This window comes from Enterococcus sp. 10F3_DIV0382 (assembly GCF_002140245.1).
GTDB classification, from domain to species: Bacteria; Bacillota; Bacilli; order Lactobacillales; family Enterococcaceae; genus Enterococcus_B; species Enterococcus_B lactis.
This window is the reverse complement of the sequence record NZ_NGMF01000001.1, coordinates 878,135-935,805: the sequence shown is the minus strand read 5'-3', so window position 1 is coordinate 935,805 and position 57,671 is coordinate 878,135. Positions and strand designations below refer to the sequence as shown.

The 57,671-nt window shown below is 38.6% G+C and carries 52 protein-coding genes, 4 pseudogenes, 1 riboswitch and 2 other annotated features (1 of these 59 cut by a window edge); of the genes and pseudogenes, 7 read left to right on the top strand and 49 right to left on the bottom strand.

What is annotated here, in order from left to right:
- The 7 genes from nhaC to mgtA all read right to left on the bottom strand — a co-directional run.
- On the bottom strand, window positions 1-386 hold the 5' portion of the coding sequence (gene nhaC / locus A5849_RS04650) for a Na+/H+ antiporter NhaC (protein ID WP_002293789.1). It extends 1,033 nt beyond the left edge of the window; only the first 386 of its 1,419 coding nucleotides appear in the window; its start codon is at window positions 384-386; the stop codon falls past the left edge of the window.
- 403 nt (window positions 387-789) lie between these two features.
- The gene (locus A5849_RS04645; protein ID WP_002308338.1) at window positions 790-2,013 is read right to left on the bottom strand and encodes a M20 family metallopeptidase; all 1,224 of its coding nucleotides are present in this window, start codon (window positions 2,011-2,013) and stop codon (window positions 790-792) included.
- A 31-nt stretch (window positions 2,014-2,044) separates the two neighbouring features.
- Window positions 2,045-2,884, bottom strand: a complete 840-nt coding sequence (locus A5849_RS04640) for a MetQ/NlpA family ABC transporter substrate-binding protein (RefSeq protein ID WP_002308336.1) — start codon at window positions 2,882-2,884, stop codon at window positions 2,045-2,047.
- 16 nt (window positions 2,885-2,900) lie between these two features.
- Window positions 2,901-3,581 (bottom strand): methionine ABC transporter permease, encoded by a 681-nt coding sequence (locus A5849_RS04635; protein WP_002348093.1) that lies wholly within the window; start codon window positions 3,579-3,581, stop codon window positions 2,901-2,903.
- A 1-nt stretch (window position 3,582) separates the two neighbouring features.
- Window positions 3,583-4,656: a methionine ABC transporter ATP-binding protein gene (locus tag A5849_RS04630; RefSeq protein WP_002348092.1), complete on the bottom strand. Its 1,074-nt coding sequence runs from the start codon at window positions 4,654-4,656 to the stop codon at window positions 3,583-3,585.
- Between the two features lie 58 nt (window positions 4,657-4,714).
- Window positions 4,715-4,953, bottom strand: a binding site (T-box leader).
- Between the two features lie 41 nt (window positions 4,954-4,994).
- Window positions 4,995-5,229: a binding site (T-box leader), on the bottom strand.
- A 76-nt stretch (window positions 5,230-5,305) separates the two neighbouring features.
- Window positions 5,306-5,977 (bottom strand): HAD family phosphatase, encoded by a 672-nt coding sequence (locus tag A5849_RS04620; protein ID WP_002308332.1) that lies wholly within the window; start codon window positions 5,975-5,977, stop codon window positions 5,306-5,308.
- 87 nt (window positions 5,978-6,064) lie between these two features.
- Entirely contained in the window at window positions 6,065-8,713 is a 2,649-nt protein-coding gene (gene mgtA / locus A5849_RS04615) for a magnesium-translocating P-type ATPase (RefSeq protein ID WP_002348091.1), read from the bottom strand.
- A gap of 341 nt (window positions 8,714-9,054) precedes the next feature.
- Window positions 9,055-9,229, bottom strand: a riboswitch (M-box (ykoK) riboswitch).
- Between the two features lie 172 nt (window positions 9,230-9,401).
- Here mgtA and ndk point away from each other — a divergent pair.
- Window positions 9,402-9,839 carry a nucleoside-diphosphate kinase gene (gene ndk, locus A5849_RS04605; RefSeq protein ID WP_002308328.1) on the top strand — a complete coding sequence of 146 codons (438 nt, stop codon included), beginning with the start codon at window positions 9,402-9,404 and terminating at the stop codon, window positions 9,837-9,839.
- A gap of 21 nt (window positions 9,840-9,860) precedes the next feature.
- Here ndk and A5849_RS04600 read toward each other — a convergent pair whose 3' ends face one another.
- The 7 genes from A5849_RS04600 to A5849_RS04565 all read right to left on the bottom strand — a co-directional run bounded on the left by A5849_RS04600 (window position 9,861) and on the right by A5849_RS04565 (window position 20,399).
- Complete coding sequence (locus tag A5849_RS04600; RefSeq protein WP_002308327.1) at window positions 9,861-10,727, bottom strand: Rgg/GadR/MutR family transcriptional regulator; 867 nt, start codon at window positions 10,725-10,727, stop codon at window positions 9,861-9,863.
- A 218-nt stretch (window positions 10,728-10,945) separates the two neighbouring features.
- On the bottom strand, window positions 10,946-13,039 hold the full coding sequence (locus A5849_RS04595; RefSeq protein WP_086309978.1) for an LTA synthase family protein: 2,094 nt from the start codon (window positions 13,037-13,039) through the stop codon (window positions 10,946-10,948).
- Window positions 13,040-13,595: 556 nt separating this feature from the next.
- Entirely contained in the window at window positions 13,596-14,219 is a 624-nt protein-coding gene (locus tag A5849_RS04585) for a hypothetical protein (RefSeq protein ID WP_002308324.1), read from the bottom strand.
- 155 nt (window positions 14,220-14,374) lie between these two features.
- The gene (locus tag A5849_RS04580; protein WP_002308322.1) at window positions 14,375-15,772 is read right to left on the bottom strand and encodes a glycoside hydrolase family 1 protein; all 1,398 of its coding nucleotides are present in this window, start codon (window positions 15,770-15,772) and stop codon (window positions 14,375-14,377) included.
- Between the two features lie 21 nt (window positions 15,773-15,793).
- Window positions 15,794-16,765 carry a LacI family DNA-binding transcriptional regulator gene (locus tag A5849_RS04575; protein WP_002308320.1) on the bottom strand — a complete coding sequence of 324 codons (972 nt, stop codon included), beginning with the start codon at window positions 16,763-16,765 and terminating at the stop codon, window positions 15,794-15,796.
- A gap of 6 nt (window positions 16,766-16,771) precedes the next feature.
- On the bottom strand, window positions 16,772-19,072 hold the full coding sequence (locus A5849_RS04570; protein ID WP_002308318.1) for a glycoside hydrolase family 3 C-terminal domain-containing protein: 2,301 nt from the start codon (window positions 19,070-19,072) through the stop codon (window positions 16,772-16,774).
- 1 nt (window position 19,073) lies between these two features.
- Window positions 19,074-20,399, bottom strand: a complete 1,326-nt coding sequence (locus tag A5849_RS04565) for a PTS sugar transporter subunit IIC (RefSeq protein ID WP_002308316.1) — start codon at window positions 20,397-20,399, stop codon at window positions 19,074-19,076.
- 229 nt (window positions 20,400-20,628) lie between these two features.
- Between A5849_RS04565 and A5849_RS04560 the strand changes: the two genes are divergently transcribed.
- Window positions 20,629-21,054 (top strand): hypothetical protein, encoded by a 426-nt coding sequence (locus A5849_RS04560; protein ID WP_002308314.1) that lies wholly within the window; start codon window positions 20,629-20,631, stop codon window positions 21,052-21,054.
- A gap of 497 nt (window positions 21,055-21,551) precedes the next feature.
- Here A5849_RS04560 and A5849_RS04555 read toward each other — a convergent pair whose 3' ends face one another.
- The 10 genes from A5849_RS04555 to A5849_RS04510 all read right to left on the bottom strand — a co-directional run bounded on the left by A5849_RS04555 (window position 21,552) and on the right by A5849_RS04510 (window position 28,875).
- Window positions 21,552-22,253 (bottom strand): deoxynucleoside kinase, encoded by a 702-nt coding sequence (locus A5849_RS04555; protein WP_002293604.1) that lies wholly within the window; start codon window positions 22,251-22,253, stop codon window positions 21,552-21,554.
- A 15-nt stretch (window positions 22,254-22,268) separates the two neighbouring features.
- Window positions 22,269-22,709: a nucleoside 2-deoxyribosyltransferase gene (locus A5849_RS04550; RefSeq protein ID WP_002308312.1), complete on the bottom strand. Its 441-nt coding sequence runs from the start codon at window positions 22,707-22,709 to the stop codon at window positions 22,269-22,271.
- Window positions 22,709-23,284, bottom strand: coding sequence for a TIGR00730 family Rossman fold protein (locus A5849_RS04545; RefSeq protein WP_002293608.1), 576 nt, complete (start codon window positions 23,282-23,284; stop codon window positions 22,709-22,711). Before A5849_RS04545 ends, A5849_RS04550 begins: the two co-directional genes overlap by 1 nt.
- Before the next feature lie 410 nt (window positions 23,285-23,694).
- A complete protein-coding gene (locus tag A5849_RS04540) occupies window positions 23,695-24,201 on the bottom strand; it encodes a D-lyxose/D-mannose family sugar isomerase (protein ID WP_002308311.1) in 507 nt (168 codons plus the stop codon).
- A 10-nt stretch (window positions 24,202-24,211) separates the two neighbouring features.
- Window positions 24,212-25,309, bottom strand: coding sequence for a PTS fructose transporter subunit IIC (locus tag A5849_RS04535; protein WP_002308309.1), 1,098 nt, complete (start codon window positions 25,307-25,309; stop codon window positions 24,212-24,214).
- 1 nt (window position 25,310) lies between these two features.
- Window positions 25,311-25,637: a PTS fructose transporter subunit IIB gene (locus tag A5849_RS04530; protein WP_002312117.1), complete on the bottom strand. Its 327-nt coding sequence runs from the start codon at window positions 25,635-25,637 to the stop codon at window positions 25,311-25,313.
- A 13-nt stretch (window positions 25,638-25,650) separates the two neighbouring features.
- Window positions 25,651-26,520 carry a ketose-bisphosphate aldolase gene (locus tag A5849_RS04525; RefSeq protein WP_002308306.1) on the bottom strand — a complete coding sequence of 290 codons (870 nt, stop codon included), beginning with the start codon at window positions 26,518-26,520 and terminating at the stop codon, window positions 25,651-25,653.
- A gap of 15 nt (window positions 26,521-26,535) precedes the next feature.
- Entirely contained in the window at window positions 26,536-26,985 is a 450-nt protein-coding gene (locus A5849_RS04520) for a PTS sugar transporter subunit IIA (protein WP_002346117.1), read from the bottom strand.
- 94 nt (window positions 26,986-27,079) lie between these two features.
- Complete coding sequence (locus A5849_RS04515) at window positions 27,080-27,232, bottom strand: CAT RNA binding domain-containing protein (protein ID WP_002308304.1); 153 nt, start codon at window positions 27,230-27,232, stop codon at window positions 27,080-27,082.
- Window positions 27,233-28,029: 797 nt separating this feature from the next.
- Window positions 28,030-28,875, bottom strand: coding sequence for an acyltransferase domain-containing protein (locus tag A5849_RS04510; RefSeq protein ID WP_002348238.1), 846 nt, complete (start codon window positions 28,873-28,875; stop codon window positions 28,030-28,032).
- Window positions 28,876-29,317: 442 nt separating this feature from the next.
- On the opposite strand from A5849_RS04510, the gene A5849_RS15130 reads away from it, so the two are divergent.
- The gene (locus A5849_RS15130) at window positions 29,318-29,605 is read left to right on the top strand and encodes a hypothetical protein (protein ID WP_002345324.1); all 288 of its coding nucleotides are present in this window, start codon (window positions 29,318-29,320) and stop codon (window positions 29,603-29,605) included.
- An 80-nt stretch (window positions 29,606-29,685) separates the two neighbouring features.
- A complete protein-coding gene (locus A5849_RS15125) occupies window positions 29,686-30,057 on the top strand; it encodes a hypothetical protein (RefSeq protein WP_233274167.1) in 372 nt (123 codons plus the stop codon).
- A 145-nt stretch (window positions 30,058-30,202) separates the two neighbouring features.
- Here A5849_RS15125 and A5849_RS04500 read toward each other — a convergent pair whose 3' ends face one another.
- Window positions 30,203-30,382 carry a hypothetical protein gene (locus A5849_RS04500; protein ID WP_002312114.1) on the bottom strand — a complete coding sequence of 60 codons (180 nt, stop codon included), beginning with the start codon at window positions 30,380-30,382 and terminating at the stop codon, window positions 30,203-30,205.
- 297 nt (window positions 30,383-30,679) lie between these two features.
- On the opposite strand from A5849_RS04500, the gene A5849_RS04495 reads away from it, so the two are divergent.
- A complete protein-coding gene (locus A5849_RS04495) occupies window positions 30,680-31,147 on the top strand; it encodes a helix-turn-helix transcriptional regulator (protein WP_002348235.1) in 468 nt (155 codons plus the stop codon).
- Between the two features lie 55 nt (window positions 31,148-31,202).
- Here A5849_RS04495 and A5849_RS04490 read toward each other — a convergent pair whose 3' ends face one another.
- The 13 genes from A5849_RS04490 to A5849_RS04430 all read right to left on the bottom strand — a co-directional run bounded on the left by A5849_RS04490 (window position 31,203) and on the right by A5849_RS04430 (window position 44,946).
- Complete coding sequence (locus tag A5849_RS04490; RefSeq protein WP_002308298.1) at window positions 31,203-32,216, bottom strand: sugar kinase; 1,014 nt, start codon at window positions 32,214-32,216, stop codon at window positions 31,203-31,205.
- A gap of 10 nt (window positions 32,217-32,226) precedes the next feature.
- Window positions 32,227-32,967 carry a KDGP aldolase family protein gene (locus tag A5849_RS04485; protein WP_002308297.1) on the bottom strand — a complete coding sequence of 247 codons (741 nt, stop codon included), beginning with the start codon at window positions 32,965-32,967 and terminating at the stop codon, window positions 32,227-32,229.
- Window positions 32,968-32,980: 13 nt separating this feature from the next.
- Window positions 32,981-34,078, bottom strand: coding sequence for a DgaE family pyridoxal phosphate-dependent ammonia lyase (locus tag A5849_RS04480; protein ID WP_002308296.1), 1,098 nt, complete (start codon window positions 34,076-34,078; stop codon window positions 32,981-32,983).
- The gene (locus A5849_RS04475) at window positions 34,062-35,174 is read right to left on the bottom strand and encodes an amidohydrolase/deacetylase family metallohydrolase (protein WP_002346122.1); all 1,113 of its coding nucleotides are present in this window, start codon (window positions 35,172-35,174) and stop codon (window positions 34,062-34,064) included. The genes A5849_RS04480 and A5849_RS04475 overlap by 17 nt, the downstream gene beginning before the upstream one ends.
- 8 nt (window positions 35,175-35,182) lie before the next feature.
- On the bottom strand, window positions 35,183-36,271 hold the full coding sequence (locus A5849_RS04470; protein WP_002312111.1) for a DUF871 domain-containing protein: 1,089 nt from the start codon (window positions 36,269-36,271) through the stop codon (window positions 35,183-35,185).
- 25 nt (window positions 36,272-36,296) lie between these two features.
- A complete protein-coding gene (locus A5849_RS04465; protein ID WP_002308290.1) occupies window positions 36,297-37,637 on the bottom strand; it encodes a PTS sugar transporter subunit IIC in 1,341 nt (446 codons plus the stop codon).
- A gap of 295 nt (window positions 37,638-37,932) precedes the next feature.
- Complete coding sequence (locus tag A5849_RS04460; RefSeq protein ID WP_002308289.1) at window positions 37,933-38,634, bottom strand: GntR family transcriptional regulator; 702 nt, start codon at window positions 38,632-38,634, stop codon at window positions 37,933-37,935.
- A gap of 107 nt (window positions 38,635-38,741) precedes the next feature.
- A complete protein-coding gene (locus tag A5849_RS04455; RefSeq protein WP_002308287.1) occupies window positions 38,742-40,184 on the bottom strand; it encodes a 6-phospho-beta-glucosidase in 1,443 nt (480 codons plus the stop codon).
- Window positions 40,185-40,197: 13 nt separating this feature from the next.
- Entirely contained in the window at window positions 40,198-42,063 is a 1,866-nt protein-coding gene (locus A5849_RS04450) for a beta-glucoside-specific PTS transporter subunit IIABC (RefSeq protein ID WP_002345328.1), read from the bottom strand.
- A 121-nt stretch (window positions 42,064-42,184) separates the two neighbouring features.
- The gene (licT, locus tag A5849_RS04445; protein ID WP_002345329.1) at window positions 42,185-43,036 is read right to left on the bottom strand and encodes a BglG family transcription antiterminator LicT; all 852 of its coding nucleotides are present in this window, start codon (window positions 43,034-43,036) and stop codon (window positions 42,185-42,187) included.
- A gap of 308 nt (window positions 43,037-43,344) precedes the next feature.
- Window positions 43,345-44,058, bottom strand: a complete 714-nt coding sequence (locus tag A5849_RS04440; protein ID WP_002345330.1) for a class A sortase — start codon at window positions 44,056-44,058, stop codon at window positions 43,345-43,347.
- A 67-nt stretch (window positions 44,059-44,125) separates the two neighbouring features.
- Window positions 44,126-44,452 carry a nucleotide pyrophosphohydrolase gene (locus tag A5849_RS04435; protein WP_002291148.1) on the bottom strand — a complete coding sequence of 109 codons (327 nt, stop codon included), beginning with the start codon at window positions 44,450-44,452 and terminating at the stop codon, window positions 44,126-44,128.
- A gap of 122 nt (window positions 44,453-44,574) precedes the next feature.
- Window positions 44,575-44,946, bottom strand: coding sequence for a helix-turn-helix domain-containing protein (locus A5849_RS04430; RefSeq protein WP_002345331.1), 372 nt, complete (start codon window positions 44,944-44,946; stop codon window positions 44,575-44,577).
- A 274-nt stretch (window positions 44,947-45,220) separates the two neighbouring features.
- Between A5849_RS04430 and A5849_RS04420 the strand changes: the two are divergent.
- A pseudogene (locus A5849_RS04420) lies at window positions 45,221-46,405 on the top strand (MFS transporter).
- Between the two features lie 51 nt (window positions 46,406-46,456).
- On the opposite strand, the gene A5849_RS04415 reads toward A5849_RS04420, so the two are convergent.
- The 5 genes and pseudogenes from A5849_RS04415 to A5849_RS04395 all read right to left on the bottom strand — a co-directional run bounded on the left by A5849_RS04415 (window position 46,457) and on the right by A5849_RS04395 (window position 50,380).
- The gene (locus A5849_RS04415; protein WP_002339072.1) at window positions 46,457-46,819 is read right to left on the bottom strand and encodes a DUF1048 domain-containing protein; all 363 of its coding nucleotides are present in this window, start codon (window positions 46,817-46,819) and stop codon (window positions 46,457-46,459) included.
- Complete coding sequence (locus tag A5849_RS04410; protein WP_002308273.1) at window positions 46,809-47,144, bottom strand: PadR family transcriptional regulator; 336 nt, start codon at window positions 47,142-47,144, stop codon at window positions 46,809-46,811. The genes A5849_RS04415 and A5849_RS04410 overlap by 11 nt, the downstream gene beginning before the upstream one ends.
- 74 nt (window positions 47,145-47,218) lie before the next feature.
- Window positions 47,219-47,974 carry an ABC transporter permease gene (locus A5849_RS04405; protein ID WP_002345334.1) on the bottom strand — a complete coding sequence of 252 codons (756 nt, stop codon included), beginning with the start codon at window positions 47,972-47,974 and terminating at the stop codon, window positions 47,219-47,221.
- Window positions 47,971-48,897 carry an ATP-binding cassette domain-containing protein gene (locus A5849_RS04400; RefSeq protein ID WP_086309977.1) on the bottom strand — a complete coding sequence of 309 codons (927 nt, stop codon included), beginning with the start codon at window positions 48,895-48,897 and terminating at the stop codon, window positions 47,971-47,973. The genes A5849_RS04405 and A5849_RS04400 overlap by 4 nt, the downstream gene beginning before the upstream one ends.
- A gap of 228 nt (window positions 48,898-49,125) precedes the next feature.
- Window positions 49,126-50,380 (bottom strand): annotated as a pseudogene (locus tag A5849_RS04395) (GHKL domain-containing protein).
- Window positions 50,381-50,440: 60 nt separating this feature from the next.
- On the opposite strand from A5849_RS04395, the gene A5849_RS04390 reads away from it, so the two are divergent.
- The gene (locus A5849_RS04390) at window positions 50,441-51,181 is read left to right on the top strand and encodes a LytTR family DNA-binding domain-containing protein (RefSeq protein WP_086309976.1); all 741 of its coding nucleotides are present in this window, start codon (window positions 50,441-50,443) and stop codon (window positions 51,179-51,181) included.
- Window positions 51,182-51,266: 85 nt separating this feature from the next.
- On the opposite strand, the gene A5849_RS04385 is transcribed toward A5849_RS04390, so the two are convergent.
- The 6 genes and pseudogenes from A5849_RS04385 to A5849_RS04360 all read right to left on the bottom strand — a co-directional run.
- Window positions 51,267-52,025 carry a WxL domain-containing protein gene (locus A5849_RS04385; RefSeq protein WP_002312101.1) on the bottom strand — a complete coding sequence of 253 codons (759 nt, stop codon included), beginning with the start codon at window positions 52,023-52,025 and terminating at the stop codon, window positions 51,267-51,269.
- Window positions 52,022-52,498 (bottom strand): annotated as a pseudogene (locus A5849_RS15305) (DUF3324 domain-containing protein); the annotation flags it as partial. The pseudogene A5849_RS15305 and the gene A5849_RS04385, both read right to left, overlap by 4 nt.
- Before the next feature lie 9 nt (window positions 52,499-52,507).
- Window positions 52,508-53,050: pseudogene (locus A5849_RS15300) on the bottom strand (DUF916 domain-containing protein); the annotation flags it as partial.
- A gap of 19 nt (window positions 53,051-53,069) precedes the next feature.
- On the bottom strand, window positions 53,070-56,237 hold the full coding sequence (locus tag A5849_RS04375) for an Ig-like domain-containing protein (protein ID WP_086309975.1): 3,168 nt from the start codon (window positions 56,235-56,237) through the stop codon (window positions 53,070-53,072).
- Between the two features lie 223 nt (window positions 56,238-56,460).
- Entirely contained in the window at window positions 56,461-57,345 is an 885-nt protein-coding gene (locus A5849_RS04365) for a diacylglycerol kinase family protein (protein ID WP_025476875.1), read from the bottom strand.
- Between the two features lie 90 nt (window positions 57,346-57,435).
- Window positions 57,436-57,671 (bottom strand): LPXTG cell wall anchor domain-containing protein (locus A5849_RS04360; protein ID WP_143353368.1); only part of this gene is annotated, 236 nt, incomplete at its 5' end.

Here is a 57,671-nt window from a genome sequence, read left to right as displayed (position 1 = left end):
GTAAAGGCACTCCCTACAGCGCTACCTACGATTGCACAAACAACAAATACAGAAGGGACGAACCACTGGACACTAATCAATTTAAATCCAATGACCATGAGGGTTGGAATAATTCCTGCTTGTATCCATACAGCAATCAATGAACCGACTAAAATAAAAATAAAGATTGGAATAATCCCCGGTTTGATGCCATTGATGATCCCTTCGTGCAACCAATCTGTCGGGTATTTTTTTATCACTGCGTACAACATGACCATTCCGATAGCTGCCAAAATCGTGATATTAGGTGAAACCTTTAATCCGACAACGCCAATCGCAATGCCTAAAACAATGACCATCAATACAAGTGTTGCTTCTAAAAAACTTGGTGTTCCTTTTTTTTCCATGATAATCTCTCCTTTTTTAGTTGTTCTTATGTTCTAAAAAAGTTAAGATATCGGATTACTCCGCCACAATTCATCCGCGATTCCTCCTTTATAAAAATAAAAAGACCTGCTTTCAACTAAGGACGAATGACTCCGCGGTACCACCTTAATTAAAAACAGATCTGTTTTTCACTTTCAAACGATTATTCAAATGTATGGACTTTCCATGTAATTCGTCAATTAGGCTTGATCGGTTCACAGCGACCACCGACTTTCTGAACAAAACACCTAACCGCTACTGCGTGAAAAGTTGACTTGTATGAAGTTTACCTTCCATAAGATCATTTGTCAATGAAAAAGAAAATATTTTTTCATTTTTCTGAAAATTATTTTTATAACTTTCGCGCACAACTTTATCTTTTTACTAGAAAGTAGCGCCCTCTTGTTTTTTTCTTGCTACTATTTCTTGATGTTCTTGTTTGATTTTTTCTAATAGCTTGGGTTCTCTCAATAAATCTAGAGCTGTATTGGCAAGTAATTCCGCTGCAATCGCAATAGAAGCAAGTCCTTTTTCACTTTTAGCAGCAGCTTTGAATTCTTCTGTATGTCCGGCAATATATGTCTCAGAGATTGCTACAGTAGGCTGTATCGTTGGAATAACTTGGCTAACATTTCCTACATCAGAAGAACCTAGACTTGTTCTTTGTTCCGTTTCTATTTCTTCATCAGGAACCCCTGCTTCTTTTGCATGTTGGAAGAATAAGTCATCAAAAGAAGGCGTGACGATGACATCATCGACTGCATTTTGGAACAATCCAAACTCAAAAGTCGTACCCATGCTTAATGCAGCGCCTCGTACGATATTTTCCACTTTTTCATATACTTTGTCTAATGTTTGTCGATTTCCTGCACGTAAATAGAAACGTCCAGCAGCGTAGTCTGGTATGACGTTGGCCGCCACGCCCCCATCTGTAATGATTCCATGGATATTGACATCTTTTGGCAATTGCAAGCGTAGAGCGTTGATTCCGTTAAACACTTGGATCAAGGCTTCCAAAGCATTTACTCCTTTTTCAGGTGCTGCTGCTGCATGAGAAGCGACACCGTAAAATTTGATATCGACTGGATCATTTGCTAAAGATTCTGTCGTTTTCCCATAACGAAAAGCTGGATGGACACATAATGCTGCATCGACATCCTCAAAAAAACCTTCCCGAACGAAGCTTCCCTTAGCTGATCCATTTTCGCCTCCTTCTTCCCCCGGAGTACCATACACACGGATTTCTCCGCCAATCTCATCAATGAATTGTTTCACTATGCTGGCTGCTAATACGGAGTAAGTACCAAATAAATTATGTCCGCATGCATGACCAATACCTGGTAAAGCATCAAATTCTGCCAAAAAGGCAATTGTCGGACCTGGTTTATTGGAAATATAACGTGCATCAAAGCCTGTTCGGTGCCCAGCTACTTCTTTTTCTACCCAGAACCCTTCTTTTTCCAATTGTTTGATTAAAGCTGCTGAGGAATAAAATTCATAATTACTTACTTCAGGATGGTCGTGGATAGCTAGTGCAAGTGCTTGATATTCTGGTAAACGGTATTGAATCAGATCCTTCAATTGATTTGTTGAGAGTGTGGTTGTCATAAAAATTTCCTCCTATGCTAGTCGTTTTTTCTTATTTTCTCCCGAATGTTTCCCACGCAGGTACGCTTGAACCTTTTGATGTTTTTTCGATTACTTTGGCTGTTTCTTCTGTTTGATAGGCATCTACTATTTTTTGATACGTTTTATTGTCTTCATCTTCTTTTCTTGCAACGATGATATTGACATAAGGACGTGCATGCTCATCGACTGGTTCTAAGAAGATTGCATCAGAAGCGGGATTAAATCCAGCATCTACAGCTACACCGCTATTGATGACTGAAATATCTACATCTGACAAAGCACGTGCTGTTTGGGAAGCATCTAACTCAGAAATGTCTAGATTTTTTTTATTCTCGGTAATATCAGAAACGGTAGGCGCTTGGTCTTTTGCCTTGTCCACTTTGATCAATCCAGCAGTTTGCAATAACAGAAGAGCTCTGCCGCCATTCGTGACATCATTAGGGATTGCAACTTTTGCTCCATCTTTGATATCAGCCACATCTTTTAACGTATTGGAATAAATTCCCAACGGTGCATTAACCGTATTCCCAATCGATACTAAATCAGTTCCGTGTTCTTCATTGTAATTGTCTAAAAAGAATTGATGTTGGAAGGAATTCAAATCGATCGATCCATCTGCTAAAGCCGCATTTGGCTGATTGTAATCTGTAAATTTCACATATTCCAAATGGATGTTTTCCTTTTTCAAACGGTCTTTCACATCGTCCCATACATCTGTATCTTCCCCAATGATCCCTAGTTTTACGGTCGTTTCTTTTTTGTCAGTTGTAGCTGCTTTTCCTTGGCTGCATCCTGCCAACCAAATAATTGCTACAAATGTAATGACTGCAAAACGAATAATTTTTTTCATTTTTTCTCCTCCACTTTCAATGTGTGACTTTTTTAATCAGTTGATTACTGATAAATTGACTCAAAAAAACTAAGACCAGAATCAATAATGTAGCGACAATCGTTACATCTGTTTGGAATCGATTATATCCTCTCGATATAGCAAGATTCCCTAATCCTCCGGCACCTACTGCTCCAGCCATGGTAGTCAGTCCGATCACATTGATGATCGTCAACGCTGAGACCCGAATGATACCAGGTAACCCTTCTAACAAATAAACACGTAAAATGATGCCGATTGGGCTCGTGCCCATCGCTTCTGCTGCTTCGATCACCCCAGGATCAACTTCTAGCAGTGCATTCTCGATTTGACGGGCAAAAAACGGGACAACGCCAAAAATCAAAGGGACTAAAGCTGCTTTGGCACCAATCGTCGTTCCAACTAAGAAACGAGTAGTCAAAGCTAAAAGAGAAAGCAAGATAATGAAAGGGATGGAACGAATGATATTGATCAACTTATCAAGTATTTCGAACAGCAGCCTGTTAGCTAGTAATCCATTTGGACGTGTCACTACTAACGTCACACCTAAGATGATTCCGATGATCCCACCAATTAATGCCGTCCAAAAAGACATATATAGTGTTTGCTTTGTCGCTTCGATGAATTCATCCGGAATCAAATAGACATTCGGCAAATATGTTTTAAAAAATTCAGTCATTTTAGTTTCCTCCTTCGATGACTTTGATACGGTTATCTAATTCATTTTTTTGTAAAATAGTTACTTTTACACCAGATTTAATCAAATAATCCAATGCTTTTTGCCGCTGTTTGGTTTCTCCAGCTAAAGTAACGATCAAACTTCCTAAGGGTGTTTCTTGTAATAGCTCTACATTACCGTATAAGATATTCGCTGTTACTTGGTACTTGCTGTAAAGATGAGCGATTAGAGGTTCGTTCGTCTGGTTGCCGATATAACTTAATTCCACCAACCATTTATTTGCAATCTGATCGGCAAAAGCAGCATGGACACTGATTGTTTCCAATGCTTGGTCAAGGTGTGTCGCTGTCCGAATAAAATCTTTAGTCAATTCTTCTTCAGGATGACTGAAAATCTGGATGCTGCTACCTTTTTCAATGATTTTCCCCGCTTCCATAACCGCTACCTTGTTGCAGATTTCTTTGACAACTTGCATCTCATGAGTGATCAGGACGATTGTTAGACCTAGCTGACGATTTAGTTTTTTTAACAGTGCAAGGATCTGAAGGGTCGTTTTCGGATCAAGTGCACTAGTTGCTTCATCGCATAACAACACTTTAGGTTCATTTGCCAGAGCTCGTGCGATTGCCACTCGTTGTTTTTGCCCCCCCGACAGTTGTTTAGGATACGCAGATGCTTTTTCTTCCAGACCGACAAGTTCCAGTAGTTCATTCACTTTTTGACGACGTTCCTGTTTTGATTTTCCAGAATACTTTAGAGAAAAATCTACGTTGTCAAAAATCGTTCGACTTTCCATTAGATTGAAATGCTGAAAGATCATACCGATGGCCTTTCTTTCTTTTCGCAATTCTTTTGGAGAGAGCTGGCTTAAATTCGTCTGATTGACGATGACTTCTCCTGCTGTTGGTTTCTGCAACAAATTCATCACGCGGACTAACGTACTCTTTCCTGCACCTGAGTAACCGACGATCCCATAAACATCCCCTTTTTCAATCGTTAAATCTACAGAATCTACTGCCTGTATCTCTTTTTCTTTTTGTTTGAAACATACAGAAATATCTCGCAATTCAATCATTAACATTCCTCCTTGTCTATAAAAAAAGCATCCTCAAGAAAATGAAAATAGTCATTTTCTTGAGGACGCCTTTTTGCGTGTTACCACCTCATGTTCAAGCTGTGTTCACACACAACTCCTCTTCAAGTACCATCATACTCTAGCAAGATATCGGTCGCAGCCGTCACCGCCTTACATCTATGCTCGGGATGAATTGCTCGATGGCCATTTTCCAATAGTCGTTCCTTGCTTCTTCTCAGCTACCGAAGCTCTCTGTCAAAGGTTCTTCTATCGTACTTACCATTTCAATGCAAATAATATTCAAAAAAAAATCCTTTTACTAACATAAACTATGTCAGTAAAAGGACGACGTATCGTGGTACCACCTTTTTTCGGAAGTTTCCTTCCCTCAAGCCCAACATCTCAAAAAGAGAGATTGGCGTTCGTTTTAACGGTCGAACATTTCCGAATTTGCCTACTTATCGACAAATTATTCTCCAAGGCCATTTTTCAGCTTTTCTTACTTGACTCTTCTCACCAGCCAGAGCCTCTCTGCAAAGTTTCCAAGCTTACTTTCCTTCTCAACGAAATCAATATTTTGTTGTTGGGAATAATCTACAGGAGGAAAACTGAAAAGTCAAGCATGAAATCCAAATTATTTTTTCTATATTTATTTTTCTGTTTTTTTATCTAACATTTCAATAACAGTTCGAAGATCTTTTCCTTCCGCAAGAAGGTTCAATTTTTCCTTCTCTTCGACGCTATAATTTCGAACAAAACTGGAATCGGGAATCAAAACAACGCCTAGTCCTGCACGTGAAGCGGCTGTCGCTCCTACTAAAGAATCTTCCACTGCAAAAGCTGAAAGAGCTTCTAATCCTGTTCGTTCCAAAGCTGTCAGATAAGGGACTGGTGAAGGCTTGTTCTCCGATACTTCATCTCCGAACGTAAACGTATCAAAGTAATCGGCTAATTGAAAGTGATCCAAGATATCTGTTGCTCTTTTCGTAACAGTTGTCGTAGCAATCCCTAGTTTCATATGACGTTCTTTTAAGTCTGTCAATATTTCTTTTGCGTAGGGTTTCAATTGGATAGCTCCACTTGTCAGCTGTTGATAAAAATATTCTTCACGCTTTGCTCGGACTTCCTGCACTTTTTCAGGACTGCCTGCTGCCTGCACTAAAATATCAAAACTTTGTTTCCAGTTTTTTCCGCCCCAAGCGTCAACGATTTCTTTCGGGATATGAATATCAAATTGCTGGAATCCCCAAAGCCAACCATCCCGATACGTTCTTTCCGTATCCACTAACAAACCATCTAAATCAAATATTGCACCTTTCATCTATACATTAATCCTTTCCAAAACAATACACCTAGTTTAGCATGATTGATCCAAAATGAACAGAAGCATAGAGCCCAGCCGCATCACTTATAAGAGTTCTTGGAATCGACGGATATAGATTTTCTTCACAGCTGTCACAAGCGCCAGATAAGCGACGACTGTTATAAGCAACCATAACCAGTAATTGCCAGGGAGCGGCATCAAGCCTAACTCAGCACCAAATCCTGTGAATGGAAGGACTGAACCGACAATGATTCCTAATGTAGTGATAACCAGCATGGCAAATGTTGCATTGCTTTGGATAAATGGTATTTTCGGTGTACGCAATGCATGGAGTACTAATGTTTGTGTCCACAGGGATTCGACAAACCATCCTGCATGGAATAATGCGATAAAAATCACTTGTTGTGAGCTATCCAATGTATGGAAACTTCCACCAACTACAGCAGGACAAATAACAAAATACATCAACAAGTAAGTAGTAATATCAAAAATCGAACTTGTTGGACCAAAATAAACCATGAATTTTCCAATACTAGATGCATTCCATTTCTTTGGCTCATCCAAATATTCTTTATCCATCCGATCCCATGGTAAGGAAATGCAAGAAACGTCATAGATCAGATTCAAAAATAGAAGTTGCAAAGGCAACATTGGTAAAAATGGTAAGAACGTACTGGCAATCAGTACGGAAAACATATTGCCAAAATTAGAACTTGCTGTTGCCTTGATATATTTCATGATGTTTCCAAAAGTTTCTCTTCCAGAAAGAAGGCCTCTTTCCAAAATCGTCAAATCTTTTTCTAAAAGGATCACGTCTGCTGATTCTTTTGCGATATCCACAGCTGTATCCACGGAAATACCGATATCAGCCACTTTCATTGCTGGAGCATCATTGATACCATCTCCTAAAAATCCGACAGTATGCCCATTTTTACGTAAAGCTGTCGTCAATCGTGCTTTTTGCTGAGGATTCAATTTTACGAATACTTCGTGTTCTTCAGCTACTTGCGCTAATTCATGATCATTCATTTCCGAGATTTTCTCACCAGTAATCAATTCATTGATTTCTAGGCCTACTTGACGACACACAGACCGTGTGACTAATTCATTGTCCCCAGTCAGAACTTTTACAGCTACACCATGTTCTTTTAAAGCTTTCAACGCTTGTTTTGTTGTTTCTTTTGGTGGATCAAGGAAAGCAAGATAACCAATCAGAACCATGTCTGACTCATCTTTGACTGAAAATTCTCCAACAACGCTTGGATTGGTCTTTTGTGCGACACCAATCACTCGCAAGCCGTCTTCATTAAGTGATTGTACTTTTGCAAGCACCGCTTCTTTTCGTTCTTTTGTTAATGGTGCGACAGTACCACCAAGATCAATAAATTTAGAAATGTTCAACATTTCTTCAATCGCGCCTTTTGTGATCATCTGTGTTTTGCCAGCCGGATCAGCGACTACAACACTCATACGGCGACGTTCAAAATCAAAAGGAATTTCATCTACTTTTTGATAATTGATTGTATCTGTATCTAAAGTTTCTGCTGCTTCATCAATGATAGCCACATCTAACAAATTTTTCAGCCCTGTTTGATAGTAGCTGTTTAGATAAGCATGGCGCAAAACACGATCATCTTCATTTCCTTCACAATCCATATGATATTCAAGAATGATTTTGTCTTGTGTCAATGTTCCCGTTTTATCCGTACATAACACATCGATCGCACCAAAATTCTGGATAGCATTTAAATTTTTGATGACTGTTCCTTTTTTGGCCATCACACTTGCTCCTTTGACCAAATTCGTCGTAACGATCATTGGAAGCATTTCAGGCGTTAAACCAACTGCCACAGATAATCCAAAAAGAAAAGCTTCTAACCAATCTCCTTTTGTAAGACCATTGATAACGATAACTGCTGGAGCCATCAATGACATAAATTTGATCAGCAGCATGGATGTTTTGTGGATGCCTAATTCAAAACTTGATCGGATGGGTTTTTCAGATAGCGTTTCTGCTACATGCCCAAATAGTGTGTCATTTCCGACAGAAACAATGATTCCTTCTGCGCTTCCACTGATGACATTGCTTCCCATAAAGACAAGATTTTCATAACTTGTTTCGCTTTGCTGATCGTCTTCACATACTTTCGCATGCTTTTCTACTGGATAGCTTTCCCCTGTCAATGCTGCTTGGGAAATGAATAGATCCTTTGCGGACAATAAACGCATATCCGCTGGTATCATATCTCCTGCTGAAAGCCGAACAAGATCTCCACAGACGATTTCTTCCATAGGAATCTCTGTATACTCGCCATTTCGTTTGACAGCTGCCGTTACTTTCACAAGTGATTTCAGTTTTTCAGCTGCTTGATTAGAACGCACAGACTGGATCAACGTCATCGTCCCACTGACGATAACCATAGTGAAGATAATAGCTACACCAAAGAGATCTTTATCTCCTGGAGCCGCTAATACGTATTCCGTAATGAATGAAATAATTCCTAATGCAATCAACACTAATGTAAAGGGTGTGATGTATGCTTTCAATATTTCTATAATGAATGGTGTTTTTTTGCCATATGAAATCGCATTTTCACCATAAGTTTCTCTTGAACGCTCGATTTGTTCTTCTGACAATCCATTTGGTGATGCATGGAACAATTCAAATAATTCTTGCTTCGTTTTTCCAGCAAAAGCTGCATAGATTTTTTGTGTATCTTTCTTTTTTTCCATCTCGATCTCTCCTTTGTGTCCAAAAGACAGCTGTTCTCGCTGTTTTTGGTCTTTTGCTATTCATCGGATCGATAGAGAAAATGCTGAAAGGGGCTGAGAACAGATAGATAATAGCCCTGGCCTTTCCTCTAAATCCTTGTTTTTCGAATGACTGTCATCCATTTGTTCTCATCTCCTTTACTAAGTAATTTTAATTCATGACTTCCAATCATTTTTCGAATAGTTATTTTCCCAACTCGCTCACCTCCCTTTTTGTTTTTTCACCTATGGGATTTGCGGCAACAAAAAAACCTCTCGCCAAATACTCAGCGAAAGGTTTGAAAAAGCAAATCAAAAAAGCTTCTCAGATCTCATCGTTGAGTTTTGACACTGTACAACGTAAAAAGCAGATATCTGCTTTTAGCTACCTTATGAAAAGCCTTATCTCGACAATTCCTGTTCTACCCATTGGCGTCTCTCGACGTTTTTGGGCAGTAGCCTATGTTTGTATAGGAGCCTCACCTAACAAATCCTATTCGGTTTTCCCTCGTTAATATAACAACTAAAAAAGAGGATGTCAAATCAATTTTCCATGTTTTTCATACTTTTTTAAAATACACGCGTTATATTTCCTGTCTCACGCAGTTTTATTTGTCTCATTTTCCACCTCCCGCTATAATAGAATTATAGTAGGAAACGAGGTGCTGTTATGGAACGAACACTTGTTATTATCAAGCCAGACGGCGTAAGACGCCATTTGGTCGGAAGCATCATCCAACGTTTTGAAGCAAAGGGACTGGCCATTGCTGAAATGAAATTTGCAACGATGACACCTGAACTAGCAAAAGAACATTATCAGCACTTGACTGAACGTAGTTTTTTTGATGAGCTTATCGATTACATGACTTCTGGTCCGGTCGTTTATCTTGTGCTGGTCGGCGAGGAAGTGATCGATATCGTCCGTAAGATGGTCGGAGCAACAAAAGCGGCGGATGCCGTTCCAGGTACGATCCGAGGAGATTATGCACTGCCGGGGACTGAAAACATCATCCATGCTTCTGATTCCCGTGATGCTGCAACAAAAGAGATCGCCCGCTTTTTCCCGCCATTCGATACAAACAAACCGTCTGAAAAAGCGGCGAAGTGATACAAATCCTAAACTGTTGGTCTAACTGCTGGGTTTAGCAATGGCCAGCAGTTTTTTCTCTAAAGAATTCCTTTGATTCTTCCCTAATGTATATTCGATCACTGCGAAAAACTCTTGGTGATTTTCCGATTTTTCTTCCCCTAAAGCAGCAGAAATCAGTCGTTGGTAATAGTCCGCCATCAATGTTTCATAAATCACTGTACTTCTTTCTTTATGCGCTAAACTCCGCTTCATATCTTCATTCACGCTACGTGCCTTTTTTAAGCGACCATTTTCTATATAAAACAAAGTCAAGTTCGTCAAAAAAGTAAAGAGATACTGCTCGTGATTATTCAGTTGTGCGATCCGTCGCATTCTTTTTTTGATTTTCAAATAATTATTCTCAATAAACCGATCACTGAATATCCAAGGAAAATCAGCTAGAATAGATACTTCAAATTGACCATACTCTGGTACTTGCATCAAATATTCTTCAATGATACGACATTCATAACGCAAAAATTCGAATTCCGTCTCAGATACTTCTGTTTTTTTGGACATATGCAGATTCAAAACCAAATAGTACAGATCTTCTGTTTTCTTATAGTGCCTGCGGTTATTAGCAATTTCTTTGTAAGGATCAAAGCTGTCTTCTTGAATCCGATCTAGCATTCGTCTTTTTTTCTTTAATTTTTTTGGCTCATCAAGCTGATTTCGTATCCATTCATATTCAGCAAGTGTCATGTTCATTCGCTCTAAAAATGATTTCAATGTTCCAAACGATACTTTTTTCACTGAATTTGTCTCGATCCCGACTAGCGAAGTTTTAGAACAGATTCCTTCCGCTAATTGGGTCTGTGTCAGCTTTTTGTTGACTCGAAGCTTCTTAATCAATTCTCCATCATACATAATAGTTCTCCTTTTTTAATTGAAATTAACCCTTGGCTTTTCCAGAATGCTTGCCAATAAGAGGAATGATTATTTCAATTTAAATTTTCCGCATTCAATAAATAGATACGTTAAAAATAAAAAATACACGAAAAAAATAAAAAAATGTTTTTCTCATAAAAAATACCAACCTTCAAGCATGAGACTGCTGTCTAATCTCTGAAGGTTGGTTTGATTGTTTATTGATCATTTTTTTGCTGCTCCGCATTGGTTCCTGTTACTGGATATAGGATAGTCGTTGTTTTATTGCCGTTTTTTGAAAAGACACTGGTCGAATGTTCACCTTTTTGCTTTTCGATTGCTTCATTACGTTCCGCTTCGTTTTTATAGTCATATTTTTTCGGATCAATCGTCTCAAATCCGTTTGGCACATAAAACCGCAAGAGATTTTCCTGATTCAGCTTATCTGAAAGACTTAACGCAGTCTTGACTTTTTCCTGATCTTTGGAGATTTCCTCGTCGATTCCTGCTGCTTTCGTATCGATGATTTCTCCTGTCTGATTATTGTAAGCTTTTCCTCCTAGGACGGTGTATTTGGGCGTCACGAAGTTCCCATTTCGAAAAGCAACTACTTGATCGTGCTGAGAAGATAATAAGTCTGTACCAAAATGAAGATAATCTTTATCATCGATTCCCAATAGATGTAGTAATGTCGGCAAAACATCGATTTCTCCACCGTATTCATGATTGACTGTCCCTTTAGTGTAACCAGGCATATGGATCATCAATGGCACTCGTTGCATCTGTGCGTTGTCAAATTCATCCCATGTATCTGGATCTTTACCAAGAGCACTTGCTAAATCTTTATTATCTGTATTCGAGATCCCAAAATGATCCCCGTAAATCACAAAGATTGAATTTTGATAAATACCAGATTTTTTCAAATACGTAAAAAATTGTTCCAATGATTGATCCAGATAATGGGCCGTTCGAACATAATTATCTACTGTGCTATTGCCAGTATTCAAAGATGGAAAGTCGAAATTCTTGTCATCCGTATAATAAGGCGTGTGGTTGGTTACGGAAAGAAATTTCGTGTAAAACGGCTGTTGTAGATGTTCAAGATATTGGGCAGATTCTCTGAATAAATCTTTATCTAATATCCCATAACCTAACGTTTCATCGGATTCATCAAAATAAGATCGATCAAAGAAATTGTCATACCCTAAATTTTTATATACATGATCTCTATTCCAGAAACTAGCTACATTCCCATGGAAAACAGCGCTTGTATAGCCTTCTGTTTGACCAAGGATCGCTGGTGCTGCTTGAAAGACATTATCTGACCCAAGTTCTGTGAATAATGAGCCTTGAGGTAAACCAAATGTGCCAGTTTCCAACATGTTTTCAGCATCACTTGTCTTTCCCTGTCCTACTTCATGAAAGAAATTGTCAAAACTGATCGTTGCTTGATTCTGGAAAATACTATTTAAAAACGGCGTGACTTCTTGTCCGTCTACCTTCATATTGATCAAAAACTGTTGAAAACTTTCTAAATGAAGAACAATCACATTTTTTCCTTTAGCAATCCCAAATGTTTCAGGATTTGGCTCTGCATAATGTTTCTTTGTATAGTCTAAAACTTCATCAATTCCATTACTGCTTGCATGCGCGCGAACACTGCTAATCATTCCTGTTTTGATTCCGTCATAAATAGTGTACGCATCGATTCCTAGATATTTGACAATATAGGAACGGTCAAATGTCCGCTGTAGCAATTGGGGACGGTTGGCTTCGCTCAACGCTAAATTTCCTGAAAAAATCAATCCTGAAAGACAGGTAACAGCGATAGCCATCGGTTTGCTGACAGGGTTGCTTTTGATAGGTATTTTCTTGACCTTCAACCAAACCAGTAGCCCAATGAACACAGCGATATCCAACCAATAGATGATATCATGGGGTTTCATCAAAGAAAAGGAGCTTCCAGACAACCCTTGTGACACTTTCGAAAAGCCTAACACAGATTTGACTGTAATGAAATCTGTGAATTCCCGATAAAAAATAATATTCAAGTACAACAAAAGCGTATTTAAAATATCAATGATCAAAAGAATGGCTAACGCTGGCTTTGGCTTTTTAATGTACAAAGAAAGGCCAAAAAACAATAAGGTAGTCGCAATTGGATTGATCCACAAGATAAAGTACTGGATCGTACCTTCCACACCTAATGAAAAATCTGCATAGTAGGCAATGATCGTCTTCAGCCAGAAAAAGAAAACAGCTGTCAAAACGATTGCTAAACGATTTTGGCACAATTTTTTAAGTTGTGTCACGTATATCACTTCTCTCTATTCACATTTTTTCTTATTTTGCTCCTGAAAAATGAAAATTTCCTAAAAAAGTTGTTATCTTAAGATTTTTTTATTCTTTCTAAAGATTATTCCATCCATTTTTCACAGCATAAAATTGCTGTGGTGTAAGCGGTTAAACTAGTAAGGAGATAAAAATCTTGTGGTGACCGATTTACTCTATAGTATTCAAAAGTAGTTTCTCGGTATTCGTACAAAAAAAAGGGGCTGTGACAAAATTCTTGTCGCAGCTCCCTATTTCTTGATGCAGGACAGCTTTTTCACAACCTCTCCACTAAACGGTGTTCAATCAGCTGACCTTCGGTATTAGCTCAAAAAACGGCAAAATATGAGGAGCTATTTTCCCGTTTTTTTCTCTAATACTCAGGTCAAACCGCTGATTTCACAACCTCTGATTCACGGTGTTCCAGAAGTAGCTTCTTCGGAAATAAGCCGAAATTTTACAAAAACTTGAGAAGCACTTTTCGTAAATTTCTTCTTATTTCTTGAAGCTGACCACTTCTGTCACAACTTCTGTTTTTCATTGTCCATAGGTTTGATATTGTCCTTCTGATGACTCATTCGTAATGATTGAGGCTTGATTTTCTTCATTTCCCGTTATCGTTTGTCCACTGCCAGAATCTGAAGGGCTTAGTTCTGTCGACTCGTTTTTTTGAGAAGAAGCAGTTGTTTTCTTGACTTGTTCGTTGGTCTTTTTCCATTCCGCTAGTCGATCGGCCACCACTTTTTTGTCCACTTTTTCAGAATAAGCTGTAACCACTTTTCCATTTTTCAAACGTGCTACCTTGTCGCCATCATGAGTCAAAAGCAAAACGACCAAATGTTTGTCTTTGAATTGATATTGTCTGAGAGAAATCGCACTAAGTACGTCATCGATATTGATAAATTGATTTTCTTCTTTTCCTTTTGGCAAATAGATGTCCAATTCACCTTTTTCGTAATTGGCAGTTAATTTATATTCCTCCCACCAATAAGTTGAGAATTCTTTTTTGAAATTATCTACTGATTCTTTGCTTGCTACGATTTTTTCTGTTTCTTTCTGAGCAAGATCTGCTGTCATTTTTCCTGAAAATGCTGCGGATAAAATAAGCAGTAAGAAAAAACCGAATAACCAAAAGAGAAGAAACGGTCTTTTTTTCCTCATGCCTTCCTCCACTCCTATTTAATTTTGACTATTCTATTATATACAAAAAATGAAATAGAAAGACAAAAAAGTTGAAAAAGATCGTAAATAATTGAACTTCTTTTTCCTGAAGCGGTAAGAGCGGGAATTTTCATACATTCTCTCTTGGCTATTCTTTAAGCTTCAAATCCATTTCTGTCTGATACATCTTTGAACCAATGACCCGATTTCTTGATCGTTCTTTTTCCATCTTGTGCTAAATCTACTGAAATAAAACCGTAACGATTCTTATAGGCATTGGTCCACGACCAGTTATCCATGCATGTCCACATATGATAACCTAAACAATTGGCACCTTCTTGAATGGCTTGATGGACATATTTCAGATGAGACTGAACAAATTCGATCCGATAATCATCGTGGATCATACCATCTTCCTTGATAAATCGTGCTTCATTTTCTACACCCATGCCGTTTTCAGAAATAAAACAGTCGATATTCCCATAATGATCTCGTACATTGATCAAAATATCATAGATTCCTTTTTCATAGATCTCCCATCCGCGATAAGGATTCATTTTACGACCAGGCATTTCATAATTGTCGAAGTAATCCTCAGGCATAGGACCGTTTTTAGTATCGATTGGTGTTTCTTTTGCTTTTATTCGGCGTGGTTGGTAATAATTAATTCCCAAAAGATCTACTGTATTTTCTTTAATGATCGTCAAATCATCTGGATGAATCTCCGGCATTAGATCGAGTTCTTTTATTCTCTCAATCAATTCACTGGGAAACTCGCCTTTTACAGCTGGATCAAGGAATGAACGATTGAAGAACGCATCTGCTATTCGTGCTGCTTTAACATCTTCGGGATTTGATTCGTCTCTTGGATAACTCGGTGTTAAATTTAAGATGATTCCGATCACACCGCTTTGATCCATTTCATGGTAAGCTTTAATGGCTAATGCTGAAGCCAACGCTTCATGATAACCAACTTGGATTGCCTTTTTCATATCTGATTCTTCCGGATAATGCCATCGATACAAATAGCCTGCCTCGACTGGAACGATTGGTTCATTATGGGTAAACCATTTTTTTACTTTCGAGCCAAACAATTGAAAACAACTTTTTGCGTATTTTTCATAGGCTTCAACCGTTTCTCGGTTCAACCATCCGCCTTTTTCTTGCAGATACATCGGCATATCGAAATGATACAGATTAACAAAGGGTTCGATACCGTTTTCAATCAACTCATCAAAATAGTGATGATAGAAACGAACGGCTTCTTCGTTGATTGTTCCAGATTCATCAGGTATCAAACGGCTCCATTGGATAGAGGTTCGAAATGAATTATGCCCAGTCTGTTTCATCAACTGTACATCCTCTTGATACTTCGTATAAACTTGCGAGGTTTTTTCAGGTCCTACTTGATCAAAGAACTTTTGCGGTTCGTTTTTGTACCAATAATCAAAAATATTCTCTCCTTTTCCATCGCCTGAAATTCTTCCTTCTGTTTGTGGACCACTTGCTGCAGAGCCCCACCAAAAATTTTTTGGAAATTGATATCTTTTCATCAAAGCACCTCTTTTTCTTTTTTAGTTGATTCCATGTATGATATTTTCCATCACAATCACTTTTTCATTTTCTTCCTCTTCTTTTTTGATTCGTTTCAACAGCTGTTCTGCTGCTCGTTCCCCGATTTTATCTGTTGGTGGCGTGATCGTGATTTTTGGAAGGATACTCAGATCGTTTTTATCTAAATAATCATAGTGACTGAACGCAATATCCTTCCCGATTCTGACACCTTCTTGATTGAAACATTCGATGGCACCAATCGACATGTTGTAATTGCTGACAAAAATAGCAGTTGCCCCTTTTTCTAATAATGCTTTTGCCCCGTAATAGCCGCTTTTTCTAGAATAGTCTCCTGTAAAGATCTCTAAATGGATAGACGGATCCTTTTGTACCGCTTCTTTGGCTCCAGCTAAACGTTCTCTTGCTACGTAATCTGTTTGAGCGGCAGCAATAAATCCTATTGTTTTATGTCCTTGTCCGCCATGATGAGTAATCACTTTTGCTACACTTTCTCGATCATTCACTACTATTGTATCAATACCTGCTGGCCCATCCGGACAATTCAATGCGACAACTGGGATACTCATTTTTGTCAGCATTTCAAATCCAGACCACTCTTCTTCTGATAAGAAGACGATCAATCCATCGATCGCATGCTTCATCAGGTATTCGATTTTTTGTTCGATTTTTTCTGGCTGATCGGCAAACCCGCTTAATAATAAGCTATACCCATTTTCTTCAGCTACTCTTTCGATCCCTGAAACAACCTCCGAACCAAATCGGCTAGATATCCCGTTTATCAACAGTCCAATAGAGAAACTTCGATTATTCTTCAATCCTTTAGCAATGATGTTTTCTTTATAGTCCAACGCTGAAATCGCTTCTGATATTTTTTCCATATTCTTTTCCTTCAGCTGCTGACCGTTTAAATAGCGGGAAACTGTTCCCACTGAAACACCAGCCATCTTAGCCACGTCACGGATCGATGCCATACATTTTCACTCCTGCCAGTTACATTTGATTTCTTTTTCTTGTTGTTCGACCATGATGACCGCTTTCTTTACATAATGCCGCTTGTCATCAATATCCATATAACTAAAGTCTTCAGAAGTGAGTTCAAAAACAAGCAGTCTTTCCTCTTGAGACCGCAATTCATCTTTACGAAAAGCTTTCAATAATTTCGTTCTTTGGATGACAGCGCCGTCAATTAATCGGACATAGACAAGAGTACTTGTTTTACCTGAAACACTTCCTGTATTTTTAACTTTAATTGATATTATTACTTTGTCAATATCCGTTTTGACTTCCATCTGACTGTATTCAAATGTTGTATAGCTTAGACCATGTCCAAAAGGATAAAATGGACTTCCGCTTAAATCATAATAATTCTCTTGTTTAGAAGCAGCACGCTGATAGTAATAAACAGGTAGTTGCCGACTATTTCTAGGATAAGACAAACTCAATCGTCCGCTTGGGTTATTTCTTCCAGAAATCATCTGCGCAATGGCTTTTCCACCCTCCTGTCCAGGAAACCATGCTGTTGCAATGGCATTCGTAAATGACTCGATTTTCATCAAATCGTAGGGTCTTCCTTGCACAAGTATCGTTATGATTGGCTTGCCTAGTTGATACAATTGTTCAATCAGCTGTTCTTGGTATCCACCTAAAGAAAGAGAAGCAACATCTACATTTTCTCCAGAATCCATGTTGATCCCTTTCGATGAAACTGCCCCGTTACGAAGAAATTCCATATCAAAGTTCCGCGCACTTGATCCACCTAGAACTGCAATGATCACATCTGAGTTTTGAGCAAGGGTCACCGCTTCTAATAATTTTTCTTCCTGATCCTCCTGATTTCTTACTTCACATCCTTGTGCATAAGAAACCTTTGATTGGGGAAACTCTGTTTTTATCTCTTGTACTATCGTTTTTTTCAAACGGTCTTCTGTTTGTGGTGCAGAGTAGTCTCCCAACAAGTGGTAAACATCGTGAGCATTTGGACCTATAACAGCAATGTTTTTTACTTGTTGATCCAACGGCAATATACCGTCATTTTTTAGTAAAGTGATACTTTCTTTTGCTGTCTCTAAATTTAAGTGCTCTGATTCCTCCATGAGATGATCCCAATACTCCTTTGGATCGTTTGCAAATGGCTGTTCAAACAAACCTAATAAAAATTTGACAGATAAAACTCGGCGAACTGCTTGATCTAGTAGCTTTTCATCTACGACTTGATCATCAATGGCTTCTGCAATCTTGGTATAGGTCTCGTCCCACAAACTGAGATCGATTCCTGCCGCTAATGCATATGCTGCAGCAGTCTTTTTATCTGTAAAAACATCGGCTAAACGATCCAAAGCCACACCGTCTGCCATAACGATCCCTTGATAACCGATCTCTTTTCTTAATGTTTGCTCAAAAAGCGCTCGATTGATATGACAAGGTACCCCGTCGATGTCATTATAAGCAGCCATGACACCTACTGCATTTCTTGTACTCTTCAATAATGGCCCGTAAATATCGGAGAACTCTCTGCGTCCAATCGTCACTGTGCCTGAATTATGACCGCCTAAAGCTTCTCCTTGTGCGATACAGTGCTTTAACACAACACCGATCTGATCCTTCTTCTTATTGATTTCCTCTACTGTCTGATCAAGAAAAGAAACTTTTTCTGAAATAATCTCTCCTTGGAACCCTCGAACGACCGCTTCAGAAAAACGAGCTGAGAGAATCGGATCTTCCCCAAAGCACTCTTCTGTCCTTCCCCAACGAGGATCTTTTGCCAGATCCAAAGTCGACACCAGCGCTAAATGAACACCTTTAGCAGCCAGTTCTTTTGCCATCAATCGGCTCGATTGTTCTAATAATGCTACATTGAAAGTATTTCCACGGCCGATATTCGTTGGATAAGAAATCCCATCCAAACCTTGATGACCATGTGGACATTCTTCTACAAGCAAAACTGGAATTTTCCATCGCGAATGCTGTAGTACATATTCTTGGACTAGGTTAGCCACCTTCCAGCTTTCTTTTGCAGGAATCCCATTCTTATAATCTGTTTTAGACCACGGATCAGAGCGAAACAGACCGTATAAGGCACCCAGACCGCCTCCCCATTTAACATGTTCTTTTAACTTTTCTGTTAATTCGATCTTGTCTCCGTTTTTTTCATAACATTCCCAACCATACAAATGCTGGTTTACCTGTCCTACTTTTTCAGCAATATTCATCCTCGAAAGTAAATCTTCTACTCTTTGGCGGATGGTTAACTTTGGGTTTTGATACGGGTAATCGTACACCTTAATATCCTCCTTCTGCCAATTTTGCCTTATTAGCGGCTAATACAAATGGCAGGAATAAAAATACATCTAGAATGATAAGTATTACTGTTAAGACTGCTGCTCGTATATCGCCTCCTGTAGCAATAAAAGATTGTATAACCGGTGGAGTGATCCAAGGTGCAGCAGCAACTGTTTTACTGATGATTCCAAGACTTGTGGCTGCGTAGGCAATAACCAAGTTAATAGATGGTATAATAGCGCATGGAATCATATATATTGGATTCATGACTACTGGTAATCCAAACATAATTGGTTCCGTAATATTAAATAAACAAGTAGTCAGACCAAATTTAGCGATTGATCGCTGTTCTTGACGTTTAGAAGCCCACAAGATAGCAATAACTAACGGTAAAATACACCCGCCACCTCCGATCAATCCAAATGCATTGGTAAAGGGCTCCGTAATAATATTAGGAATTTCTTTTCCTACTGAAAAAGCATCCATGTTTTCCTGAATAGACTGTAACAAAGGTGCTTGCCGTATAGGAGCCAAAATACTCGAACCATGCATACCAAACACCCATAAGAAATCAGAGAAAAACTGTAAAAATAAGATGCCTGGGACGGATAAAACAAAAGCTTTCAATGGTGTCTGAATCGCTAATTCAATTAATTGCGGAACATTCAAACCAGTCGTATGGTTTAAAGTAAAAACGACAACTGAAAAAAATAAAATGACAACTATTTCTGGTACTAAAGAATTAAATGACGTAGCTACTGCCGGTGGAACTCCTTCTGGCATCCTGATTTTAAAACTCTTCATTTTCGCTAATTTGATAAATAATTCTGTACTGACAAGGGCAGCAATCATCGCCGTTGCTAAGCCAGACGAAGAAGTCAGCCTTTGTAAGAAAACCCCTGTAGCTTCTGCTGTATTTCCGTCCATCAAAGTGACTGTACTTGATAAAGGCATCAAAATAAACATTACGGCTGTACTTAGAATTCCTGCATGAACAGGACTAAATGATGGATCATCAATCACGCCTGTTTGGATATAGTGGGTTGCCAAATTCCAGCCAATATTGTAACACACGATAATAGCTAAAATACTCATCGTACCATTATTCACGATTGAAGCAAGTTCAGCCAATGGACTTAGATCAAGTATTCTTTGGACTGTTGCATTTGAAAAAATCAGAGCATTCAGCAAAACCATGACAGAAGCAGCCATTACTAACGGCATAGTAACGATAAAACTGTCTCGAATGGCCAGCAAGTGTCGCTGGCTACTCATCTTAGATACGATTGGTAGCATTTTTTCAGATAGTCTGTCTACGACTTTCATTATTTCATCTCCTAGATTCTAAAATTGAACCGGTTCATTTTTAATATAGCACTTTTTTTAAAGATTGCAACACATTTTTTAAAACGCTTTCTAAAGGTGGTGGATTTTTTATGACTTTTGAAAAATTATTCTATTTAATGGTATTTTGTGAATTTTTTCTCTTCCATCCGTTTGAAGTTTTACTTTCCAATGGTATAATTTCTTTATCCTATCAAATGGGGGAAGTATTTTGAAGAAATTAATCGTACTATTTATTTTGTCTGCGGGACTTTTGACATTGACTGGCTGTGATTTGTTTGGCGGCTCTGACCAATCCTCGGACGAAACAACCGATTCTTCTGTCTTAAAAGCGGAAAAAGCAGATATCACCAACAGTGTATATACGCTAAAAGTACGTAAAGATATGGATTTATCCGCGGGACAGTTGACATTTACAGATAAAAAAATGGAATGGACACGCACGTATCAGACACAAGGAGCTGATTCTTCTGAATCATCTGAAAAAAAAACAGTGCTGACAGATATCAAGATTACTACCAAAGATGACGAATATATTATTTCAGGAAAAGAAAATAAAAAAGAAGCAACAGTCACATTTACCAAAATCGGTAATTACCGTTTGAAGGATAAGGATGGCAACATCTACAGTCTATAGTGCCATCTGTTGGATCTTCTTTTGTTTCTCCCCTTCTTTTCTGCTATAGTAAAGAAGCAAGATGACTGTAAAGGAGACGAAATGGATGATCGATAGTCCTGATTATTGTACATGTAATAACAACAAAAATATCCATACAGAATTTAATGATCAAGGAAGTTTGAGTATATGCGACAATTGCCACAAACTAGTCAAAGATTCTTTTAAATCGTTTGAATCTTATCCTGTCAAAAATTATGTAAAAAGCAAAAGAAGATAAGCAAAATCAAGCAAAACTCACTATGGCTGATTTTTATGAGCTTCAAACTCAGCTTCTTCCTTTGATCAAGCTTCAAAAACTGGAATCAGTAAAACAAACAGTGGATCATTTCAGTTCACAAATCAAAGAGTAACGTTTTATTTATTTCACATCTTTGAATATAAAATAACCAAACGATAGAAAGACTTATTCTACATCACGTAGTAATTTTTCTTTCCCGTCGTTTGGTTTTTTACTTTTAGCCTAATTCTTGACCTTTCGCATGCTGATTATCTGTAAAATATTTTCCAGCAGGCTTTCCTTCCAATTCAGCTAATTTTTCTTGGATCTGACGAATCACCTTTTTTGCATCTTCTGGATTTTCTACAAAATCGAATGTATCCCCATCCACTTGTATTTTAGGACATACATCAAAATCCTCATACCATTGATTATAGCGGGTGTTCAATGTTTCGTAATAGGTGTATAACGTTTCATCGCTTTCTAGCTGTTCATAGTCACGCCCGCGTTTTTTGATACGTTCTAGCATCGTGTCCAAAGAAACTTTGATATGGACCATCAAATCAGGACGTTTTTTTGGAGCAACATCATCTAACTCGTTTAGCATCGTATCTAATAAGCTATCGTACTGCTGTACTTCGATATCCGTTACCCGACCTAAATCAGCATTTAGATGGAACAACAGACTATCTTCGTAGATGGAGCGGTCTAGCACATTGTCATCGTTCACTAAAGCATTTTTCATTGCTAAAAATCGCTTATTCAAAAAGAAGATTTGCAATAAAAATGCGTACTGCTCAGGATTTGAATAAAAAAGCGGCAATACTTCGTTATCTTCGACATTTTCATAAAATGGTTTAGAATCAATCTCTTTTGCAAGCATATCCGTCAAACTGCTCTTACCTGCACCAATCGTTCCTGAAATCAAAATCACTGACATACAACCCTTCCTCTTCTATAAGTACTCGCCTACGTAAGTTTCAACAGGCAATTTTTCAAAATCATATTCACGTACAGCTTGGTCTGATTTTAAATACGTGTGAAGACTTTGTGTAATCATCAAGTTCGTAGGTACCGTCTCTTCTTGTACGATGATCATCGGTTTTTTCAACATAGTTGCCACACCTAATTCGTAAGCCGTTCCTGGATCGATTGTTTGATGCTCAAAGTCAAGGATAGCCACAACAAATTCTGCATTTGTCAACTCTTCCATATCTTTTTCGTATACTTCTTGCGCCCAACCAGCACTGAATAGTTCATAATTGCTTTCTTGGTGATGACGTGGAGAGTAGAAACTTGTAACTGTTTTGTTTTCCTCCAACGCTTTTTCGATACGACTTACTCGATCGATTTGCTCCTCTGAAAAAAATGGTCCTGCTAAATATATTTGACTCATTATTTTGCCTCCTTCAATAATAACTGATTTTTAATAGATACTGCTCGTAATTCATTGACCAGTTCCAATGGATTGTTGGAAAAGATCACTTGATCCAACCATTTTTTATCCATAAAATCCTCTTTTGCAAAAGTTTCTAATAATTGTTGCAAGCCGCTGTAATAACCGCCAATATTCAATATTCCGATTGGCTTATCAGGTGTCAGGCCGATCGCTATCCAAGAAAGAAGTTGCGAAAATTCCTCCAATGTACCTAGACCTCCAGGGAAAACGAGGACAGCATCTCCTTTTTCAAATAATAATACCTTTCTTTCATCAATTGTCTCTGTAGGAATAAATGTAGTAACATCTTTCCCAGGCAGCTCAGTTTCAAAAAGGCCATTTGGATAGATACCTGTGACTTTTCCGTTATTTTCCAGTACTGTTTTACTAATCACTCCCATAATCCCGGAGTATGAACCACCGTAAACCAGTTCGATTTCTTCTTGTGCCATATATTTTCCTAACGTTTGCGCAATAAATTTGTAGCTTTCTTTATTGCCAAAACGGGAACCGCAAAAAACAGTAAGTTTCATAAAAAAACACTCCCTAACTCAAAAGTCTATCTTCATTCTACACGTGTTTTTTTAAAATAAAAGACTAGATTTTGTAGTTTTTTAGTGGTATATAGATCAAGCACCACTATATATAGTATTTTCAAAAAATAATTTTTCAGCTATTTTACAGTAACCAAAAAAAATAAATAACTAGTAAATATAAAATTGAAACGACTTACTTATAGAAGAAATTGGGATTTCGTCCTACATGTCAATAACACGCATTATTTAAATAGTCACACACTTGTTTCTCCTATTAATGAAAAATCCATTTTATTCTCGTGTTATGTTTCACCAACGCCTGATGTTTCTCTAAATAAAAAAGCCGACGAACCAAATAATCGAAATTTGATCATTTTGGTTCATCAGCTTGTTCCCAAACCTTTGTATTAACGATAAATAGCTGGATTCGTAAAACTATCACTTGGATCATCACTGCTGGAAGAAAATTCGGTGATAACCGCGCCTGTTGCACCTGCCTGGAACCAGTGTTTAATATTTGGTTCGATCGTGTACTGATCTCCAGCGTGAAGTATGATTTCTTTTTTTGCCGTATAGTAACGTTCTTGCCCCTTTGGAATAATACAGGAAAGTTTTTTTGTTTCTTTTCCTTCGACATAAAGATATACTAAGCCTTTTCGACAACGAAAGGTTTCCTTTTTTCCTTCATTCTCATCTCGAGGTGGGTGCCGATGCTCTGGACAAGTTTGATAAGGCAATAATACCAGTTCTTTCCCACAGTATCGCTCATTATTTTCATAAACAAATAAATTCAATCCTTCAGTCTCGATTGCTCCTAATCCAAAATCTGTATATTCGATTCTTTCTAATTCTGTTTCTTTCAATACTACTCCTGAATCTAGGAACATTTGTTGTACTCTTTTCTTGTAATCCATTCTGTTCCTCCTAACTGATTGTCAAGTCATCCCAAGATATCTCTTCTTCCTCTTTTTCTTCTTGGATGACTTCTGCATTTGGGTCAACTGGTTTTTTCAATAATAAAATAGTTATTCCCGTAGCAAAAGAACCAGCTAATAAAGCGCCAATGAATGACCAAGGTCTAGTCATCGTAGCGACTGCAAACATTCCTGATGCCGGGATACGGCTATCTGCTCCCCATAGCATGCTCAATCCACCGCCGACTGCCCCACCAACACCTGTTGCTATGACATTACGTGCCAAGTCATTCAATACGATAGGAAAGCACCCCTCAGTGATTTGACAAATCCCCATAGGAAAAGCTGTCTTCAATGTATCGATTTCTTGACGATTGAATATATTTTTACGAATGATTTTCCCTAAGAAATAAGCAATCGTCAAGCCGAATGGGGTGACCATTGAAGCTAAGATCAATACAGTGATTGGTTCATAGATTCCTTCTGAAAACAAAGCAAACACAAACGCAAATACGACTTTATTGATAGCTCCGCCGTAATCGATTGATGACAATACCCCAATTACTGCTCCGTATAAAAATAACGAAGAAGTATCCAAATCACTTAAATAACCTGTAAGCATTTCTGTAAGCCAATTGATGGGTGTTCCTATTACATAGTACATGATCAACCCGCCGATGAAAGAACTGAGGAATGGCAGAACCAGAGTTGGCATTAGACCATCCATCCATTTAGGTACTTTGATTCCTGCCGTTAATCCAATAACGACTAATCCAGATAAATATCCGCCAACCATCCCACCTAAAAAACCCGCTCCGATCCCACTAGCAGTCATCCCGACAATCAAACCAGGTGCAATACCAGGCTTATCTGCCATTGAATAAGCTATCGCACAGGAAACGATCATCGGTAATAAACCTAAACCATATCCACCCATCGTTGTCATCGTATCTGCAAAAGAAAAACCATCTGTGAAGGATTCGATCGTTGTACCATCCAACATATTTCCAATAGCCAACAAGAATCCAGAAGCAACGACGATAGGTAAAAAGAAAGAGATCGCCGTCATCAAATGTTTTTTGAAGCCGATTGATTTCAATTTCTCCATCTTATACTCCTTTCGTTCGTCCATCCAACATCTCTTCTAATTTTTCAATCAGTTTTCTCGGAGATTTGACAACTAGACTAGTTGGTACTTCGACTATTTTTTTTCCAAGAAACCGCTCTTTCCCATTCACCTTGATGTCTGCAGCGATAAGCACAACATCTGCATCCGCGATGCATGTTTGGCTCAGTAGATCTTGTGTCCCAGCAAGCCCCTGTGTCTCGATCCAGATCTCATGACCAAGACTCTCCGCTGCTTGAAGCAATTTTTCTTTTGCGATATACGTGTGTGCAATTCCCGCAGTACAAGCTGCGATCCCTACGATCTTCATTTTGCACTCCCCCTCACATATAATATTTTGCTTTATCGTCTGCTTTGAATAAATGAATTTTATCTAATGCAACTTGTTTAACAGCTTCCATACAAGGCGGAAACAGCACATTCGGTTCACGGATCTCTAAATCTCCCGAGTTCAAGATATCTCGGAGTTTTTCTGCGAATACTATTTTGATATCACTGGAAATATTGATTTTGTTTATTCCTAATTCAACTGCCTGACGTATCTCCTCATCTGGGTTGCTCGATCCTCCATGGAGGACTAAAGGAACAGTGGTCAATGATCGTATCGTTTCCAAAATATCGAGTCGTAGCTTAGGTTTGAGTTCCTTAGGATAGATTCCATGAGCTGTTCCAATAGCGATCGCCAAGCTATCGATCCCCGTCTCCTCAATAAATGCTTGTGCTGTTGACGGATCTGTATAAATAATCTCGCTGACACCCCCTTCTATGGTATTACCTGTGTCTCCAATCGTTCCCAGTTCAGCCTCTACAGAAATACCACTAGCGTGAGCAGCTTCTACTACTTTTTTAGATAACATAACGTTTGTTTCGTATGATAGGTGAGATGCATCGATCATGACCGAAGTAAAACCTAGGCGGATGGCATGAATAATTTGGTTAAAGTCAGCACCATGATCTAAATGGATACATATAGGGATATCTGTCTGCTCAGCCGCGTATTTTACTTGAGCAACGAAACTATCTGTCAAAAATTTCAGTTCTTCTGGATGGATCGCAATCATGACAGGAGCTTGTGCTTCTTCGCAAGCTTCTATCACTGCGTTCAATAATTGTCCAGAACCTGCATTGAAGGCAGGTACGGCAAAGCCTTTCTCATTTGCTACAGCTAGTATTTCTTTTCCTGTTACTAACATACGTTATCGTTCCTCCTAGTCATTTTGTGTCAATAATGTATACAATTCTTCGATTGAAGTAGCTTTTTTCAGTTCTTTGATAAACTTCTCTCTTGCCAAAAGTACAGCAATTTTTTGTAAAAGCTGAAGATGTCCTTTATTTTTATCTCCTTCTTGTACAGCAAATAAAATCACAATCTCTACAGGTCGTTCATCTAATGTTTCCCATGGGATTGGATCAGCTAAAGTAGCAGCCGCGATTACTGTCTGTCTGACGCTTGTTGACTTACCATGAGGGATAGCGATTCCTTGTCCGATTCCTGTTGCTCCTTCTGCTTCTCTTTGATAGACATCCTCTAAGAAACTCTCTGTATCGGATATTACGCCTTTATCCGTCATAAGTTGGGTTAATTCTTTTAAGATTTGACGTTTCGTTCGTGCACTCGAATGAATGATCAGCAACTCTTCATAAATGACTTGAGTCAATTCCAGTGATATTTCCTCCCTTCAAAAAAACAGGCTTGACGCATTCCGCTTCAGCGAAATGGGTCAAGCCTGTCGAACAGTGACTCCCCAAATTTTAGATTTTTTGATAGACACTTTCCACCTCTCTTTCATGGATTAAATCTCCGATCTTTCGTTTGAATCCGATTCCTTTTTTGATCAACACCCACTCTCCTTCGTTTGATTTCGCAATGATAGCATTGTGATTCAAAACAGCGACCACTTGCATCGGTTGCTCCTCTCCTTTCAGTGATAGAAAACAGCCAAATAAAATCTGCTTTCATAATATGATACGCAAAGGCTGGTTCTTTTGACGAAAAAAAGCATCTTTTTACACTGACCGGATCTGCTGGCTGTAGCTCTATTAAAAGAATATAAAATCTTCGAATAGAGCAGATTTATCTTCAGGTGTATGTTCAGATAAAAAAGGTATTGAACACAATGTCCAATACCTTTTGCTCAGCAAATAAAACGCATACAATTTGTTAAATTTTCTCCTCTAAAGGGTAGATTTCTCCTTTTAGATTCGATACAATAAACAAGGTTGATGTATTTACATTGACTATGGCAAACTTGGACGGTCACGTGTGATGACTTTTCAAGGCCTCTGTTTCTAGCTGCCACTAGAAGCAGAGGTGCCTTTTTTTATTTGGCTGTTTCTATCTGCCATTTATGATACTGATAGCGCCAACAGTAGTCAAGAAAAAACGAAAAAACACGAAAATGTGTACTGTTTTTCGGTCAGGTTTTTGTAAAAGCAACATTTCTTATTCTTTTATGCCCCATTTGCGAAATACACTTTTTTCGAGTGCCCCTTCTCTTCTTCTTTCTTCTAATAGTTTCAAGATGTGAGGTGAGGCGTTTGGTTCATTTAATGGTGGAGTAGCTTATCTTAGCTTCCATGAATTAAAAGCTTCCTTTAATCACTAGACTTCTATGAATGAGCAGATTTCCCTCATTTATAGAAGTCTAATTTTTTGGTTAATGCAGTTATTTATATGTTTAAAATATTTTGAAGTGTTAAAGTTATAGGGAAAGAATGCCTAAAGCGGAGCCAATGTGTGCACCTGCAAGTAACTGTTGTTTCGCTTGTCGTTGTAAACTCGTTTTTTCTGGATAGTCTTGTACATTAGCATCTACTCGTCCAAAGATCCATGGAACTCCGCTATCATCTTGTTCGTCCACTGACAAAAGGCTATAATCAGCTGCAAAAAGTCGGATTTTTGAATCTTGTTTCAACCATTTAATAAGATTTGGCGACAGTAACCAAGTATCTGTGTACATCACTTGGTAATGATAATCAGGAAAATACAATTCAAAAAAACGAATGGCGCTTTCGTAACTATCTCTTATCTTATTTCGGGATAAATCTGCATCGGAAGGAATATGAAGAGAAAGACACTGCTTCCCCTCTAATTTTAGCTCTTTATGTCCCTTTGGAAAATATGTCCTTTCGTATTCCAATTCACCAATCCGAAAGATCAATCCGCTAGTGTAACGCCAAATCCAAAAACCACGGTCAAAGTGATATCTTCCTGTTACTTGAAAATGTTCATGAATAAATCTAGTAAAAGCATTCATTGTTGCCAAATAGACAGTTCTTGGAATCTTCAATGGTTGATAAATTTTTAACCAACTTTGAGAAGCTGCATATAGATAAATTGTTAATGCTACAAACGGCTCTTCTCCATAAACTTCGTCTATTTTTTTGGCAGCTGCTTTTGCTTTATTAGCATCCAGTAATTCACGACTATATTGTTCAAGCACTTCACTAGAAATACTTTCTAATTCCATCATCATTTGTTCTATCACGGCTTCTGGGAAATCTAAGTCACCCGCTAGATTCTTGATTTTATACACTATTTCCTCCATCAAAATTTTTTCTTCATTCCCCTCTTCTTAAGTGTGTGGCTCAAATGATTAATTATCGTTTTTCGAATCTTTGATCATCTTCTTTATTGTACATCATTTGCAAGATCAGATGCTGTCACTACTTTGATTCGCCCAGCATCACGTTGTTCTTTTACATAATCACAAAGTGCCAAATTAATATATATCAAAAACAACCACTTTATGTAAAAAAATAATACTTATGCTAAATATTTTGATTTCCATACTAAGTAAAAGAGTAACTTTGCTGTATCATATGGTTATAAAAAAATTCTATTCAGATTAGCTTTTAATTTTCATCTAATTCTCTCCAAACCAGAGAGATTTCTTAACCAAATATCCTTTTCCTCTTTATTATACAGGAGTACAATAAATAGAAAGAAAAACGTTATTTTATTTTCTTAGATAATTGGAGGTTAATTTCATGAAAAAAAGGAATTCATTTTACTCCCTCTCGTACTTCTGTTTGTTGGTTGTGAACAAAAAAACACTCGCCAGTCAACACCTCATTCGACTGTTATTGAAAACACTACTTCTCGTGAAGCAACAACTGACAGTAAAACGAATAACGAATCAAGCGCTACTGTCAAAAGCAGTAGTGAATCAGTTTCACAAACCACTAGTTCTTCCATCGTTGCATCAACTACTTCGTCGTCAACTGTACCGTCAACAAATAGTAGTGAGACTTATGCTTCTGTCAGTGAATCGATAAGTCCACAAGTCAGTAATTCAACTGATTTGTTAAGTAATTATTCTGATCTAGAAATAGAATACGCTAGAGTTTGGCTAGCTGTGATGGGCACACAATATAAACAATGGTTAGCTGATCCAAGTACTGGTTTTGAACTGCATGTTTCTAAGTCTCCAGCAGGAACTCCAATTGACCCTTATGACCAAGGAAGTGTCGCTTTTCCAGCTGAAACAGTCATACTCAGTGGGAATATAAGTTTCCAAGGTTTAGTAGTTTATTCTAGCAATCATAACGGTACAATAACTCAATATTCTGTTCCTTCTCACTGGCAACATGATGAAACTTCTGATCATCCTGAGCTAGTCAAAGAAAAGACTCAAAAAATACTAGATGAAGCTTCTACAATCAGTATCCCTACCAACACTCCTGAAGATATCAAACAGCTTATTGATGTCATGGTAATCGACAATTGAACGAAGACAACCAAAAACATCTATTTAACAACTTGGCTTTCTTCGACTGAGACAGGAATCATACGCATTTTCTAGAGAATCTAATGTTTTTGATTTCAATAAATCAGATAAACTTTTTCCTTCGTTCATTCACTTAAATAGCTTATTATTTTGATGTTTGCTTTTTTTCCAAACAACTCATGCGTTTTTCAAGAATCTCCATTTCTTTTTTCTGAGTAGATATCACTAAACTATTGGAAACAACTGCAATACTTAACAGTAAAATAGCTAGAATCAATCCGTTTTCAATAAAGATTATATGAAAAGCTGTGCGAATCCATTCCATTATATTCCTACTTTCAACGTTTTTTTCGTTAGTTGCGGCCGTGCATGTCGTTATCAAATTCGTTCATCTCAATAGTTTGTCTATCGCTTGTTTCTGCTGAATTTTGTATCGTGAAAGCAGAGACACTTGGAATGAAAGATACACCTAGCATACTTATACTAGTAAGAGTTAAAATTATTTTTTTTCATTCTTTTCACCTCATTCTTTTGATAATTCTATTTTGCCTATTTTGTTCTTGACTGAATAGATAAAATCTTTTTACAATGAGTTAAATGAATGTAAAAGCGCTTTTACATAATGAGAGGAAGAGTATTTATGAGGGATTTTTTTCCAAAAAAATTAAAACAACTACGAAAAGAACATGGACATACGCAAGAAGAATTAGCAAAAAAGCTCGCGATTACTAGACAGACAGTCTCAAATTGGGAAAATGGCCGCTCGTTTCCAGATCACGAAAATGTTTATTGCTTAGCTAAATTATATGGTCAAACACTCTCTATATTTCTTCCTGATCTCCCTGAAGCTCCCATGAAAGCAGAGGAAATATCTTCGGAAAGAATACAATTGATTCGATTTTTCATCTGTTTACTCGTTGTTCTGTCTTTCCTGATCCCTTTTGTTTCTGTGATTACTCTATTTCTTTTCAACATGTGGAAAAAATACATTCATTCGCATTTTCTTCGCCTGTGTTATCCTCTCATATACTTTTTAGCTTTATGTAATTGTCTTGGTGTACTCCTTTTATTTTACTTTCAGCTACTTTAGCAAAAACAAGGCTAGGACAACAAACAATCCTAACCTGTTTTATCCCTGAATCTTTTTACCGGATCAAGTCTGTTTCAGGATCATTCAGCAGACGTTCGACTTGTTCTCTTGTCGTTAACGGAACATCACCTTGGATCGAATGAGCTAATCGAGCATTTCCTAAGGCAAAATAAACGGTCTTCTGTAAGGACCACTTTTCAGAGAAACCGAGTAAGATCCCTGCAGCAAATGCATCCCCTGCCCCGATTCGATCGAGTACATCCAAGGGATAAACAGTTGTTTTCTCTGCTTCTTGTTGTGTGATCAAATAACCACTTAACTGTTTTCTTCCATCTACACTTTCTCGCCTTGTCCCAGCAAACCATTGGATATCGTAGTGGTTCATAAAGGACTGGATGTAAGAAATAGGATCATGTTCGTTTTCTACATCGGCTGTTTCCTCCCACTGCACTAGCTCTGTCAGATCTCTGACTGAGCCAAACAAGATGTCGCAATAAGGTAACATTGTATGATAACGCTTCTTCATTTGTTCTTTTTTTCCATCTTCTTGATTCAAACTAGGACGATAATTGAAATCAAAACAAACTTTTTTCCCTGCTTTATGTGCTTGTTCTGCTAATTGGATAGCCGTTTCAGCTGTCTCATCGGACAAACTTAAACTGATCCCGCAGATATGGATCAAGTCGATCTCATCAATAAACGCTACGCAGTCATAATCCTCCATCACAGATAAACCAAATGAGCTATGTTTTCGATTTTGATAAGTGACTTCTGTCGGGCGGACACCATACCCCATTTCCGCAAAATAAGTGCCGATGTGTTGATATTGATGGATCACATACTTCGTCTGGATACCTAGGCCGTTCAAATTAGTGAGTGCTGCTTTTCCTAGTCGATTGTCTGGCAGAGCCGTCAGTAAATAACTTTCAACGCCAAAATGGGCAAGATTCCCTACCAGATTTACGCCGGTCCCTGTATAAGCCATGCGTAAGGTATGGGTTTGTTCCAGCATCAAATGTTCAGGAGGAGTGAGTCGCAGCATGACTTCCCCAAATGCACCGATTTTCATTCTTCTCACCTTATTCCACGATTTTTTTCATCAATTGCAACAGTTGACGTACCTCTTCTGGGCGTGTATTCCCTGTATCCTTGTCGATAATCGCACTATATACATGAGGAATGACCTTTTTCACTCCTGCGTCTATTGCGATCCGTACGATTTCTTCCACATTATCAAGGTCGATCCCGCCAGTTGGCTCTAAATAAAAATCATTGGCAGCACAAGCTTCCGCTAAGGCTTTATATTCTTTGATATGGGAAAGTCCCTTCATAGGAAAATATTTGATCGAGCTGCCGCCCATATCTTTCAATAATCGAATAGCTGTTTCAAGTGTCACGACTCCTGCAGGTCCTTGTGAACTTAAAGGACCAGTTGCGATGTTTACGTACCCTTCTTTACCCGTGGGAGAAACCAAACCGTTGATGACCGTTTCTGTCTGTTTCAATACTGCTCTGGAAGCTCCTACTCCTGTAAATACTTGATTGACATGCTGAGGCTGCAATACTTCGGCTAAACGAGTGACCATCTGGCTCTGGTTTGGGTCTCCCGCGCCTAAACCGATGGACAAGGCGTTATTTGTTGCTTGCTGGTATTTTTTCATTTCTGCAATAGCTGTTTCGTCGTCAGAAAAGTTCTTTGAAAGTACACCTAAAACGATATGGCCTTCCGCTGCCTCATAGCATTCTTTTGCGTTTTCTACAGAATTTGCTAACACATTTAGACAGATCTTATCTTTTAAATAATTGGGACTTAATCTCATTCCTTTTTCTCTCCTAGTTCTTCAAGATTTCTTTTAAACGATCGATGATTTTTGCCATCTCCTGTTGACTGACAGAACGGATATCGAATTCGATGATGCCGTTGTTTGCCTGGTATTCTCTTGTATAGATGGCAGGATTTTTTTCTTTCAATGCTTTAATCACTTGTTTAGCTGATTGATTTCCTGAAACTTTCACACTTGCTCGATAGATTGCTCGACCTGCGCTATCTTGAACGATCTTAGCTTCTAAATGATTGATTTGATTAAGTTGTTCGATGAATGGCTGTAATCTTTCTTTCATTGCAGGGCCAGACTCACTGCCTTTGTTCAAATAGTCTTCCACTGCTTGGACAAAACCAAGGATATTTTCCTTTCCGATTTTCATGGAACGTCCAATTCCTTTTGATTGCATCCGGACCCATGAAACATACGTTTTTTTCCCAATGACCATTCCGGCACTTGGTCCTTCGATTGCTTTTGCCCCTGAATAAATAACCAAATCAGCGCCCATTTGCACATATTTTTTCAGATCTTCTTCTGCCGCGGCATCAACGATCAACGGAATCTGGTTCTTTTTGGCAATCTGTGCTGCCTCTGACACGTCAAGCATACTTTTTTGTACCGTGTGATGACTTTTTATATAGAGAATCCCTGCTGTTTCTTCTGTGATCATCATTTCGATTTGTTCAGGCGTACACATATTGGCGTAACCTGCTTCGACTACCTGACCGCCTCCTTGCTGTACCATGATTTCCACAGCCGTTCCGTAATCTACATTGTGTCCTTTCGGCAAAATGATTTGTCGTTTTTTGATGGATTCTGCATAAGGGTGATAAAGGGGATACAGTTCTCCTTTGCCTATAACAGCAGCTACCGATTGAGCAATTCCTGCAGAGGCGGATGAAACGATCTGGACATCTTCAACTTCTAGCAAATCGGCTAAATATTTTCCTGTTTGAATGCTTAATTCTTCCATCTCAAAAAAATGCTGACCGCCAAAACGTTGCGCGTCAAGAACTGTCTCTGAAAGGGTCGAGACGCCTAGAATCGTCATTCTTCCTGAAGCATTAATGACTTTCTTCAGCTGAAATTTCTCATGATTCGCATGCATAACTTTTTCCTCCGATGATTGTTTGTACTGGTTTGATTTGCTGATTTGACTGTCTTTTCTCTCCATTGGAATCGATTAGTTCCTTGGGTTGATTGATCAATTCAAAAACAGTAAAATCAGCGTCAAAGCCTTCTTTGACTTGTCCCTTTGTTTTCAAATGGAAATTCTGTGCAGGAACTTCCGTCACCTTTTCGATGATTTCTTCCCACGTATATCCGACAAGCTTCAATTTTTCCATCGTTGTAGCTAAGTCATAGACTGGACCGTTTTTGCGATTACGAATATAGATATCTGTACTGATCGTATCTGCTTTTATCCCTTGGTGATAGGCAGTTTCCGCAACTTGGAAATTAAAACTATCCGTCCCGTGTCCGATATCGAAGATGATTCCTCGATTTTTTGCTTCTACAGCTATTTGTTTGATTGTTTTCGTTTCTTGATCCAAGATGCCGTTTGTTTTCCCATTGAAACAATGAGTCATGATATCTCCTGATTCCAGTAAAGAGAGGATATCCGGCAATTCCGGCGGAGCAGAACCGATATGGACCATCAAAGGAAGCTGATGGTTTTCTTTTTGTATCCTTTTTGCCAGTTCTAGTGGAGTGATGCCGTTTTGACCAACTACGCTCTTGCTCATCCGTGCTTTGATTCCAATAATGAAATCTGGCAGTTCCTTGATTTTTTGCTTTACCATATCAACTTGAATCTTGTTTAGATCTGCTAGTTCATCTTGTGCAACGATTCCCCATTTTGAGATATTCAAAAGCGCATAGACATTTGTTTTTGCCTGTTTGGCATGTTCATAAAAATCAGCAATGTTTTCTGCCCCAGTTGTCCCTGCATCTATGACTGTTGTCACACCTTTATTCACACCGATCTGATCTGGATAATCATAATACAAAGTCATTTCCTCAAAACAATGAACATGATCGTCGATCCAACCAGCCGACAAATATTGCTGAGGGGTCAAGCTGATTTCCTGACGAGCTTTTTGTGTGATGAGAGGGGCGATTTCGCAGATCTTTCCTTTTTCTATCCCGATATCGAAGATCTTCCCGTTAAGCTCTCTTGCATTTTTAATGACTAAATCATACATAATCATTCCTACTTTTCTATAAATTTGAATTTAGACCATGGATGAATGAACGGTAGCAAGATCAATTCTTCTGGAGTAATATGTCCTACTTTATTCTTTCGCGGATCACTGTGTGGCTCCAATACGATCTGAAGTTCGTTTTTATATTTGCCAAAGCGGTCATTCCCAACGACAACATCTCCTACGACAAATTCAAACTCAGTATCATGTACTTTGTTTTCGTCTTTTTGGTATTTTTTTCGAACTTCCGTTGATCGGATCACTTGGTCTGTGATGTCCCCTCGACGAACATGTTGCTCTTCCAATACGATTTGCCGTTCCACCTCATTTACATTTGCAACAAATTCAATTCTAAAAACAGTCTGGTAACGATCCAAATGCCCTAATGACTTCAATTCTTCTTCACTTGCGTATGCGTTTCCAATAATTATATCATCAATTAGGTTTGTGGCAAACAAATGCTTGGCCGCTGTTTCGACAGAAAGATGGCGATGCATTTCTAAAGTAGGCAGTCCATCATTGATATCCCACGGCCCGATTGTACCTGATTGTGAAGTAATGAAGGCTGCCGTTCGAATACCGTTTTTTTTGAATCGTTCACTACTTGATTGGAAAAAATGATACGGCAAAGCCGTTCCTTCTTGCGGGTAAAAATTATGACAGCCATATAGAAAAGATGTATTTGCCTGATGCGTCAAGATATTTTCTAGATAAGCCACATCATTACTCATATTCAACTCGATGGCCAAGTGATAAGGATTAAAAGTCAAAAGTGCTTCTTTTCGCCCATCAAATCCTAAGTCCAAACGAATGCCATCTGCGCCTAATCTATGGAAAAAACCTAAATCATCATAAGAAATATTCAATTGTTCAAAGATAGCCGGCGAAACATCTACTATCGTTTCAAATCCCCTCTCTTTTGCAAAAAAGATTAATTGCTGAAATTTTTTCTGAACGACTTCCGGATCTTCCGTGACCTCAAGCATACTCATAAAAATTCTGCTGAATCCATACTGATGGGCTGTTTCGATATACTCACGATCTTTTTGAGGATCACTGTGGTCTGGGTAAAGGGAAATGCCTAATGAACGTTTCATGGTTTGTTCTCTTCTTTCTTTTCAATTATAGTCGTTCTTCGGTGACACCATCTGTCAGAGTGAGATCTGCTTGCTCTTTCGCTTGCTCCTCTGCTTCTCTAGCCAATTGCTGTTTTTCAAATACTTTGAAGAATGGATAATAAATAGCCAAAGTAATCAAGAAATTACCAATAACCAATAATCCTGCTGCAACGCTCCAGTTCGTGCTCATCCAAGCAGCAATCGGCGCAGGCATCGCAAACGGCAGACGCGCAACCATCATTGGCACGACACCGCTGACAGTGAGAACATAAGAAAGAGTGGTCGTCACAAGAGGGGCAAGAATAAATGGAATCCCCAAAACTGGGTTCATCACTACTGGTGCACCGAAGATCATCGGTTCATTGATATTGAACAAACCCGGTAAAATGGACAAACGTCCTAAGCTTTTTAAATACTTGGATTTAGAAAACATGAATAAGACAACCAACGCAAGAGTGGTTCCTGCTCCGCCGATCCAAACGAACCATTGTAGAAATTGTTCAGTAAAAATATTTGGCATGGCGTGAGCACTTGTCCCTGCATTAAATGCATCGATATTTTCAGCAATCGAAATATCCCAAAACGGACGAATAACTGGACCCATGATTGCCGGACCATGGATTCCTAATACCCAGAAGAAACAAATTAGAAAGACAGTCAAGAGACCGCCAAACAAGCTGTTACCCGCTAATACACCTTTCAAAGGCATAAGTAGTTGACTCAAAAATCCATTTAAATCGAATCCAAGCATATGGCGGATGATCCAAAAGAAAATCAAGATGACTGCTCCTGGTATCAATGCAACGAAAGAGTTTGTTACTTCTGGCGGCACACCATCTGGCATTCGGATAGTTATTTTTTTCTCGATAAAAAACCGGTAGATCTCTACTGAAATAATTGCCGTCACGATCGCCCCAAATAATGAGCCCGATCCTAGATTAGCGATGTTGATGTAACGTCCGGCTGTGATTTCTCCTACATCTTCTAAGATGCGTGTAGGAGGAGCTGCCACGATCAGAAAAGACATTAATGCCAAGATACCTGCCGTCAGTGAATCAAGCCGATAGCTTTTCGCTAAAGAAGAAGCAATCCCGAATGTCGCATAAAGAGCAAGGATACCAACTGTATAGCGAAAAGGAATATCTAATATCTCACGGTAAGGTTCAATGACTGCCGCAACTGATTCAATCGGGATATTCAGTAAAATCGTAAAAAATGAGCCTACGATCGTCAATGGCATAGTGGCAATGATTCCTTTTCTGATGGCAGTCATATGTCGCTGAGTACCGATACGATTGGCCACGGGCATGATTTTTTGTTCGATAATTCCTATAAATTTATCCATTTTCCTTCTCCTTTTATAACATTATAATGTTTACAATTGAATAATAACATACTTTACTATAATTTGTAAACGCTTTTCAAAAGATGCATCCCTCCTTTGTTCTTTTGGTTTTACAAAGAAAAGGAGGTGCAACAAAAGTCGTGTCACACCCCTTTATTCAGAATATATGGTCATCTAGAGTCAGCCTTGTATCTACGGTAATAAGTCCGACCAATTCAAAAACATGAGAAGCTGTTTTTTCGTTTTTTTCTCTAATACTCAGGTCAAACCGCTGATTTCACAACTTCTTTTTTATTTATGTTTCGTAATCAATATGGTAAGGATGCAGCTCCGTATGATAGATTGCTTCTGAATATTCAATCATTTTCCCCATTTGCGTAGACGATTGCCGTATCCGTTTGATGCCAATCTGTGTGTCTGTTTTCAGAATTTCTTGTTCTTCTTCTGTTAAAAATACTGCAGAGAAATCATCAGAAAATGAGTCAATGGTATACCCTTTTTTTGTCAGCAGACGATACAAAGATTCTTTGTCAAATTCTTCTCTGCTGAATTGCATCATTTCTTGTGGAAGATAGTGGACAAAATAAATATAAGGCTGATTGTTCAAATAATATAAGCGCTTAAAACAAACAGCTTGCTCACCGAAAAAGGAAAACAAAGGATCTTCCTTCTTTATATGGACCAATTGCAAATCTAGCGTTTCTTTCTGAACTTCATATTGGGAGTTCTTCAAGATCTGCGTAAAACTTGCCGCTTTGGATAATCGATTGTAAGGACGATTGCTTAGAACCGTCGTCCCACGACCACTTTTCTTTTCGACATATTCATCTGATGCCAGCAGCTCGATTGCCTTTCGGACAGTGATTTTGCTGACTTGAAACAGTTCTTCTAATTCACTTTCTGTCGGCAGCATCGAACCGACTGGATACTTTCCTGAGAAAATATCTTCTTTGATTTTATCTGCGACTTCCAAGTATAGTACACGTGTCCTTTTCATAACGTCACCCTTTGCTTTACTATTACTAAAAGAATAGCACATAAAAAATAAAAAAAGAACACAAATCACATGCGAGAAGTGTGTTCTTTTTCATTCCACTGTTTTAATTATAGATTTTCGCCATTTGAGGCAATTACTTCTTTATACCAATCAAAAGATTTTTTCTTCGATCGGTTCAATGTCCCGTTTCCTTCATCGTCTAGATCCACATAGATAAAGCCGTAACGTTTACTCATTTCTCCTGTCGATGCACTGACTAGATCGATACATCCCCAGGGGGTATAGCCCATCAAATCTACACCATCTGCAACTGCTTGGGACATTGCTTCGATATGACGACCTAGGTAATCGATCCGATAATCATCAATGATCGAGCCATCCTCTTCCACATGATCAATAGCACCAAGACCGTTTTCAACAATGAATAATGGTTTCTGGTAACGATTGTATAATTCATTCAATGCGATTCTCAACCCTTCTGGATCGATCTGCCAGCCCCATTCACTCGCCTCAAGAAACGGATTTTTTACGCCTCCTAGCAAGTTTCCTTCTGAAGTTGCGACTTGCGGGTCAGTCTCATTGATTGCCGTAGACATATAGTAACTAAATCCGATGTAGTCAACTGGATATTCTTTTAGCAACTGGAAGTCTTCTTCTGTTTGCTCTAATTTTTCCGAATCGACTCCATATTTTTTATAGGTACGGGCTGTGTACGCAGGGTATTCTCCGCGTACTTGAACATCCGTGCAGAAAAAATTGAATTCTTGATTTTGGATCATGGTTGCTACCTGATTGACTGGATTGGCATCGATGCTATAAGTCGTTGCATAAATAATCATGCAACCGATTTGGATATCCGAACGCAATTCGTGGCCGATTTTTACAGCTTTGCTACTTGCTACGAACTGATTATGCCATGCTTGGAAAATATTTTGGTACTCTCCTGCTCCGTTGCTTTTTACTAATCCTTGACTTAAAGCTGGAAAATGAAAGGCCGAGTTGATTTCATTGAAAGTCATCCAATATTTGACTTTACTGTTGTATCTCTTTAATACTGTCTGAGCAAATCGTTCATAGAAGTCGATCAGTTTTCGATTTTTCCAGCCACCATATTCTTTTGCTAAATGAAGAGGCATCTCGTAATGAGAAATCGTGATCACAGGTTCAATATCGTATTTTAAGCACTCATCAATCAGCTGATCGTAAAATTCTAATCCCGCTTCATTCGGCGTGCTTTCGTCTCCGTTTGGAAAAATCCGTGTCCAGGCAATCGAAAAACGATAACATTTGAACCCCATTTCCGCAAATAAAGCAAGATCTTCTTTGAAACGATCGTAATGATCGATTCCGCGATGATTCGGGTAATTATATGTTTCTTGATCGATCGTCCAGTCAAATTCTTTACGACCGATGATTGCAAAACGCTGCTTACCTCCAGGCATAGCATCTGCAACGGATAACCCTTTTCCGTCTCGATCATAAGCTCCTTCTAATTGATTGGCAGCAGTTGCGCCACCCCATAAAAATTTTTCTGAAAAACGTGATTGCATCCTGATTTCCTCCTTATTTTACAATTGCTAGAACATCTTCATTTGCAATAATCTCTTTTTGGTCTAATTCAAGTATATCGGCAAATGCATCGGTATTTGTAATGACAACCGGTGTGATCACACTATAGCCGGCTGCTTTGATTGCTTCGATGTCAAAACGGATCAATAAATCTCCTGCTTTGACGAGGTCCCCTTGTTTGACTAAGATTTCATAACCATTCCCATTTAATTCTACCGTATCCATCCCGATATGAATCAAAATCTCCGCTCCGTCAGTCGTTGTGATCCCTACAGCATGTCCAGTTGGAAAAATAGTCGTGATCTCTCCATCTGCCGGGGCAACAAGTTCCCCTACTTCTGGATCAATAGCGATTCCTTTTCCCATCACGCCAGAAGAAAAAACTTTGTCTGGCACTTCACTTAGTGGCAGTACTTTACCCGTTAAAGGACTCTTTAAGGTATGCCGTGCTGAAGTAATCGGTTCTCCTACATTCGCATGTTTGTTTTCTAATTGATTGTCTTGTGTTTGTTCGTCAAATCCTAAAATCAGCGTACCTACAAATGCTAGAACAAAAGCGATTCCTGTAGCTATTACGGCTACTGTCACATTTGACTCTACACCATCTACCGTACTAATGAAGGTTGGAATCGTTAATAAGCTGACCAAACTGCTGGAGAAAGCTTTTACTCCAGAAAATCCGATAATAGCCCCTCCGATCCCTCCAGAAACACACGCTGCAATAAATGGTTTCTTCAACGGTAACGTCACACCATACACAGTTGGTTCAGTGATCCCAAATAACGAAGTCACTGTAGAAGAAATCCCTAATGCTCGAAGCTTTGTATCTTTTGTTCGTAACGATACAGCTAAAGCAGCGCCACCTTGTGCCAAGATGGCTGGAAGAAGCATTGGCATCAATACATCAAACCCATATTGCTCGATATTCAAAAACATGATCGGTACGAATCCCCAATGCATGCCGAACATCACGAATACTTGCCATAAACTTCCCATGATCAGACCTGCTACGATTGGACTAAATACATAAATCGAGTTGAAGAGACCACCTAAAGCATTACCGGCCACCGTCCCGATTGGTCCTAAAGCAAGAAATGTCAACGGAACCATCACTACTAAAACGACAAGCGGAACTAAAATCATTTGCAGAAATTGCGGAATCACTTTTTTTACGAATGGCTCTAATTTACTTTGCACCCATACTGCTAGAATGATTGGTATGACAGAAGAAGTATAACCAGACGGCGAAAGAATCACTGGGATCCCAAAGAAACTGATAGCTTCTCCCGCACCAGCAACTGCTGTGATAGCTGGGTACACAAGTGCCATAGCAATTGCTACTGCTAAAAACTGGTTGGCTTTGAACTTTTTAGCTGCTGTAAAAGCAAGCATGACAGGTAAGAAGGTAAAGACACCATCTGCTGCAGCAAACAATATTTGATAAGTACCGCTATCAGCTGTCAGCCAGCCCATCACCGTTGCCAATGACAAGAATCCTTTCAATACCCCGGCGGCTGCCATCGCCCCTAGAAAAGGTGTAAATATACTAGAAATGATATCAATTAGACGATTCAAAATATTTTTGGACTCTTCTTTTCCATCCTCCGAAACTGCAAGACCTTCCTCATCCACGATCGATTGATAAACATCTGCTACATTACTGCCAATCACTACTTGATACTGACCGCCACTTTGGACGACTTGGATCACGTCTGGGTCTTCTTTTAACTTTTGCGTATCTGCTAAGGATTCATCTTTTAATCTGAACCGCAAACGCGTAGCACAATGTACTAAACTTTTGACATTCTTTTGTCCTCCTACCGCTTCCCATACACGACGACCAACTGCTTGATTATCCATTGTTTTTTCCTTCTTTCTTTTTTTATTTAAAAAATAAAAACCCAGATTGAAAAAAACAGTCACAAACATTCGTGAACCTATTTTTTCAATCCAGGTTTTGCCTGCCATACAGTAACAATCCTTATGATTGGATACTTTTTTTCTCACTTACTACTCTTTGAATATGAATCGTTAAATAAATCTGCTCTGCGATTCCCATTTCCTGTTTTTGCGTTTGTCGAAGATACTCATTGATCCGTTCGACACAATGAAACGCTTTTGGATACTTTCCTTGAACTAATGCGTAGAGAAATTCATCTTGTTCGTCAGATCCTTCCCCTTTGAGATAACGCTGGGCAAAAAACTGCAGATGAGTAATGATACGCTGATAATTCAAAGATTCTTCATCGAACATGATGCCGAAGAATTTACTGATGATACTCAGTATATCTCTTACCATTGTGGTAGCGGTCATCGTCACTTGCATGTCTTCGTTTCCTTGTTGGCTATTCACAAAATGAAAGGCAATAAAACCGGCTTCATCCTCAGAAAGTTCCACACCAGTCTTTTGTTTCACGAACAAAAGAGCCTCTTTCGCTGCTTGATATTCTTTCGGATAAAATTTTTTTGTTTCAAATAATAATGGATTAGGCAGTTGGATATTTTCTTTTGCCCGTGTGATCGCATAATGAAGATGATCGGTCAATGTCAGATAAATATTAGGCGAAAATTCAACTTTTAGTGTATCTTCAGCCAGTTCGACTACTTGTTTGACCCATTCGATCTCCTCTGCCGGAATATCAGCCATCAGCTGTTGGAATTGGTTTTTAACAAAAGAATCTCTTAAAACAAATTCTTTTTGGACCGCTTCTGGCGAAATCTCGTCCCCAATCTTTTTTTGAAAAGCTAGGCCTTTTCCCATACAAACGACTTCTTCCCCGAATCCATTTTTCGAAATGACGACGTTGTTATTCAAAATTTTATCAATTTTCATTTTGCTTCGCCCTCTCAAGAAAAATAAAAAAACCTAGAATTCGCCTACTGTTTCTTAGCTGAATTCTGGTTTTGCCTGCCGTACAGTAACAATCCATTTCTTATTCAAAATCATCATACCATCGAATTTTTATTTATGCAAGCCTTTTCATATAAAAAATAAAGAAACTGGAACACAAGTCTATCCAGAAAACAACCAAATCAGAGATGCACCTCTTTGCGTTCCTCTTTTTTCAGCAAATCGGGTTTTCCTCATCGATTCATATCCTTTGGTTGTTTTTGATCTGTAATGACTTATGTCCCAGTATCCTAAAATGTTTTTGTCTCTAGATTGAAAGCAGTTCTCATGTCATCTGTCGCATCCTTCATCGGTGTGACACTTTCCAGTTCTCCTTGTACAACTAGTCGTGTGACGGCATCCATGTCGCCACACGTGATCAGCGTGACGATTTCTTTTCCCTCGACCTCGTTCAATAATTGTGTATCTGTAGGAGCAACTTTTTCTTTAAAAAATGTTTTATATGTATACACATTTTCTAAATCCGTCAAATAGATCTTGGCACCCATTTCCAAATTTTCCAACGGTGTAAACAGCAATTCAGGATTTGTTGCACGATGGCTTGCTAAAGCATAGTTTCCCTTTCCCATCTCTTGATCTGGAGATAACGTTCCTGCACCGTAAAGCAGTGAAGTATTATCCAAACCTTTGAAAATCGGTAAATTGATCGAAACAGAAGGTACTGCGATACTAGCAATCACTGGCAGATCTGTTCCGCTCATTTGTGACCTCATCACTCCTTCTGTTGTCATTGGTTCTACTGCGTCAAAGTCAAAACTGACATCTTTATCGTTATTCCTTTTCAAATCTTCTTTCGTTAAATTCGCTATAGCATATCTGTCTCCTGTTAATCTGACAAGATAGTCTTTGATCTGTTCATTGAAAATCAAAGCTAGTCCTACTAATAACAAGAGGAACAAGAGGATATTGACTAGCCATCTTTTTGCTTTTCCTTTTTTCTTCATTTTCTCTCCCTCCAGTCTCATTTTACTGTTTTCCTTGTGCTCTTTCCAACAGCTTAATGACACATTTCTACAACTCTGTGTATTTTTTTCGTACCCCTGCGCTTTTTTCTACAGGATATTTCAAATTATTTTTGATCAATTTTTCTTCAATGATCTCATCTAGATCCAACTGAAGGTTGTCTGCCATCATGTATGAATAGATCAATACATCTGCCAGTTCTTCTTTGATTCGTTCTAATTGTGTTTCTTTTACTTCTTCCGGCGTTTTCCATTGAAAAAGTTCTAACAATTCAGATGCTTCCAAAGAAATAGAGATAGCCAAATCTTTTTCGTTATGAAACTGTCGCCAATTACGTTCATCTCTAAACTGGTTGACTTTTTCCATACTATTCATTTGCTTGCCTTCTTCCAATCATTTCTTACTTGATTAATCATACCATTTTTTTACATAAAAAATAGATGATGCTTTTTAAAAAACTCCTGTTTTCTTTTATTTAAAATAAATGTCATAAAAAATCAGTAATTTAGGTAGCCACCATGTGTATGTAGTAATGTGACTTCTTCCCCTGAGGCTTTTTGTTTTTCGATATGTTCTTCTCCCCAAACAGACATCGCTACTAGAATCTCTCTTAATGATTTTCCTTCTTCGGTGAGCGAGTACTCTACTTTAGGCGGGACTTGGTTATAGACTTTTCGATGGACAATGCCATCTTGTTCTAACTCTCTTAACTGCTGGGTCAGCATTTTTTGTGTGATCGTAGGGATTTTTTTCCGTAATTCACCCGGGCGAATGGGACCATTACCTAAATGACATAAAATAATCGGTTTCCATTTTCCTCCGATGACTTCCAATGTTGCTTCGACGCCAATATGATAGATTCTTTCCATTTTTATCTCTCCTTAAAAAAGATACGCATCGTATCATAGCATGCTCCTTTCATTTTATGAACTAACAAAGTCTCTTCCTCTGCGTTTTTTATACTTTCGCCAAAAAAGGAACTATATTTTGAAAAAAATAAGAATTTTTTCAAACGCTTAAACGTTTGTAGGTTCACATTTGTTACCAAAAAGTGCCTATCATACAAAAAAGTCGGTACTTCACGAAGGAAGGATGAAGGTCTATATTCTCTATTTGTCAGAAAAATTTGAGGAGGAAATAAAATTGAATAAAAAAGTTTCACCAGTTTTTACGCTTATGGCTTTGGTAATCAATGCCTTTGCTATTGGATCTACAGAATTTATCAGTGTAGGGCTTATGCCTTTGATCGTTGATAGTTTTCATGTCAGTTTGGCTCAAGCAGGGCTGACGGTTTCTCTTTAAGCGATTGGTGTGACAGTAGGCGCACCTTTACTCACTATTTTAACAGGAAAATGGAATCGTAAAATGTTGATGGCAGCAATCATGGTGGTTTTCATCATTGGGAATCTGCTGGCTGCTTTTTCTGGGGTATTTGTTTTATTGCTAGCTGGAAGAATCGTATCCGCACTTGCTCATGGGATTTTTATGTCTGTATCAAGTGTCATTGCCGCTGAAGTCGTCTCTCCTGACAAACGTGCAAGTGCGATTGCTGTCATGTTTACAGGGCTAACGGTCGCAACCGTTACCGGTGTTCCTTTGGGGACATTCATCGGTCAGCAAACAAGCTGGCATATGACTTTTCTTTTTATTGCTTTCGTTGGAGCCATCGGTCTACTCGCCAATCTATTGCTCATTCCAAAAGATCTCCCAATACCAGGAGTTGTCGATCTAAGTGGGATTCTTCGGATAGCTAAAAATAAATTTTTAGTGGGCTCTTTTTTGATCACAGCTCTTGGATACGGAGGAACATTTGCTGCTTATACCTATTTGACTCCGATTCTTGAAGACAAAATCGGTTATTCATCAGAAGCTGTCGTTATTTTGTTGATTATCTACGGCGTAATGGTCGCTATTGGTAACACAATCGGGGGGCATTTTTCGAACCGACATCCATTAAAAGCTTTAGGTATCATGTTTGTCTTGTTATCCTTATCTTTAGTATTTTTATTTGGAACGATTCTTAGCGGGAACTTGTTCTTTGCTACAGCAGCTACCTTTGTTCTAGGGCTATTTTCTTTTATGAATGTTCCGGGTCTACAATTATATGTTGTACAATTAGCTGAAACGTATACACCGAAGGATATTACGCTTGCTTCTGCATTTAATATCTCTGCTTTCAACATTGGTATTGCATTCGGTTCTTTTGTTGGCGCACAAACGACTAAAACGGTTGGTGTCACTTATGCTCCTTTATTTGGTGCTGTTATCGTTTTACTTGCTGTGTTTTTAGTTTTCTGGTTACTGAATCAAGAAAAGAAAAATAAATAATCTTTCAAAATCAGTATGAAGGACTGTGACAAAAGTCTTGTCACAGCCTCTTTATAACTTTTCCATTTTTTTAGCGATCCGCTCATTCATTTTTCTTTTCAATTCATTGATTCTTGTCTTCGCCTGGATTTCATGTAACGTGTTTTCTGCAAATTGTCCTACGTCTTCTCCAACCAATTCTAAGACAGGAAGCCCATTTGAAGCACCTTCTTCAAAAAAGTCAAGCAACTCATACATCGCTGACAACATATCCATCCCATCCCCTGCGGTAAATTCCCAAAGAAATTTTTGTATCTCATTGTAGACAATCTGATAGTCAGCAGGAAGTTTTTTCAGGCGAGCCATTTGTTCGCGATATTCTGCTTTGTCTTCCATCATTTTTTTGATATAGCCAACCAAATTTTTATTGCTCATTTTCTTTGTACTCCTTTAGTTTTTCGATTTGACCTGAAATAAAAGACCAGCGTTTCCAAAATAATTCTAATTCCTGCTTTCCAGCTTCGTTCAGAGAATAAAATTTTCTCATGGGTCCTACAGAAGATTTTCTCTTCGTAACGGTAACTAATCCTTTCTTTTCCAATCTCAAAAGAATCGTATAGACAGTTCCTTCCACGATATCTTCAAACCCGTATTCCTGTAAATTTTTGGTAATTTCATATCCATAAGTCTCATGACGATCGATGATTTCCAGTATGATCCCTTCTAGGACCCCTTTTAACATTTCCGTAATTCCGTTCATTTTTTCACCTGTACTTTCGCTATACTCGCTTTCATCATATTTTGAAATCATTGACACGTCAATCATTTAAGCTGTTAATTTTGTTTTTTGCGGTAAACGAAAACCGACAACAATTGAAAAATTACGACACTCCCAATGCTCCAAGCAAAAGCCGTCCATAAATCATCAGGTACTTTTCCAGCAGTCATGAGTGAACGGAGTCCATTGATAATAGGAGTTATCGGCTGATAATCAGCAAACCCTTGTAAAGCATGCGGCAGCGTTTCTGTAGGTACAAAGCCGGAACTGATAAATAAAAGCCCCATCAGCAAATAAGAGAAGACGCTAGCTGTTTCATTGCTTTTAGCAATGAGCCCAAAGAATACAGCAATCCATGACATAGCTAAGGTTACAAGTAGTAAAAGCCCTAGTGCCAATAACCACTCGCCAATATCCGCTTTTGGTCGAAACCCAATCAAGACCCCACTGAATAAAACAAGAGCAACGGACAATAAATTAAACAGCATACTTGTGACAACATGACTGTTCAAAATAGCAGATTTAGCAATCGGCATAGAGTGGAATCGTTCAAAAATCCCAGTAGTCACATCATTATTTAAACGAAAAGCTGTGTAAGCCACACCGCTCATGACTGTCATTAGCAAGATGGCTGGGAGAATGAACCCTTTATAGCTAGCCACAGGTATGGTCATTGCTCCTCCTAATATATAAACAAACGCCAGCATGATCATGATTGGCATCACTACGACCGTAATAATCGTATCAGCGCTTCGCGTCATATGCTTCATCATTCTTCCTGTTAGTGTCATCGTGTCTTGGATCACGTTCATTTTTCTTCCTCCTTCGTCTGATTGATGATTGAGAAAAAGACATCATCTAATGTTGGTTGTTTTTGTGCAAATTCCAGAACTCCGATCTTGTTTTGCTGAATTAAAGTAAGAATCTCTGTTACTTTTTGAACATCGTTGTCAGTCGGGATCGATAAAGACAATAATGCTTCGTTCTTTTCTCTGCCTACCAGTCGATATGCGGCTTGGAATGTTTTTTCTTCTGCAAAAGTCAGTTCGATCGTTCCTTGCGGTAAATATTTTTTGACCTCAGCTACACTTCCTTGAAGCGCAATCTTTCCTTGATCCAAAATAGCGATTTGATCCGCCAATTGATCTGCTTCTTCTAAATATTGTGTCGTCAAAAAGACAGTCACACCGGCTTTTCTCAAATTCCTGATCGTTTCCCATAAAGAAGCTCTTGCTTGTGGGTCCAGACCTGTTGTCGGCTCATCTAAAAACAAAACGGTCGGATTCCCCAACAAACTCATCGCTAAGTCAAGTTTTCTTCTCATCCCTCCGGAATACGTATGCACTGGGCGATCAGCTGCTTCATGTAAGTCAAACGTGTGTAATAATTCATCAATCCGCTGCTTATGATCTTTCAAGTGGCGAAGCTTTCCAATAAGCACTAAATTTTCTCTACCAGTCAGCACATCATCTACTGCAGTAAATTGCCCCGTCAAACTAATCCGTTCACGGACTTGGATTCCTTGTTTTGCCACATCGAAATGAGCAATACGAATCTGTCCTTTATCCGGTGTAAGCAAAGTAGCTAACATCTTGACGATCGTTGTTTTCCCCGCACCATTTGTACCTAGCAAAGCAAAAATACTGCCTTCGTCAACTGTAAAACTCACACCATCTATTACTTTTTTTCCTGAGAAAGACTTGTATAAATCTGTCACAGTAATCATCTTTTCCATTGTTTTCCCTCTTTTATCCCTATCTACTTAGTATCACGAAGTATATGAATATAGTAATACTAATTAGCGGAAGTGTCAACTACTTTGTTTTACTAAATAGTAAAACAAACAGAAGGGTGACAACGGTCATCACGCTTCTGTTTGTTTATGCTTACTTTTTTAATAAACTGTGTTGTTGAACTCCCTTTATATTTAATCTTTGTTCAAGCTATTCTTTGTGATGTTAAGTCAGCAGACTGATTCACTGTGTCTGGCCGCCAGATACATTTCTACAAAGAAACAGTGATTCTGCTTTGAAAAATCGATTTTTAGTTCTGCATTTTCGTAAGCATCCAACATTTTTTTTCGCACTGTATAGACCTAATCCGCCATTTTTTTTAGAGTTTTTTCCTCTTTGGACCATTTCCGCTAGCGTCAAATTCGTCGGATTTGCCTTGTTCGCTATACTAAAACGTAATCCCTCTTTTTCTTCCAGCAGATTGATCGTAATCGGACTCTGATCGGCTACACGATGATCGAATGCGTTAGAAATAAAAATAGATAAACAGCGAATAAAAACAACCAAATCAATCGGGATGGTTTTTACTTCGACAGGAATAACTACTTGGATCGGGATTTTCTCCGATTCTGCTTTTTCTAGAAACTCTAAAAAGACGCCCCTAACAACTGGCGATAAAATCTTTGTCAGCTGTTGTTTTTGCGGTTCTTCCAAAATAGCTGCAGAATGGTTTTCTAAGATTTCTAAAAATTTAAATGTTTCTTTTTTGTTTTCCTGAATCGTACTTTTTAATGAAAACAACAAACTCTTATAATCATGTTTGAATTCTTCTAGATGATGGTAATATTCTTCGTTTATTTGATACAGTTGAAGTGATTCCTGATGTTGTCTTTCTTTTACTTGAAAGCTGATTAACATAATAGAAAAAAGCAACGAAAAAAAGCTGATCACAATCGATAAAAGAGACAAAAGCAGATAATCAGAGGAACGAAAATGAACACTTCTCAATACCAAGAAAATCACGCCCCAACTTAATAAAATACACATACAGCCAAAATAATGCTCGGTTGGATAAGTAAAAAGCAAGTTGAGAAATTTCGTCCGTTTGTCTATACTTTTTACTAATAGGTAGAAAATGAATGCGACGAGCAGTGCAAGAAAACTTGCTGTTCCGAGATGTACTCTTCCTAAATAATTTACCAAGTCAAAAACCAGAAAAAAGCTTAACCCAGTGATAGCAAAAAAAAGATTACTGATCAAACAGCTGATAAATAGTTTTTTCGTAGTAGAATAAAAGAGAAACATTAATAATAAGCCAACTAAATAAGGAAAACTTACTTTAGGAATAGGAAGAAAAATTATCAGCGCCATCAAAGCTAAACAACCAAAGCTGGTTTTTACTAGCAGCTGTTTCGAAAAGAATAAATAAATACCTAAATCTAAAATCAAAGTAAAGGTCAAATAAAGTGTCACTGTTGCGAACATCTTATTCCTCCATTGTTTTGTTTCATCATGTACACATATTTTTTTGATAGGAGCCTGCATATGAAAAAGTATTTTATCATAGAAGATAACCAGTTTCACAGCGAATGGATCATCAAAGAATTGGTCAATCATCATATCGAGAATATCGTGCAGCTCACTTCCATCTTCCAAATCAATCAGTTGATCCAGTTGGGCACTATTGATAATCACGATGTTTTCTTTATCGACATCGACTTGAAGCAATCACTTACAGGTATTGATGTCGCCGAACAAATACGTAAAAAAAACGCTCATAGCAATATCGTTTTTTTCACCGCCTATACGAACTTTGCAGTAGATATCATCAACCGGAAAATCCTTCCGATTGGATATATAAGAAAAGACAGGAATTTATCTGAACAAATTCATCAAGTGCTAGAACAGATCAATTGGAAAGAACAGCAGATCGTAAATGTCGATAAAATCTTCATTGATCAAAAAGGTGGGAGTCTCGTCCTATATCCTCGGGAAATTTTATATATTGAAAGTATCAAAGGATTGAAAAATCAAGTCATGGTCAAAACAACGACAGAAGATAAACTAGTAAGTACTTCATTAAAACAGTTGAAGATAGAATTAGAAAAATACACTTACTTTTTACTTTTAAAATCCTACTGTATCAACTTATCACAATTGCAGAAAATCGATTCTGCTCATTATGTGTTAGAATTTTTCAACGGTGATTCCTTACTCGTTGGTCGGAAAATCTTTGAAAAGACAAAGGAACGTTTCCATGATTTCCAGCAAACTGCTTCGAGCTGATGAATGAGAGCTGCGAAGTAAGCAGAACAGATTTCAGGGAGTGGAGCCAACTAAAGGCCCACTCCCTGAAATCGTTGATATGATTTTACGCTTCCTCTTCTGTAGGCGCATCTGTTAACGACCATGTAAATGTTGAAACGTAGTTGTCTACGGCATAATTGGATACAGGAACAAATAATTCCACTGATTGTCTCCCTTGTTCCGCATTTTCCCCTAGTGAATAAATCCATGTGCCAATCCCTTCATTTGCCCCTGCAGTTACTAGATCTACTGCCTGATCTGCTGGGATCTCGATTCCTTCAGCGCCAGTTCCAGAAATGGTAGATGGCGTTCCACTGCTATTAGTTACGCTATTTCGAATCACAGCATTTTTGAATTTTACCTTTGAACCAGTTAGTTTATTCGTATCAGATGTTGTACCAATAAATTCTGTTCGTTTGACTGATAGTTTCCAACCGGCATAATTTCCGCTTTTATCCGTTACTTGTACGAAATTCTGTACTTGTGTTGGTGCCCCAGTACTGTCCGTTCCACTTTGTAATGCAGCATATACTGTTTTTGCTGTGCCTAACTTGATTGTTCCGAAATCAAGATCTGGCGCTTGGTCAATCGTCAGTAATCCGGATGTTCCCTGATTTGGTTCGTCAGGTGTAAACGGCGTATCGGGATCATTTGGATCAACGGGAGGAACCGGAACGACGTCTTCAGGATTTGCGGCATCTGGTTTTGTTACGGAAATCGTTCCTTCTGTAGTGGCTGAGCTCTTATTCTCAGCAAAAACACTTTGTGTACATAATAATAGACTTCCAGCTAGAACGGTACTTAATGCAATTGTTTTTTTCATTTCTTTTTCCTTCTTTCTTTTAAAATAAATAATCCAGCAAATAAGCCAATAAGAATGGCTCCAACAAGTATCAGCCATTGCCAGTCAAATCGTTCTGGCTGATTTTTTAAATCAATATCTTTTTCATTCAATTGGTCCGCTGCATCATCAGTTATTTCAAAATCAGTATGAAGATTCCAGCGTTTTTCTTTCCAAGTACCCTTCACAACCGCTTGATAATGTCCCGGAACTAATTTTTTTCCTTCTAATGGGACAAGTAAATCAAAATTTGTATTGGGTGCTACATCTATTTTTTCTTTTTTTATTGAAAGGTAAGGTTCTTTTGATTATTTTTTGTAGATTTCAACCGATGTAGTCAAGCCGAACATATAAGAAGCATTTGGATTTTGAAGATTCACCTTAATCACATTTCTTCCATCGCTTTGATCCGCATAGGCTTTTTTTAATTTCAAATCTGGGGAAGACTCTTTTTCGCTATTTCGAATCAAGATCGCTTTCACTTGAGAAAACTGATTGACGACACCAACTGTACTTTTGTTAGAAACGTTCTCTTTTTTTTCTTGAAACGTGATCCCTCCTGCGACCACACCAGCCAGCTCTTTTTCTGGCGCTTTCAGTGAAAGTGTCTCAGTGACCGCACTTTGAGGAGGAACAGTTATTTCTCCCACTGTTTTTGCTAAGTTTTTCATATCATAACTTAATGTTTCATCTAATTTACTTTTTGATTCTCCATATTCGATCACACCGTTTGAATTCGTCGTAGCAGAATGGATCAATGTCTCAACTATTACTGGTTTATCTGTTCGGTTAAAGACCGTGTAGGGGATTTCCTGTGTTTTTCCAGGCTCCATCCTTACATTTATATATGTTTTGTTCTTATCGATCTGATTAGCTGGTAATTCGAAATCTACCGCAAAATTGAATTCGGAGGCATGGACAGGTGTCTGCCAAAGGATGAATCCAAGGAGAAGGATTAGAAGTAAAGAGCAGTTGTTTCGATGACTTTTATTCCATATTAGATTCATCAATCATCCTCCTTGATCTTTATTCTGTCGGCGCATCTGCTAATGTCCATGTCATCTCTGCTGAGTAATCACCAGCTATCTGATTTTCTTTGGTTAAGACAAGTTTAAACGCCCGACCGTTATTTAAATATTCTGAATAATCTGCTTGCGCATTCGTAGAATTTTGTCCTTCGACAATTTCCAGTTCTTCTTCATTCACTAATTGATACTCCTCGCCTTTCTTGAAATAAAGGACATCCTGCATAGAAAATCCTGAATCGTTTGTAAAGGGCTGAGATAGTTTTATTGTTAAGATCCATGGACTTTTTGTTTCTCGTTGGTCATAAATCCATAATTTTTCCTGCTCATCCATTTGGCCAAATGCTTCTTGCGTCAAACCAGTTGCTTTGATCTGTCCAAAATCGAGTTTGGAAGGGGCAAGAAATGAGAGGCCACCTTCTACTACGATCTTCGCAGCAGGCGCAAAAGGCGAAGCATCATGATAAACAACTGGCGTATCACTTGGATTGTGATTCCCGATTTCATCGTTGGTACTTGGCTTGTTCTGCACACCCTTAGCAGCAGCTTCTCCTGTTTGGTCGTTTAATACGATTTCTAATACGTCTCCTGCAAAAAGCTGATTTTCTGGGATAGAAAGAACAAATTTCCCTGTATCATCAATAGTGGTTTCTGATAAAACAGCTTGATTTTTTTTTAATGAAACCAAGGATCCTGCTTCGCCTGTACCTGTGATTGAGCGAGAAGCTGCATTGATCAATGTGGTACTTAATTTAGCAGGCTCAGGAGGAATGACATCGACTGTCGTTTTGGCAGAGTCCAGTTCTGTCACTTCTTGGCCGCCTCTTACTTTTTTAGCAGCAATAACTTGCACTTGATCCCCCGTTTTTAATCTCTCATCGTTGGGTACTTGAACTTCGAACAAGCCGCCTTGTTCGCCTTCTCCCCATGGGTTATATCCTGCCCCTTCGTTTTCATCTGTTTGTCCTTGCGTGAGAGCAGTAATTTCTACAGGTGTTTTCGTCGTATCTGCATAAGTAATACGTAAAGTCACTTCTACTTCGCCTGTCCAAGCATCTCTTGGCTTTGCCTCGACACCTTCGGGAACAACGACATGCCCATAGATTTTTTTATCTGCATTCGTTGGCACTCTTAAGGATTCAATTATCGGGAGCTGATTATTGGCACTGATTCGATTATAATTTTTCATTCCGGCACCTGTCTGAGCAAATTCATTTGTTAAACCTGCACTAGTGCTTGATACGAAATTACCTAAGTCGGTCCCATTGATCGATAAGTCTGTCATATCAGAAAAATAATCCGGGTCTTTTTCAAAGTTATCGAATGTTGCGCCTGTTTTTCGCCATAAAGCGATTTCTGAATGGGCAATCTTCAAAGAAGAATCTCCATTTCCTTGGAATACCCAGCCGCCTATGCCATTGATCTCGCTTCCAATCCGTTTGTTTTGGAAATCAAAATAGGTAGGAGATTCTAAATCCACATTCAACACATCCCCACTGATGATGCCGGTCTTATCTTCCCCTGTTTTCCCGACCATGACTAAATAAGTTTTTTCACCTGCCGTAAAATTTAAATCAATATCTCCAGTTGTATCTACGGTTGCTCCGGAATCTGCGCGTATATCGATATTTGATTTTTCTCCAGTGACTGTAAAATCAGCTGAACCTGGACTTTCTAGAAAACCAGAAGCGTCATAAAATTGGATCGCTTGGTTTCCTTGATTGAGTCTGTTCACGTAAGATTTGCCATCCCCTGCATTTCTTACCCTCAATGAGCCTCCATTGGTTACTGTAAGCTTTTGTGTACCGTTCTCAAAACGAACTGCGCTGGAACGCCCACTTTGCTTATCGATGTCGATAACTGATCCGGCTCCTTCTACGATCAAAGAAAGGCCTTTTCCTACAAAACGCATCCCATTGTTCCCGGGTTGGTCGCCATCTCCAGCCATTTTGACCAAGATTTGACCACCACTTGATACATGGATTTGACTAGAATCTCCTTGCAGGCGAAATCCGCCAGTAGTTGCTGTATTGATGGTGATTTTTCCACCATTCGATACAGCGACTTTCGATCCTGAACCTCTCATTTGGATGATTCCGCGATTGTTGTCATTGGTAATATTGATCTTTGTATTTACCGAAAATTCGCTTCCCGAACCACTGACTTCAAACATGACATTACCAGGTAGCGTATCGACTGCCTCTCCTTCATCGCTGACGCCATCTGCCCGATCATAATCAAGAAAGACCTTTGAACCGCTTAAGATATGGATTCCTGGTGCTGTTTTTCCACTACCAGTCTCATCTCCTGAATCTAGAAAACCGTAGAATTTCCCTAGATATGGTCCATAAAGTTGACTACCATTGATCACATTCAATTGATAGCTTCTACAAAAATAGGCTTTACCCGGAGCAGCATTCAGTCCTTCCTTCACTGGTTGGACATCCAACACACCAGAAACACCATCTAATGTGACAGTTGCACGAGGAGCGTAAATCAGTCCTAATTTGGACCCATCATACAAATCAAGTGTCCCGGTAAATTTTATTTCTCCCGTAAAATGATATCTGCTCCCCCAAAAATCGGTCATATAAGCAATGATAATGGCATTTCCATCGATATTTGGTGTTAATCCACCTGGATGTGCAGCTGTTCCTTTAAAATTCTGGAAATCGATCGACTGAGGTATCTCATTGATATAAATATGGTGTGTGCCGAAATTGTGAGCGAACCCACCAAAATCAATAACGATATCTCGTTTGATTTCTAATTCCCTGTCTAAAGTCAAAGGCTTAGTCAGTCGGATTTTAGTTACTGATTCGTCTGCGAGAAGCTGCACCAATTCTTCTGTTGTGGCAGCTTCGCTGTACCCATCCGCTGAAACAGCTCTTGCCAGTACCGCTTCACTGCTATCAGACGTTTGTTCAGCTACTTTTGAGGACTCACTTTTCTTATTTTCTTCTTGCCTTTTATTAGTAGAAACCTCACTTTGGGATTCTGTAGTTTCAGAAGTAATCGATTCTTCTGAAAAAGTAGTCTTGTCAAAACTTTGATTCTCTGATTGCGTTGATTCGTTTGTTTTCTCTACATCGGCAAAAACGGATGTCACCATCAAGAGAGGGAAGACAAACAAAATCGACGCAATCAGCTTTTTTACATATTGATTCATTCTCCACCATCCTCTCTGACGTTTTGACAATTTTATTTTATCGTTTTAATCTATTTCCAATTGTACTTTCATATTTAAAATATGTATTTTTATGGAAAAATTTTTCTATTAGATGAAAATTTCTTTTTTGTACAAAAAAAAGGCTGTGACCAAAGTCTTGTCACAGTCCCTTATTCCAAACAAGCGGTGTTCTCCCGCCAATTCCTCGGTCACAATCACCATTTTAACAATAAACTTGTAAATGTGAGGGCAATACTTTGATATTTACAGGTAATTTGTCCCCTTCATCACCATCAACATTCGTCGTCAATTCTTCCTCATCAGCTAATGACACAACTAATTGCTCACAAGTAAGGTAGGCTAGATTTTTCGTTGATTCACCTACTCCTTTTAATAGGTCTGGCAATGTTTTAAGCGTATCGATCAAAGAAGAATCTTTTAAATAAACTAAATGGAGCTTACCATCATCCACTTTTGCATTTGGAAGCAATGTCTCAAATCCGCCAACTGAGTTAGTTAGTCCTATCAGTAGAGTACTACTCTCAATCTCTTCCTTCTTTCCATCAACTTCTACGTGAAACGAGTAGGATTGTGTGGAAGCTAACTGTTTGATTCCTGACATGAAATAAGCTAGTTTTCCGAATTTCGTCTTCTTCTCCGCATCTACATCATTGATTGCTTCAGGAATAGAGCCAATTGCAACGACATTCATAAAATAGTCATCATTTATTTTTCCAATATCCAATGGTTTGACTGATTCAATCGAAAAATGATTAATCGCTTCCTCAGGTTCTAGCGGTATCCCTAATGCTCGAGCCAAGTCATTCACCGTGCCTAATGGGAAAAAGCCGAAATTTGGCCGATGTTCTTGTTCAGCGATTCCACTGATTCCTTCGTTAACTGTTCCGTCTCCGCCCATGACAAATACACTATGATACCCTTCCACAGCCGCCTCGCGAGTAAAGTTTTTTGCATCTCCTGCTTTTTTTGTATGCAAGACGACCACTTCATCAAACACCGACTCCAATTTTGCTATCGCTAATTGCTCAAATTCCTTTGCTTGTTCACCGCCTGAACTGGGGTTTACCACTAATAAAACTTTTTTCATCACTTTCTTTCCCTTCTCATTGATTTCTTTAATATAACGATAGCATAAAGAAAAAAATTAGGCTGTGATGAAGTATCGCTTTAATGTTTCTTATGATTTGTTTCTACGCTTGATAAGTACATATCCACTAGTGACTACTGCCAACAGACCAATAATTGTGAGTATAACAGAGCTCTTCTTATTTTCATTAGTTTTAGGCAATTGCTTATCAGGACCATTAGACGACTCTTGAGATGCAATAATTATTTGCTTATCTGTTGTGCTTGGTTCTGTCGTACTTGGCTCTGTCGTACTTGACTCTGTCGTACTTGGCTCTGTCGTACTTG

Excerpts from the sequence above, each read along its gene's own strand:
- A5849_RS04645 (WP_002308338.1), bottom strand. The coding sequence starts at position 2,013 with ATGACAACCACACTCTCAACAAATCAATTGAAGGATCTGATTCAATAC.
- A5849_RS04640 (WP_002308336.1), bottom strand. The coding sequence starts at position 2,884 with ATGAAAAAAATTATTCGTTTTGCAGTCATTACATTTGTAGCAATTATT.
- A5849_RS04635 (WP_002348093.1), bottom strand. The coding sequence starts at position 3,581 with ATGACTGAATTTTTTAAAACATATTTGCCGAATGTCTATTTGATTCCG.
- A5849_RS04630 (WP_002348092.1), bottom strand. The coding sequence starts at position 4,656 with ATGATTGAATTGCGAGATATTTCTGTATGTTTCAAACAAAAAGAAAAA.
- A5849_RS04620 (WP_002308332.1), bottom strand. The coding sequence starts at position 5,977 with ATGAAAGGTGCAATATTTGATTTAGATGGTTTGTTAGTGGATACGGAA.
- mgtA (WP_002348091.1), bottom strand. The coding sequence starts at position 8,713 with ATGGAAAAAAAGAAAGATACACAAAAAATCTATGCAGCTTTTGCTGGA.
- ndk (WP_002308328.1), top strand. The coding sequence starts at position 9,402 with ATGGAACGAACACTTGTTATTATCAAGCCAGACGGCGTAAGACGCCAT.
- A5849_RS04600 (WP_002308327.1), bottom strand. The coding sequence starts at position 10,727 with ATGTATGATGGAGAATTGATTAAGAAGCTTCGAGTCAACAAAAAGCTG.
- A5849_RS04585 (WP_002308324.1), bottom strand. The coding sequence starts at position 14,219 with ATGAGGAAAAAAAGACCGTTTCTTCTCTTTTGGTTATTCGGTTTTTTC.
- A5849_RS04580 (WP_002308322.1), bottom strand. The coding sequence starts at position 15,772 with ATGAAAAGATATCAATTTCCAAAAAATTTTTGGTGGGGCTCTGCAGCA.
- A5849_RS04575 (WP_002308320.1), bottom strand. The coding sequence starts at position 16,765 with ATGGCATCGATCCGTGACGTGGCTAAGATGGCTGGTGTTTCAGTGGGA.
- A5849_RS04565 (WP_002308316.1), bottom strand. The coding sequence starts at position 20,399 with ATGAAAGTCGTAGACAGACTATCTGAAAAAATGCTACCAATCGTATCT.
- A5849_RS04555 (WP_002293604.1), bottom strand. The coding sequence starts at position 22,253 with ATGTCAGTGATTTTGATTTCAGGAACGATTGGTGCAGGTAAGAGCAGT.
- A5849_RS04550 (WP_002308312.1), bottom strand. The coding sequence starts at position 22,709 with ATGAGTCAAATATATTTAGCAGGACCATTTTTTTCAGAGGAGCAAATC.
- A5849_RS04545 (WP_002293608.1), bottom strand. The coding sequence starts at position 23,284 with ATGAAACTTACTGTTTTTTGCGGTTCCCGTTTTGGCAATAAAGAAAGC.
- A5849_RS04540 (WP_002308311.1), bottom strand. The coding sequence starts at position 24,201 with ATGGATTACAAGAAAAGAGTACAACAAATGTTCCTAGATTCAGGAGTA.
- A5849_RS04535 (WP_002308309.1), bottom strand. The coding sequence starts at position 25,309 with ATGGAGAAATTGAAATCAATCGGCTTCAAAAAACATTTGATGACGGCG.
- A5849_RS04530 (WP_002312117.1), bottom strand. The coding sequence starts at position 25,637 with ATGAAGATCGTAGGGATCGCAGCTTGTACTGCGGGAATTGCACACACG.
- A5849_RS04525 (WP_002308306.1), bottom strand. The coding sequence starts at position 26,520 with ATGTTAGTAACAGGAAAAGAAATACTAGCTGTAGCAAATGAGAAAGGC.
- A5849_RS04515 (WP_002308304.1), bottom strand. The coding sequence starts at position 27,232 with ATGCAAGTGGTCGCTGTTTTGAATCACAATGCTATCATTGCGAAATCA.
- A5849_RS04510 (WP_002348238.1), bottom strand. The coding sequence starts at position 28,875 with ATGGAGGAAATAGTGTATAAAATCAAGAATCTAGCGGGTGACTTAGAT.
- A5849_RS15130 (WP_002345324.1), top strand. The coding sequence starts at position 29,318 with ATGAAAAAAAGGAATTCATTTTACTCCCTCTCGTACTTCTGTTTGTTG.
- A5849_RS04500 (WP_002312114.1), bottom strand. The coding sequence starts at position 30,382 with ATGGAATGGATTCGCACAGCTTTTCATATAATCTTTATTGAAAACGGA.
- A5849_RS04495 (WP_002348235.1), top strand. The coding sequence starts at position 30,680 with ATGAGAGGAAGAGTATTTATGAGGGATTTTTTTCCAAAAAAATTAAAA.
- A5849_RS04490 (WP_002308298.1), bottom strand. The coding sequence starts at position 32,216 with ATGAAAATCGGTGCATTTGGGGAAGTCATGCTGCGACTCACTCCTCCT.
- A5849_RS04485 (WP_002308297.1), bottom strand. The coding sequence starts at position 32,967 with ATGAGATTAAGTCCCAATTATTTAAAAGATAAGATCTGTCTAAATGTG.
- A5849_RS04480 (WP_002308296.1), bottom strand. The coding sequence starts at position 34,078 with ATGCATGCGAATCATGAGAAATTTCAGCTGAAGAAAGTCATTAATGCT.
- A5849_RS04475 (WP_002346122.1), bottom strand. The coding sequence starts at position 35,174 with ATGTATGATTTAGTCATTAAAAATGCAAGAGAGCTTAACGGGAAGATC.
- A5849_RS04470 (WP_002312111.1), bottom strand. The coding sequence starts at position 36,271 with ATGAAACGTTCATTAGGCATTTCCCTTTACCCAGACCACAGTGATCCT.
- A5849_RS04465 (WP_002308290.1), bottom strand. The coding sequence starts at position 37,637 with ATGGATAAATTTATAGGAATTATCGAACAAAAAATCATGCCCGTGGCC.
- A5849_RS04460 (WP_002308289.1), bottom strand. The coding sequence starts at position 38,634 with ATGAAAAGGACACGTGTACTATACTTGGAAGTCGCAGATAAAATCAAA.
- A5849_RS04455 (WP_002308287.1), bottom strand. The coding sequence starts at position 40,184 with ATGCAATCACGTTTTTCAGAAAAATTTTTATGGGGTGGCGCAACTGCT.
- A5849_RS04450 (WP_002345328.1), bottom strand. The coding sequence starts at position 42,063 with ATGGATAATCAAGCAGTTGGTCGTCGTGTATGGGAAGCGGTAGGAGGA.
- licT (WP_002345329.1), bottom strand. The coding sequence starts at position 43,036 with ATGAAAATTGATAAAATTTTGAATAACAACGTCGTCATTTCGAAAAAT.
- A5849_RS04440 (WP_002345330.1), bottom strand. The coding sequence starts at position 44,058 with ATGAAGAAAAAAGGAAAAGCAAAAAGATGGCTAGTCAATATCCTCTTG.
- A5849_RS04435 (WP_002291148.1), bottom strand. The coding sequence starts at position 44,452 with ATGAATAGTATGGAAAAAGTCAACCAGTTTAGAGATGAACGTAATTGG.
- A5849_RS04430 (WP_002345331.1), bottom strand. The coding sequence starts at position 44,946 with ATGGAAAGAATCTATCATATTGGCGTCGAAGCAACATTGGAAGTCATC.
- A5849_RS04415 (WP_002339072.1), bottom strand. The coding sequence starts at position 46,819 with ATGAGCAATAAAAATTTGGTTGGCTATATCAAAAAAATGATGGAAGAC.
- A5849_RS04410 (WP_002308273.1), bottom strand. The coding sequence starts at position 47,144 with ATGAACGGAATTACGGAAATGTTAAAAGGGGTCCTAGAAGGGATCATA.
- A5849_RS04405 (WP_002345334.1), bottom strand. The coding sequence starts at position 47,974 with ATGAACGTGATCCAAGACACGATGACACTAACAGGAAGAATGATGAAG.
- A5849_RS04400 (WP_086309977.1), bottom strand. The coding sequence starts at position 48,897 with ATGGAAAAGATGATTACTGTGACAGATTTATACAAGTCTTTCTCAGGA.
- A5849_RS04390 (WP_086309976.1), top strand. The coding sequence starts at position 50,441 with ATGAAAAAGTATTTTATCATAGAAGATAACCAGTTTCACAGCGAATGG.
- A5849_RS04385 (WP_002312101.1), bottom strand. The coding sequence starts at position 52,025 with ATGAAAAAAACAATTGCATTAAGTACCGTTCTAGCTGGAAGTCTATTA.
- A5849_RS04375 (WP_086309975.1), bottom strand. The coding sequence starts at position 56,237 with ATGAATCAATATGTAAAAAAGCTGATTGCGTCGATTTTGTTTGTCTTC.
- A5849_RS04365 (WP_025476875.1), bottom strand. The coding sequence starts at position 57,345 with ATGAAAAAAGTTTTATTAGTGGTAAACCCCAGTTCAGGCGGTGAACAA.